The 55,939-nt window shown below is 69.7% G+C and carries 56 protein-coding genes and 1 pseudogene (1 of these 57 cut by a window edge); 30 read left to right on the top strand and 27 right to left on the bottom strand.

The genetic code is table 11. From position 1 onward, the window contains the following. The 4 genes from narJ to AB0J16_RS55810 form a co-directional block, all read right to left on the bottom strand. Nucleotides 1-549: the 5' portion of a nitrate reductase molybdenum cofactor assembly chaperone gene (gene narJ, locus AB0J16_RS55825; protein ID WP_358556341.1), read on the bottom strand. It extends 117 nt beyond the left edge of the window; only the first 549 of its 666 coding nucleotides appear in the window; it begins with the start codon at nt 547-549; its stop codon lies off the left edge, out of view. Next, the gene (gene narH / locus AB0J16_RS55820; protein WP_358556338.1) at nt 546-2,096 is read right to left on the bottom strand and encodes a nitrate reductase subunit beta; all 1,551 of its coding nucleotides are present in this window, start codon (nt 2,094-2,096) and stop codon (nt 546-548) included. The genes narJ and narH overlap by 4 nt, the downstream gene beginning before the upstream one ends. Then, nucleotides 2,096-5,710 carry a nitrate reductase subunit alpha gene (locus AB0J16_RS55815; RefSeq protein ID WP_358556380.1) on the bottom strand — a complete coding sequence of 1,205 codons (3,615 nt, stop codon included), beginning with the start codon at nt 5,708-5,710 and terminating at the stop codon, nt 2,096-2,098. The genes narH and AB0J16_RS55815 overlap by 1 nt, the downstream gene beginning before the upstream one ends. Before the next feature lie 143 nt (nt 5,711-5,853). After that, nucleotides 5,854-7,023 (bottom strand): globin domain-containing protein, encoded by a 1,170-nt coding sequence (locus tag AB0J16_RS55810; protein ID WP_358556335.1) that lies wholly within the window; start codon nt 7,021-7,023, stop codon nt 5,854-5,856. Between the two features lie 304 nt (nt 7,024-7,327). Here AB0J16_RS55810 and AB0J16_RS55805 point away from each other — a divergent pair, with 304 nt between their 5' ends. Then, complete coding sequence (locus AB0J16_RS55805) at nt 7,328-7,777, top strand: pyridoxamine 5'-phosphate oxidase family protein (RefSeq protein WP_358556332.1); 450 nt, start codon at nt 7,328-7,330, stop codon at nt 7,775-7,777. Between the two features lie 69 nt (nt 7,778-7,846). Here AB0J16_RS55805 and AB0J16_RS55800 read toward each other — a convergent pair whose 3' ends face one another. From AB0J16_RS55800 to AB0J16_RS55775, 6 genes are read right to left on the bottom strand one after another with little or no spacing between them, the layout of a single operon-like run. Beyond that, a complete protein-coding gene (locus AB0J16_RS55800) occupies nt 7,847-8,278 on the bottom strand; it encodes a hydrogenase maturation protease (RefSeq protein ID WP_358556329.1) in 432 nt (143 codons plus the stop codon). Continuing rightward, nucleotides 8,271-9,560, bottom strand: a complete 1,290-nt coding sequence (locus tag AB0J16_RS55795; RefSeq protein ID WP_358556326.1) for a nickel-dependent hydrogenase large subunit — start codon at nt 9,558-9,560, stop codon at nt 8,271-8,273. Before AB0J16_RS55795 ends, AB0J16_RS55800 begins: the two co-directional genes overlap by 8 nt. Further along, complete coding sequence (locus AB0J16_RS55790; protein ID WP_358556323.1) at nt 9,550-10,290, bottom strand: oxidoreductase; 741 nt, start codon at nt 10,288-10,290, stop codon at nt 9,550-9,552. Before AB0J16_RS55790 ends, AB0J16_RS55795 begins: the two co-directional genes overlap by 11 nt. Further along, the gene (locus tag AB0J16_RS55785; RefSeq protein ID WP_358556320.1) at nt 10,287-11,090 is read right to left on the bottom strand and encodes an FAD/NAD(P)-binding protein; all 804 of its coding nucleotides are present in this window, start codon (nt 11,088-11,090) and stop codon (nt 10,287-10,289) included. Before AB0J16_RS55785 ends, AB0J16_RS55790 begins: the two co-directional genes overlap by 4 nt. Further along, nucleotides 11,087-12,151: a 4Fe-4S dicluster domain-containing protein gene (locus AB0J16_RS55780; RefSeq protein ID WP_358556317.1), complete on the bottom strand. Its 1,065-nt coding sequence runs from the start codon at nt 12,149-12,151 to the stop codon at nt 11,087-11,089. Before AB0J16_RS55780 ends, AB0J16_RS55785 begins: the two co-directional genes overlap by 4 nt. Nucleotide 12,152: 1 nt before the next feature. Continuing rightward, nucleotides 12,153-12,836, bottom strand: coding sequence for a CBS domain-containing protein (locus AB0J16_RS55775; RefSeq protein ID WP_358556315.1), 684 nt, complete (start codon nt 12,834-12,836; stop codon nt 12,153-12,155). 516 nt (nt 12,837-13,352) lie between these two features. Between AB0J16_RS55775 and AB0J16_RS55770 the strand changes: the two genes are divergently transcribed. From AB0J16_RS55770 to AB0J16_RS55745, 6 genes are all read left to right on the top strand, one after another. Then, entirely contained in the window at nt 13,353-13,814 is a 462-nt protein-coding gene (locus AB0J16_RS55770) for a nitroreductase family protein (RefSeq protein WP_358556312.1), read from the top strand. Between the two features lie 230 nt (nt 13,815-14,044). Then, entirely contained in the window at nt 14,045-14,458 is a 414-nt protein-coding gene (locus AB0J16_RS55765; RefSeq protein WP_358556310.1) for an Hsp20/alpha crystallin family protein, read from the top strand. An 85-nt stretch (nt 14,459-14,543) separates the two neighbouring features. Continuing rightward, complete coding sequence (locus tag AB0J16_RS55760) at nt 14,544-15,296, top strand: DUF6544 family protein (RefSeq protein ID WP_358556307.1); 753 nt, start codon at nt 14,544-14,546, stop codon at nt 15,294-15,296. A 36-nt stretch (nt 15,297-15,332) separates the two neighbouring features. After that, nucleotides 15,333-15,494: a WS/DGAT domain-containing protein gene (locus AB0J16_RS55755; protein WP_358556304.1), complete on the top strand. Its 162-nt coding sequence runs from the start codon at nt 15,333-15,335 to the stop codon at nt 15,492-15,494. 120 nt (nt 15,495-15,614) lie between these two features. Next, complete coding sequence (gene gap / locus AB0J16_RS55750) at nt 15,615-16,598, top strand: type I glyceraldehyde-3-phosphate dehydrogenase (RefSeq protein ID WP_358556301.1); 984 nt, start codon at nt 15,615-15,617, stop codon at nt 16,596-16,598. A gap of 183 nt (nt 16,599-16,781) precedes the next feature. After that, nucleotides 16,782-17,798 (top strand): nitroreductase/quinone reductase family protein, encoded by a 1,017-nt coding sequence (locus AB0J16_RS55745; protein WP_358556298.1) that lies wholly within the window; start codon nt 16,782-16,784, stop codon nt 17,796-17,798. Nucleotides 17,799-18,282: 484 nt separating this feature from the next. On the opposite strand, the gene AB0J16_RS55740 is transcribed toward AB0J16_RS55745, so the two are convergent. Next, nucleotides 18,283-19,653: a DUF4389 domain-containing protein gene (locus AB0J16_RS55740; protein WP_358556295.1), complete on the bottom strand. Its 1,371-nt coding sequence runs from the start codon at nt 19,651-19,653 to the stop codon at nt 18,283-18,285. Nucleotides 19,654-19,787: 134 nt separating this feature from the next. Then, nucleotides 19,788-20,387: a hypothetical protein gene (locus tag AB0J16_RS55735; RefSeq protein WP_358556292.1), complete on the bottom strand. Its 600-nt coding sequence runs from the start codon at nt 20,385-20,387 to the stop codon at nt 19,788-19,790. Between the two features lie 270 nt (nt 20,388-20,657). Here AB0J16_RS55735 and AB0J16_RS55730 point away from each other — a divergent pair, with 270 nt between their 5' ends. From AB0J16_RS55730 to cydB, 6 genes are all read left to right on the top strand, one after another. Next, nucleotides 20,658-20,879, top strand: a complete 222-nt coding sequence (locus AB0J16_RS55730) for a hypothetical protein (protein ID WP_358556289.1) — start codon at nt 20,658-20,660, stop codon at nt 20,877-20,879. Between the two features lie 90 nt (nt 20,880-20,969). Then, nucleotides 20,970-21,650 carry a hypothetical protein gene (locus AB0J16_RS55725; protein ID WP_358556286.1) on the top strand — a complete coding sequence of 227 codons (681 nt, stop codon included), beginning with the start codon at nt 20,970-20,972 and terminating at the stop codon, nt 21,648-21,650. 110 nt (nt 21,651-21,760) lie between these two features. Further along, nucleotides 21,761-22,594 carry a universal stress protein gene (locus AB0J16_RS55720; protein WP_358556283.1) on the top strand — a complete coding sequence of 278 codons (834 nt, stop codon included), beginning with the start codon at nt 21,761-21,763 and terminating at the stop codon, nt 22,592-22,594. A gap of 68 nt (nt 22,595-22,662) precedes the next feature. Next, entirely contained in the window at nt 22,663-23,178 is a 516-nt protein-coding gene (locus tag AB0J16_RS55715) for a flavodoxin domain-containing protein (RefSeq protein WP_358556280.1), read from the top strand. A gap of 113 nt (nt 23,179-23,291) precedes the next feature. Further along, entirely contained in the window at nt 23,292-24,665 is a 1,374-nt protein-coding gene (locus AB0J16_RS55710) for a cytochrome ubiquinol oxidase subunit I (RefSeq protein WP_358556277.1), read from the top strand. Between the two features lie 8 nt (nt 24,666-24,673). Further along, entirely contained in the window at nt 24,674-25,624 is a 951-nt protein-coding gene (gene cydB, locus AB0J16_RS55705; protein WP_358556274.1) for a cytochrome d ubiquinol oxidase subunit II, read from the top strand. A gap of 118 nt (nt 25,625-25,742) precedes the next feature. On the opposite strand, the gene AB0J16_RS55700 is transcribed toward cydB, so the two are convergent. Further along, nucleotides 25,743-26,444 (bottom strand): CBS domain-containing protein, encoded by a 702-nt coding sequence (locus AB0J16_RS55700; RefSeq protein ID WP_358556271.1) that lies wholly within the window; start codon nt 26,442-26,444, stop codon nt 25,743-25,745. A 252-nt stretch (nt 26,445-26,696) separates the two neighbouring features. On the opposite strand from AB0J16_RS55700, the gene AB0J16_RS55695 reads away from it, so the two are divergent. From AB0J16_RS55695 to AB0J16_RS55650, 10 genes are all read left to right on the top strand, one after another. Further along, nucleotides 26,697-27,353 carry a CBS domain-containing protein gene (locus AB0J16_RS55695; protein WP_358556267.1) on the top strand — a complete coding sequence of 219 codons (657 nt, stop codon included), beginning with the start codon at nt 26,697-26,699 and terminating at the stop codon, nt 27,351-27,353. 9 nt (nt 27,354-27,362) lie between these two features. Beyond that, the gene (gene hypF, locus AB0J16_RS55690) at nt 27,363-29,597 is read left to right on the top strand and encodes a carbamoyltransferase HypF (RefSeq protein WP_358556264.1); all 2,235 of its coding nucleotides are present in this window, start codon (nt 27,363-27,365) and stop codon (nt 29,595-29,597) included. Nucleotides 29,598-29,916: 319 nt separating this feature from the next. Further along, nucleotides 29,917-32,214, top strand: coding sequence for a phosphoketolase family protein (locus AB0J16_RS55685; protein WP_358556262.1), 2,298 nt, complete (start codon nt 29,917-29,919; stop codon nt 32,212-32,214). 35 nt (nt 32,215-32,249) lie between these two features. Continuing rightward, nucleotides 32,250-32,408: a hypothetical protein gene (locus AB0J16_RS55680; protein WP_358556259.1), complete on the top strand. Its 159-nt coding sequence runs from the start codon at nt 32,250-32,252 to the stop codon at nt 32,406-32,408. 2 nt (nt 32,409-32,410) lie between these two features. After that, complete coding sequence (locus tag AB0J16_RS55675) at nt 32,411-32,632, top strand: HypC/HybG/HupF family hydrogenase formation chaperone (protein ID WP_358556256.1); 222 nt, start codon at nt 32,411-32,413, stop codon at nt 32,630-32,632. Then, entirely contained in the window at nt 32,616-33,704 is a 1,089-nt protein-coding gene (gene hypD / locus AB0J16_RS55670) for a hydrogenase formation protein HypD (protein ID WP_358556253.1), read from the top strand. The genes AB0J16_RS55675 and hypD overlap by 17 nt, the downstream gene beginning before the upstream one ends. After that, the gene (hypE, locus tag AB0J16_RS55665) at nt 33,701-34,750 is read left to right on the top strand and encodes a hydrogenase expression/formation protein HypE (RefSeq protein WP_358556250.1); all 1,050 of its coding nucleotides are present in this window, start codon (nt 33,701-33,703) and stop codon (nt 34,748-34,750) included. Before hypD ends, hypE begins: the two co-directional genes overlap by 4 nt. Before the next feature lie 423 nt (nt 34,751-35,173). Next, on the top strand, nt 35,174-36,034 hold the full coding sequence (locus AB0J16_RS55660; protein ID WP_358556247.1) for a universal stress protein: 861 nt from the start codon (nt 35,174-35,176) through the stop codon (nt 36,032-36,034). Nucleotides 36,035-36,160: 126 nt separating this feature from the next. Beyond that, nucleotides 36,161-36,709, top strand: a complete 549-nt coding sequence (locus AB0J16_RS55655) for a nitroreductase family deazaflavin-dependent oxidoreductase (protein ID WP_358556244.1) — start codon at nt 36,161-36,163, stop codon at nt 36,707-36,709. Further along, nucleotides 36,710-36,997, top strand: coding sequence for a glycine radical domain-containing protein (locus AB0J16_RS55650; protein WP_358556377.1), 288 nt, complete (start codon nt 36,710-36,712; stop codon nt 36,995-36,997). Between the two features lie 122 nt (nt 36,998-37,119). Here AB0J16_RS55650 and AB0J16_RS55645 read toward each other — a convergent pair whose 3' ends face one another. Both AB0J16_RS55645 and AB0J16_RS55640 read right to left on the bottom strand, forming a co-directional pair. Then, nucleotides 37,120-40,023: a pyridoxamine 5'-phosphate oxidase family protein gene (locus AB0J16_RS55645; RefSeq protein ID WP_358556241.1), complete on the bottom strand. Its 2,904-nt coding sequence runs from the start codon at nt 40,021-40,023 to the stop codon at nt 37,120-37,122. Beyond that, nucleotides 40,023-40,769: an HAD-IA family hydrolase gene (locus AB0J16_RS55640; protein ID WP_358556238.1), complete on the bottom strand. Its 747-nt coding sequence runs from the start codon at nt 40,767-40,769 to the stop codon at nt 40,023-40,025. The genes AB0J16_RS55645 and AB0J16_RS55640 overlap by 1 nt, the downstream gene beginning before the upstream one ends. Nucleotides 40,770-40,988: 219 nt before the next feature. Between AB0J16_RS55640 and AB0J16_RS55635 the strand changes: the two genes are divergently transcribed. Both AB0J16_RS55635 and AB0J16_RS55630 read left to right on the top strand, forming a co-directional pair. Then, nucleotides 40,989-41,891 (top strand): ABC transporter ATP-binding protein, encoded by a 903-nt coding sequence (locus tag AB0J16_RS55635; protein ID WP_358556235.1) that lies wholly within the window; start codon nt 40,989-40,991, stop codon nt 41,889-41,891. Next, a complete protein-coding gene (locus AB0J16_RS55630) occupies nt 41,888-43,468 on the top strand; it encodes an ABC transporter permease (protein ID WP_358556232.1) in 1,581 nt (526 codons plus the stop codon). The genes AB0J16_RS55635 and AB0J16_RS55630 overlap by 4 nt, the downstream gene beginning before the upstream one ends. Nucleotides 43,469-43,572: 104 nt before the next feature. On the opposite strand, the gene AB0J16_RS55625 is transcribed toward AB0J16_RS55630, so the two are convergent. Continuing rightward, complete coding sequence (locus AB0J16_RS55625) at nt 43,573-44,511, bottom strand: hypothetical protein (protein WP_358556230.1); 939 nt, start codon at nt 44,509-44,511, stop codon at nt 43,573-43,575. 333 nt (nt 44,512-44,844) lie between these two features. Between AB0J16_RS55625 and AB0J16_RS55620 the strand changes: the two genes are divergently transcribed. Continuing rightward, nucleotides 44,845-45,369: a hypothetical protein gene (locus AB0J16_RS55620; RefSeq protein WP_358556227.1), complete on the top strand. Its 525-nt coding sequence runs from the start codon at nt 44,845-44,847 to the stop codon at nt 45,367-45,369. A gap of 653 nt (nt 45,370-46,022) precedes the next feature. Here the strand turns inward: AB0J16_RS55620 and AB0J16_RS55615 are convergent. After that, complete coding sequence (locus tag AB0J16_RS55615; RefSeq protein ID WP_358556224.1) at nt 46,023-46,493, bottom strand: helix-turn-helix domain-containing protein; 471 nt, start codon at nt 46,491-46,493, stop codon at nt 46,023-46,025. 355 nt (nt 46,494-46,848) lie between these two features. Between AB0J16_RS55615 and AB0J16_RS55610 the strand changes: the two genes are divergently transcribed. After that, entirely contained in the window at nt 46,849-47,994 is a 1,146-nt protein-coding gene (locus AB0J16_RS55610; protein WP_358556221.1) for an FAD-dependent monooxygenase, read from the top strand. Nucleotides 47,995-48,060: 66 nt separating this feature from the next. Here the strand turns inward: AB0J16_RS55610 and AB0J16_RS55605 are convergent, their stop codons facing one another. Together AB0J16_RS55605 and AB0J16_RS55600 are read right to left on the bottom strand one after the other, a co-directional pair. Then, nucleotides 48,061-49,251 (bottom strand): FAD-dependent monooxygenase, encoded by a 1,191-nt coding sequence (locus AB0J16_RS55605; RefSeq protein ID WP_358556218.1) that lies wholly within the window; start codon nt 49,249-49,251, stop codon nt 48,061-48,063. Then, nucleotides 49,248-49,787 carry a transcriptional regulator gene (locus AB0J16_RS55600; protein ID WP_358556215.1) on the bottom strand — a complete coding sequence of 180 codons (540 nt, stop codon included), beginning with the start codon at nt 49,785-49,787 and terminating at the stop codon, nt 49,248-49,250. Before AB0J16_RS55600 ends, AB0J16_RS55605 begins: the two co-directional genes overlap by 4 nt. A gap of 146 nt (nt 49,788-49,933) precedes the next feature. On the opposite strand from AB0J16_RS55600, the gene AB0J16_RS55595 reads away from it, so the two are divergent. Then, nucleotides 49,934-50,635, top strand: coding sequence for a DUF998 domain-containing protein (locus tag AB0J16_RS55595; RefSeq protein WP_358556212.1), 702 nt, complete (start codon nt 49,934-49,936; stop codon nt 50,633-50,635). 11 nt (nt 50,636-50,646) lie between these two features. On the opposite strand, the gene AB0J16_RS55590 is transcribed toward AB0J16_RS55595, so the two are convergent. The 5 genes from AB0J16_RS55590 to AB0J16_RS55570 form a co-directional block, all read right to left on the bottom strand. Next, the gene (locus AB0J16_RS55590) at nt 50,647-50,787 is read right to left on the bottom strand and encodes a cation:proton antiporter (protein WP_358556209.1); all 141 of its coding nucleotides are present in this window, start codon (nt 50,785-50,787) and stop codon (nt 50,647-50,649) included. 312 nt (nt 50,788-51,099) lie between these two features. Beyond that, nucleotides 51,100-51,222: a hypothetical protein gene (locus AB0J16_RS55585; RefSeq protein ID WP_358556206.1), complete on the bottom strand. Its 123-nt coding sequence runs from the start codon at nt 51,220-51,222 to the stop codon at nt 51,100-51,102. Nucleotides 51,223-51,242: 20 nt separating this feature from the next. Next, entirely contained in the window at nt 51,243-51,407 is a 165-nt protein-coding gene (locus AB0J16_RS55580) for a hypothetical protein (RefSeq protein ID WP_358556203.1), read from the bottom strand. A 28-nt stretch (nt 51,408-51,435) separates the two neighbouring features. Beyond that, the gene (locus AB0J16_RS55575; RefSeq protein ID WP_358556200.1) at nt 51,436-52,728 is read right to left on the bottom strand and encodes an ArsB/NhaD family transporter; all 1,293 of its coding nucleotides are present in this window, start codon (nt 52,726-52,728) and stop codon (nt 51,436-51,438) included. Beyond that, a complete protein-coding gene (locus AB0J16_RS55570; protein ID WP_358556197.1) occupies nt 52,725-53,168 on the bottom strand; it encodes a CBS domain-containing protein in 444 nt (147 codons plus the stop codon). Before AB0J16_RS55570 ends, AB0J16_RS55575 begins: the two co-directional genes overlap by 4 nt. A gap of 473 nt (nt 53,169-53,641) precedes the next feature. Here AB0J16_RS55570 and AB0J16_RS55565 point away from each other — a divergent pair. Next, a pseudogene (locus AB0J16_RS55565) lies at nt 53,642-54,037 on the top strand (DUF998 domain-containing protein); the annotation flags it as partial. Between the two features lie 6 nt (nt 54,038-54,043). After that, the gene (locus AB0J16_RS55560) at nt 54,044-55,186 is read left to right on the top strand and encodes an FAD-dependent monooxygenase (RefSeq protein ID WP_358556194.1); all 1,143 of its coding nucleotides are present in this window, start codon (nt 54,044-54,046) and stop codon (nt 55,184-55,186) included. Nucleotides 55,187-55,230: 44 nt separating this feature from the next. Here the strand turns inward: AB0J16_RS55560 and AB0J16_RS55555 are convergent, their stop codons facing one another. The 3 genes from AB0J16_RS55555 to AB0J16_RS55545 form a co-directional block, all read right to left on the bottom strand. Further along, a complete protein-coding gene (locus AB0J16_RS55555) occupies nt 55,231-55,368 on the bottom strand; it encodes a hypothetical protein (RefSeq protein WP_358556191.1) in 138 nt (45 codons plus the stop codon). A gap of 85 nt (nt 55,369-55,453) precedes the next feature. After that, entirely contained in the window at nt 55,454-55,723 is a 270-nt protein-coding gene (locus AB0J16_RS55550; RefSeq protein ID WP_358556189.1) for a DUF4158 domain-containing protein, read from the bottom strand. A gap of 105 nt (nt 55,724-55,828) precedes the next feature. After that, nucleotides 55,829-55,930: a universal stress protein gene (locus AB0J16_RS55545; protein ID WP_358556374.1), complete on the bottom strand. Its 102-nt coding sequence runs from the start codon at nt 55,928-55,930 to the stop codon at nt 55,829-55,831. Nucleotides 55,931-55,939: the final 9 nt, after the last annotated feature.

Genomic DNA, 55,939 nt, shown 5'->3' with positions numbered 1-55,939 from the left:
GCTGGGCAGCTCCGCGCACAGCGCGTCCAGGACGAGCGAGTAGGACGACCCGGTCTCGTGCAGCGCGGTGCGGATCAGCTCCAGACCCTTGCGGTGCTGGCGCAGCGCCGCCTCGCCGGTGGCAGGACCGGCCAGGGCGGCGAACTCGCAGACCACCGGCAGGAAGTCGGGCAGTTCACCCTCGGGTGGGGTGAGTCCGGCCACGCGGTAGCGCTGCTTGAGCGTCAGCAGGGCCATGCCACGGCGGCGGGTGTCGCCGTGCAGGTAGTAGGTGAGGTACAGGCTGGACTTGCGGCGCAGGTCGAAGGTCTCCACGTAGTGGCGAGCCAGCCACATCGGCTCGCACTCGCCGTACCAAGCGGTGAAGGCGACGAGGGCGTCGCGGGTGGGCGATTCGGGCAGCGCCGCCGCGGCCCCGCTCAACTCGTCACAGGCGGCGAGGAGTTCGGCGTCCGGGTACTGGAGCAGGAGGGAGATCAGCCGGAGCAGCGTCGCACGATGCTCTGGTGCTGCGAACGCACCGGGCTCGCGCCGGGTCAGGAGTTTCACGCCGAGCCTCCTTTGCCGACGAAGAGCTTCAGTCCCATGCGTCCGTCAGTGCGGCGGCCGGTGACGCCGGTCGGGTGGAAGTCGCTCATGCCGGGACCGCCGTCGCCGTCCAGGCTGCACCCGTCCGCCTGGGCGGACAGGGCGGCGGCGTCCTCGCGGTGCGCGGCGGGCACGACGTAGCGTTCGTCGTACTTGGCGATGGCCAGGAGCCGGTACATCTCCTCCATGTCGGACGCCGTCATCCCCGCGGATTCCAGCAGGTCCTCGGCGACGGTGCCGTCGATGGTGCGGGCCCGCATGTAGGAGCGCATCGCCGACAGCTTCATCAGCACCCCGGCCACGACCTCGGTGTCCCCGGCCGAGAACAGGCTCGCCAGGTACTCCAGCGGGATGCGCAGGTCGGTGATGGCGTGGAAGACGTTGTCCGGGTCGTCGGCGTCGGCGCCCATGCCGGTGACGGCGTCGAGCACCGGTGACAGCGGCGGGATGTACCAGACCATGGGCAGCGTGCGGTATTCGGGGTGCAGCGGCAGCGCCACCCGGTAGCGCATGGCCAGCCGGTAGATCGGCGAGCGGCGCGCGGCCTGGATCCAGTCCTCGCTGATGCCGGAGGCCCGGGCGGCCGCGGCCACCTCCGGGTCGTCGGGGTCGAGGAAGACCTTGCGCTGGGCCTCCAGCAGGTCGCGCGGGTCGGCGACGCGGGCGGCGTCGAGAACGGCGTCGGCGTCGTACAGGATGAGGCCGATGTAGCGCAGCCGGCCGACGCAGGTCTCGGCGCACACGGTCGGCTGGCCCGCCTCGATGCGGGGGAAGCAGAACGTGCACTTCTCGGCCTTGCCGGTCTTGTGGTTGACATACACCTTCTTGTACGGGCACGAGGAGACGCACATGCGCCAGCCGCGGCAGCGGTTCTGATCCACCAGGACGATGCCGTCCTCCTCGCGCTTGTACATCGCGCCGGAGGGGCAGGCGGCGACGCAGGCCGGGTTGAGGCAGTGCTCGCAGATGCGCGGCAGGTGGAACATGAAGGTCTTGTCGAACTCCATCTTCACCTTCTCGGCCATGGCCGCGAGGTTGGGGTCGGCGCCGGCGTGCTCGGGGGCGCCGCCGAGGTCGTCTTCCCAGTTCGCGCCCCAGGTGATGGCCATGTCTTGGCCGGTGATGGCCGACTTGGGGCGGATGACCGGGACGTGTGGCCCGGCGGGGGCGTTGATGAGGGTGTCGTAGTCGTAGGTGGCCGGCTCGTAGTAGTCGTCCAGGTCCGGCAGGTCCGGATTGGCGAACAAGTTGAGCAGCCGCTTGATCCGGCCGCCGGCGCGGAGCTTGAGCCTGCCGCGCCGGTCGAGTTCCCAGCCGCCGTGCCAGCGCTCCTGGTCCTCGTAGCGTTTGGGGTAGCCGACACCGGGTTTGGTCTCGACGTTGTTGAACCAGACGTACTCGACACCGTCCCGGTTGGTCCAGGTCTGCTTGCACGTGACGGAGCAGGTGTGGCAGCCGATGCACTTGTCCAGGTTCATCACCATCGCGACCTGCGCCATGACGCGCATCAGTAGGTCACCTCCTGGCCGCGGCGGCGGATCACCGTGACCTCGTCACGCTGGTTGCCGGTCGGCCCGTAGTAGTTGAAGGCGTAGGTGAACTGCGCGTACCCGCCGATGAGGTGGCTGGGCTTGAGCAGCAGCCGGGTGAGGGAGTTGTGCACGCCGCCGCGCCGCCCGGATTTCTCGGTGAGCGGCACGTTCACGTTGCGGTCCTTCGCGTGGTACATGTACACGGTCCCGGCGGGCATGCGGTGCGAGACGACCGCCCGGGCCACGACCACGCCGTTGCGGTTGTACGCCTCGATCCAGTCGTTGTCGGCGACTCCGATCTTGGCGGCGTCCTCGACGCTCATCCAGATGTCGGGCCCGCCGCGCGACAGGGCCAGCATGTAGGCGTTGTCCTGGTATTCGGAATGGATCGACCACTTCGAATGCGGGGTGAGGTAGCGCACGGTCACCTCGGCCGCGTCCCCGTCGCCTTGCTCGCCGTAGTGGCGGCTCATGTTGAGCGGTGGCCGGTAGGCGGGCAGTTGCTCGCCCAGCTCGATGATCCAGTCGTGGTCGAGGAAGAACTGCTGGCGTCCCGTCAGGGTGTGCCAGGGTTTGTCCCGCTCGACGTTGATCACGAAGGCGGAGTAGCGGCGCCCGCCGGTCTCCGACCCGGACCATTCGGGTGAGGTGATCACCGGTTGCGGCCTGGACTGCGTGTCGGCGAACGTGATGCGCTTGCCCTCGTGCTCGGCGGCCAGGTCGGCCAGCCGCGTGCCGGTGCGCCGCTCCAGGCTCTCGAACCCCTGCGTGGCCAGGCGGCCGTTGGTGGTGCCCGACAGCGCGAGGATGGCCTCGCACATCCGGTCGGCCGTGGCCAGCGAGACGCGTCCTTCGCCGGTGGTGCCGTTCTTGCCGGCCAGGTAGTCGAGCTCCGGGCCGACCCGGTAGGTCACGGCCTTGGTCGTCAGTCCCAACTCGGCGAAAAGCGGCCCGATGGAGCGCATGCGCTCGCCGACGGCGGCGTAGTCGCGCTCGATCGTGATGATCTTCGGCATCGTCTTGCCGGGTACGGGCTCGCATTCGCCGTATTTCCAGTCGCGTACCCGGCCGCCCGGCTGGGCCAGCTCGTCGGGGGTGTCGTGGGTGAGCGGGATGGCCAGCACGTCGGTGCGTTTGCCCAGGTGGCGGGCGGCCAGCTCGGAGAAGCGGTCGGCGAGGGTGAGGAAGGCGTCGTAGTCGCTGCGGGTCTGCCAGGGCGGCGCGATGGCCGGGTTGAAGGCGTGCACGAACGGGTGCATGTCGGTCGAGGACAGGTCGTGCTTCTCGTACCAGGTGGCGGCCGGGAGCACGACGTCGGAGAACAGCGCCGTGGACGTCATCCGGAAGTCGATCGTGGTGAGCAGGTCGAGCTTGCCCTCGGTGGCCTCCTCGCGCCAGGTCACCTCGGCCGGGTGCAGCCCTTCCTGGTTACGGGTTTCGGCGTCGGCGCCGAGCAGATGGCGCAGGAAATACTCGTTGCCCTTGCCGGAGGAGCCGAGCAGGTTGGCCCGCCACACGGTCAGCACGCGGGGGAAGTTGGCTGGATCGCCCGGGTCCTCGGCGGCGAAGCGGAGATCTCCGGACTTCAGCTCGTTCACGACATGCTCGGCCACCGGGATGCCGGCCCGGTCGGCCTCGTCGGCGAGGATGAGCGGGTTGCGGTTGAAGGTCGGGTGCGAGGGCAGCCAGCCGAGCCGCGCGGCCTGGGCGTTGCAGTCGGCGAACGACTTGCCGTCGAAGGCGCCGGAGCCGAGCGGGCTGGCGAGTTCACCCGCTCCGAACTGCTCGTAACGCCACTGGTCGGTGGCCAGGTACCAGAACGCGGTCCCGGCCATGTGCCGGGTCGGTCGCTGCCAGTCGAAGGCGAAGGCCAGGTGCTGGAAGCCGGTGATCGGGCGGACCTTCTCCTGGCCCACGTAGTGCGCCCAGCCGCCGCCGTTGACACCCTGGCAGCCGGTCAGCAGCACCAGCGTCAAGAACGAGCGGTAGATCTGGTCGGAGTGGAACCAGTGGTTGGTACCCGCGCCCATCGCGATCATCGACTTGCCCTGGGTGCGTTCGGCGTTGCGGGCGAACTCGCGGGCGATCCTGGCGATCGTCGCGGCGGGCACCGAGGTGATCTCCTCCGCCCACGCCGGTGTGTACGGCCGGCTCGCGTCCAGGTACGACTCCGGCCACTCGCCCGGCAGGTCACGGGCCACGCCGTACTGGGCCATGAGCAGGTCGAAGACGGTGGTGACGAGTGTGCCGGCCACCTCGGTGACCGGCACGCCGCGGCGCATGACGGAGCCGCCCTCGGTGGCGCCCTCGTCGAAGCGCGGCAGGTCGACGGCGACCGCGCGCTTCCCGAGAAGCGTCAGGGCGGGCTTGGCGCCCTGCAGGTCGAGGTTCCAGCGGCCCTCGCCCTCCTGTCCCCAGCGGAAGCCGAGTGAACCGTTCGGCACCTCCGCCTGGCCCGTCTGCTCGTTCAGGAAGACGGTCTTGAACTCCGCGTTCTCGCTCTCCTCGCCCAGGTCGGCGGCGGTCAGGAAGCGGCGCGGCACGTACGCGTCGCCGCGCGGCTCCAGCGTGACCAGGAACGGCAGATCGGTATATTTCCTGACGTAGTCGGTGAAATACGGGACCTGGCGGTCGCGGAAGAACTCGGTCAGCGTCACGTGCCCCATAGCCATCGCCAGCGCGCCGTCCGTGCCCGGGTGCGGAGCCAGCCAGTCGTCGGCGAACTTGACATTGTCGGCGTAGTCGGGACTGACCGCCACCACCTTGGTGCCTTGATAGCGGGCCTCGGTCATGAAATGCGCGTCCGGCGTCCTGGTGACCGGGATGTTCGAGCCCCACATGATCAGGTAGCGGGAGTTCCACCAGTCGGCGGCCTCGGGCACGTCCGTCTGGTCTCCCCACACCTGCGGGGAGGCGATCGGCAGGTCGGCGTACCAGTCATAGAACGACAGCAGCGTGCCGCCGATCATCGACAGGAACCGCGTCCCGGCCGCGAACGACGCCATCGACATGGCCGGGATGGGCGAGAAGCCCACCACCCGATCCGGGCCGTACTCCTTGACCGTGTGCACGTGCGCGGCGGCCATCAACTCGACGACCTCGTCCCAGCTGGAGCGCACGAACCCGCCCTTGCCGCGCGCCCGCTTGTACGCCCGCGCCCGCTCCGGATCGCCCGTCAGCTCCGCCCAGGCCAGCACCGGATCGCCCAGCCTGGCCTTGGCCTCACGCCACATCTCCAGCAGCACACCCCGCACGTACGGGTAGCGCACCCGCGAAGGGGAGTAGGTGTACCAGGAGAACGACGCGCCGCGGGGGCAGCCGCGCGGCTCGTACTCCGGCGACTCCGGTCCCACCGACGGGTAGTCGGTCGCCTGATGCTCCCACGTGATCAGCCCGTCCTTGACGAACACCTGCCACGAGCACGAGCCCGTGCAGTTCACCCCATGAGTGGAGCGCACCACTTTGTCGTGCGCCCACCGGTCCCGGTAGAAGCGGTCCCAGCCGCTGGGGTCTATCTGGTGCAGGGTGCGGCCGTCCGCCGACACCTCCGACTTGGTGAAGAACGCACGGGCGGCGAGCAACGGCCCCATGCCCGGGGTGGAGTCGATATCGGTCACAGGATCTTCCTCGCCACAGCAATAACAGGGGGAACAGCGGTCATGGCTCAAGGTTCGGGTCGGCGGCCCTCGTCACGGCAGGGACCAAAGTCCTTCGCCGCGGGGCCGATGGACCATCAGTTGTCGGCGAGCCACAGATCGGGGCCGAACACCTCGTAGTGGATGTCGCGAGCCGCGACCCCGGCCTTCAGCAGCCGGCCGCGGACCTCACGCATGAACGGCACCGGACCGCACAGATAGGCGAGCGCCCCGGCCGGGATCTCCACCTGGTCCAGGTCCATCAGGCCGTCGCGGTCGGGGGCGGCCCCGCCGCTCTCGTACCAGAAGACCCGCTCGGCCGTCAGCCGCAGCATGTCCTCGCGCAGCGCGTGCTCGGCCGGCGAACGGTCGGCGTGCAGCACCAGGACGCGGCGGCGCGAGCCGATGGCGGCCAGATGGTCAAGCATCGCCACGATGGGCGTGCAGCCGATGCCGGCGGAGACGAGCACCAGCGGCGCGTCCCCGTCCTCCAGCGTCACCTCGCCGAAGGGCGCGGACAGGGTGAGCTCGTCACCCGTCCGCACGGTGGCGTGCAGCAGTGTGGACACTTCTCCGGCGGGGTCGCCGTCCACGCGCTTGACCGTGATCCTGCGCAACCCGTCCTCGCCCGCGCTCGACAGCGTGTACTGGCGCAGCTGGTGCACGCCGTCGGGCATGCGGACCCGGACGCTGACGTACTGGCCTGGGCGCGCGGGTGGGGGAGGGGCGTCGTCGGCCGGGCGCAGCAGGAAGGAGACCGCGTTCGGGGTCTCCTCCCGGCGAGCCACGACGCGCCACTGCCGCCACGTGTCGCCGTTGCGCGCGCCGGCGTCGGCGTAGATGCGGGCCTCCAGCGCGATAAGTGCGCCGGCCATCAGCCAGTACACCTCGTCCCACGCCGCGGCGACCTGCGCGGTGACGGCATCTCCCAGCACCTCCGCGATGGCGCCGAACAGGTACTTGTGCACGATCACGTACTGGTCCTCGGTGACGCCGACCGCGGTGTGCTTGTGCGCGATGCGGGCGAGCATGTCTTCGGGCCGCTCGCCGGGGTTGTCCAGGAGCATGGTGGCGAACGAGGCGATGGAGCCGGCCAGCGCCCTGCGCTGCTCGCCGTTGGCTTGGTTGCCGCGGTTGAACAGGCCGTCGAGCAGCTCGGGCCGCTCGGCGAACATCGTCTCGTAGAACCGCGTGGTGATGGCGTCGAGCGAGGCGCCGACAATCGGCAGCGTGGCACGGACGATCGTGGCTGATTCCACGGACAGCATGAAGTCTCCAAAGAGCAGGGTGAAGGGGACCCGCGACCGCGGGCCCGACCCAGGCTAGGAGGAACGGGCAATCCATTCATCAGGGCGAACGTCCTCACTTACTGGGCCAAAAGTCCCTTACGGGGCGCAAGATCTCGCCGTGCTCGGGACTTTGGTCCCTACCGATCCCGGCCACGAGCCGGGTAGCGTCGCAACGTCAAACCGTGTGCCGTTGGCGCGCTGCCGATTGCCGGCCGATCGGCGGGGGAAGAGGGGATTTTCGCCGCTGCCGCGAACGGGATGAGATCAGGGATTTTGAGGGAGTATGGAGCTCGATTCGTCCGGACTTCAGGTGCTCTCCCGCGAGGAGTGCTTCAACCTGCTGTCCTTTGCACCGATTGGGCGGATCGTGTTCACCGATCGCGCCCTGCCGGCCGTCCAGCCGGTGAACTTCTATCTCGACGGCCAGTCCATCGTGATCCGTACCGCGATCGGGTCGAAGCTGGCCGCCGCCACCCGGCGTGCCGTGGTCGCCTTCGAAGCCGACAAGTTCGACCCCGAGCTTCGCACCGGCTGGTCGGTCACCGCGGTGGGACAAGCGCGGGCGGTGACCGACCCCATCGAGATCGATCGGCTCGCGGCACTGCCGCTGACCACCTGGGCACCGGGCAGCAGGGACCACTACATCGTGGTCGAGGCCGAGCAGATCTCCGGCCGCCGCATCAGCGAGACACACTCCAACGCGGGAGCAATCCCGCAACCTACGCGGGGATGACGTTCGAATCACTGGAACGTGAGGAAGTTCGCGGCATTGAGGCGGAGCGTCCGGGATCGATGGGCGCGGTCAGGTGGTGGTCGCGGCGGCGAAGATCGCGCGGGCGACCCGGTGGGCCGCCGCCGACACCGGCTCCGACAGGCCCGCGCCCAGGTCGAAGTCCGCACCCTCCACGGTGTAGACGACGAGCTCGCCGGGGAGCCGATCCAGCACGTGGGCCAGTTCCACGGCGTCGGCAAGCGACAGGGCGTGGGTGCTGGAGCCGCCACAGGGCAGGTCCATCATGTCGTGGTGGCGGCGGACGGTGCCCGGCGGGTCGCCCGCGCGGGCGGCGTCGACCACGATGGCGATGTCGGCGCCGGTCCACGCCTCGATGAGCTCGGCTGGGTCGCCGCCGTTCTCGATGGCGCCCAGGTCGCGCAGCAGGCGGGCTACGGCGAGCCCGGCGCCGTCGTCGCCTCGGTAGTCGTTGCCGAGGCCGATGATCACGGTTCTAGTCATGGTGTACGTGCAGGTCGAGGAAGTGCGCCGAGCAGGAGATGCAGGGGTCGTGGTTACGGATGGCGCGTTCGCACAGCTCGGCGAGCTGGGGGATGGGCAGGTCGAGCCGGGGCTCGACGAGGGCGTGCAGGTCGGCTTCGATGCGGGCCTGGTTCTGGGCGGTCGGCGGCACGATGTCGGCCTCGGCGATCAGTGCGGCGTCGTCGATGCGGTAGCGGTGGTAGAGGGTGCCGCGTGGCGCTTCGGAGGCGCCGTGGCCGACACCGGGGTGGGCGGTCACGGGTAGAGCGGGGCGGTCTGGCGGGATATATCCGTCGATGAGGCGCAGGGCTTCTTCGCAGGCGTGGATGATCTCGACAGCTCGTACGAGAATGCTGCGGAACGGATTGCGGCACACCCTCCCGAGCCCGACCTCGGCTGCGGTCCTTTTCGCCAAGGGGGACAGCTGTGGCGCGTTGAGCGCGTAGCGGGCCAGCGGCCCGGTCAGGTAGCCGGGGCGGCCGTCGAGACGGGCGTGCAGGGCCGTCGAGTGCGGCACCTGCTCCTCCACGACGTGCCCTGGCCAGTCGGCGACCGGGAAGGTGCCGCCGTCGCTGACGGCGACGTCGCCGGAGAGGATCGCGTACTCGCTCGGATGGCGCAGAGCCAGGAAGCGGTAGTCGTGCTCGACGTCGGGGAAGTGGAAGCCGGACGCCCAGTCGGCGGTGGTCAGCGCGATGTCGAGCGCGTGGCGCAGGCGCTCGGCGACGGGGGCGAGCTCGGCCCGGCTGGGTGTCTTGTAGAAGCCGCCGAGCCGTACGTTGACCGGATGAATGGCCCGCCCGCCGATGGCGGCGACCAGCTCGTTGCCCGCCTTCTTCAGCGCCAGCCCGCGCTCGACGGCCGGGCGGTGGTCGGCGGCCATGGCCACGCCGCTGGGGTAGCCGAGGAAGTCAGGGGCGTGCAGCAGGTAGATGTGCAGGGCGTGGGACTCGATCCATTCGCCGTAGTACAGCAGCAGCCGCAGGTCGCGCAGCGTGCCGTCCACGGTGACGCCGCAGGCCGACTCCAGGGCCTGGCAGGCGCTCATCTGGTAGGCCACCGGGCAGATGCCGCAGATGCGGGCGGTGATGTCGGGCGGCTCGGTATAGGCGCGGCCGCGCAGCAGCGCCTCGAAGAAGCGCGGCGGTTCGTAGATGCGCAGCCGCAGGTCGGTGATGCGGCCGTCGTGGGCGCGGACCAGCAGCGCGCCCTCGCCCTCGACCCTGGTCAGGCCGCCCACACGGATCGTCTTATGCGTCACGGAAGCTCCCCACGTTGAAGGTGCGGTAGACGCGCTCCAGGTCGCCGTCGTCCATCCCGGCCTGGCGCAGGCGGGCGTTGAGCGCGGCGGTGTTCGGCGTCTCCATGGGGCCGAAGCAGCCGAAACAGCCGCGGTTGTAGGCCGGGCACAGGGCGCCGCACCCGGCCTGGGTGACCGGTCCGAGGCAGGGGGTGCCGTGCGCGACCAGAACGCAGGGGTTGCCTCGGGCCTTGCACTCCACGCACACGCTGTGCGCCGGCACGACAGGGCGTCGTCCGGCCAGGAACGCGCCGATCACCTCAAGCAGCTGCCGCTTGTCGATCGGGCAGCCGCGCAGCTCGAAGTCGACGGGCACGTGCGCGGAGACCGGCGTCGAACGCTCCAGCGTCTTGATGTAGTCCGGCCGGGCGTAGACGACGGAGGCGAACTCTCGTACATCGGCCAGGTCGCGTAGCGCCTGTACGCCGCCGGCCGTGGCGCACGCGCCGATCGTGACCAGGTGCTTGGAGACGCGCCGGATGTGCTTGATCCGCTCCAGGTCGTCGGGCGTGGTGATCGACCCTTCGACCAGCGACAGGTCGTACGGGCCCGTGCCGCGGACACTGGAGGCCTCCAGGAAGTAGGCGATGTCCACGCGGGCGGCGACCGACAGCAGTTCGTCCTCGCAGTCGAGCAGGGTGAGCTGGCAGCCGTCGCACGAGGCGAGTTTCCAGACCGCGACCTTCTTCACAGTTGCTTCACCTCCAGTAGCCCGCGCACCGCGTCATAGGTGAGCACCGGCCCGTCCACGCAGGTGAACAGCGGCCCGAGCTGGCAGTGGCCGCACCGGCCGATGCCGCACTTCATGTTGCGCTCCAGCGACAGCGCGATCCTGCCCGCCGGGACGCCGCGCCTGACCAGCTCCTCGGCGGTGGCGCGCATCATCACCTCGGGGCCGCACACGAACGCGTACGTACGGCGTGGCTCGAACACGATCCTGCCGACCAGCTTGGTGATCAGCCCGGTGTGTCCCTTCCACGCCCGGTCCGGATGGTCCACCGTGACCTGCACGTCGAAGTCGCGGCCCCAGCGGGTCAGTTCCCGCGGGTACATCAGGGTGGCAGGGGTGCGGGTGCCGACGATGAGGCTGATGCGGCCATAGCGGGCGCCGTGCGCCTCCAGTTCGCGCAGCACTGGCCGCAGTGGGGCCAGTCCCAGCCCGCCCGCGGCCACCACCACATCCAGTCCATGGGCCTGGGCCAGATCCCAGTGAGTGCCGAAGGGCCCGCGTACGCCCACGACATCCCCGCGTCTGACCTGGCACAAGGCCCGGCTGACCGCGCCGACCGCGCGGATGGTCTGTACGTAGCCGCCCGAGCGGGCGTGGCCGCTGATCGAGATGGGGATCTCGCCCACGCCTGGCGCGTACAGCATGGTGAACTGCCCGGGCAGGAACGGCGGGCACTCGCCCGCGAGCGGCTCCAGGGTGAGCGTGACGGTGTCGGCGCGGTCGGGGCGGCGCGAGCGGACGCGGTACGGGGACGGGATCATCGCAGCCGCTCCAGCTCTTCGGTGATGTCGATGCCGGTCGGGCACCAGGTGACGCACCGGCCGCAGCCCACGCAGCCGTACTCTCCGAACTGGTCCACCCAGGTGGAGAACTTGTGCGTCAGCCACTGCCGATAGCGCGCCGCCCCCGATGAGCGCACCGGCGCCCCGCCCAGCTCGGTGAACTCCAGCGTGAAGCACGAGTCCCAGCGCTCGGACCGCTCGGCCGACCCGTCGGCCAGGTCGGTGCTGTCCTCGAGCGTGACGCAGAAGCAGGTCGGGCAGACCATCGTGCAGTTCGCGCAGGTCAGGCAGCGGGAGGCGATCTCGTTCCAGACGGGTGACTCGCGCTTGTCCGCCAGCCGCTCCTTGACGCCGTCGAGGTCCAGCGTCCGGCCCATCCGTCGTGCGGCGTGCTCGCTGACGTCCAGGGCGGCCTTCCTGTCGGCCTCGGTGGACGGGCGCCACGGCAGGGCGGCCAGCAGCTCCTCCCCGCGCTCGCTGCCCGCCTCGGCCAGGAACCGGTGCGGGCCGGTCAGTTCCGTCAGAGCGAGATCGAAGCCTGACGAGGCGCGCGGTCCCGTTCCCATGGAGGCGCAGAAACACGTCCCGCCCGGGACCGCGCAGTTGACCGCGATGAGGAACAGGGCCTCGCGCCGCCGCCGATATGCCTCGTCCGGGTGCCGTCCACCCAGGAACACCCGATCCTGCACGGCCAGCCCGGCCAGATCGCACGCCCGCACTCCCAGCAACGCCACCTTCGGCGCCTCGACCGGCACCTCCTCGGCCACCCCGTCCCGCATCCGGAACAGCGTAGACCGTGGCGGATGGGTGAACCGCTTGACCGAATCAGGGCTCGCGGCGAACCCGAACACCAGCGCGCCGTCCTCGCGCAGCCGATAACTTCCCGGCTCCTGCTCGTCGGTCCGGCCCGCGGGCAGCTCCGCGGCCGAGCCCAGCTCGGCGAAGCGGATCACACCGTCGCGGACTGTCGGGCCCACCACGGTGTAACCCCGCTCGCGCAGCGCGCCGATCAGCGGATCCAGCGAGTCGAGGAGCGACATGTCAGGCTCCGCCCCAGACAGGCAGGTCGGCGATGTCGTCGTGCTTCCAGCCCAGCTCATCGCGCACGGCGACGACGCCGTCGACGCTCTCGGCCAGGCGGACGGCGGTGACGGTCTGGCTGCGCTGGTCGCAGGTCCCGGACAGGGTGACCACGCCGTCGGCCGTCTTGACGTCGAGGCCGCTGGGCACGGTCTCGCGCACCTGGCCCTCGATGTCGGCGTCCAGCCGGATGAACGCCTTGATCAGGTCGCGGCGGCTGACGATGCCGACCAGGCGTCCATCGGCGTCCACGACGGGCAGGCGCTTGACGCCGTACTTGTCGATCTGGCGGGCGGCGAAGACGACGGGGACGTCGGCGTTGGTGACGTGCGCGGGTGAGGTCATCAACTGGCCGGCGGTCTCACCGACCGATTTGCGGTAGCCGCTGCCCTCGCTGCCCGCGGCGTGGCGCAGCCGGGCGCGCAGCGGCGGGCGGTAGTCGTCGCCGTAGTAGCGCTCCTTGAACTCCTCCTTCGCCAGGAGGTCGGCCTCGGAGACGACGCCCAGGACGCGGTTGTCGTCGTCCAGGACGGGCACGCCGCTGACGCCCCTGCTGATGAGCACCTCGGCGACGGTGTGGAAGGACGCGTTTTCGTTGACGGCTGCCACGTCGGTGGTCATCACGTTCTCGACGGTCATTCTCATGGTGTGCTCCCATCCGGAAGTGGTCGTTGTCATCACATCTCCCAGATGGCTGGAGAAGTAGGGCCGGAAGTCCCGGACCCGCCGGTCCTTGGTCGGCCCGGGGGTGCTTGATGACTTAGGTCACACCCAAGAGGGGCCGTTCGCCTGCGGCGTGCGGTGGCGACAGGAGAGAAGCTTCGGATCACCAGGCGATGACGAGCGAACGCGGGATGCGCGGCACTCGTGCCAGTTCGCGCGTCCGCATGGCCGTGCGCCCCCGCGCGAGCGGCGGCGTTCATGCTCGAGCTTCACACCTCATGACGTACTTCACCGAAGCGGCCCGGCGTGATGCGCTGGGCTCATCGGTTTCTGGAGGTGGACCATGACCATCCGTTCGGTCGAGAACGCGCTGCACGCGACGGTGGAGGCGGCGCGCTGGGCCCCGTCCGTCCACAACAGTCAGCCTTGGACGTTCGCCGTCTCAGGCGAGGAGATCGGCCTGCGCGCCGACACGGACAGGAAGCTGCGGCGCAGGGCGTGCAGGCGCGGGACGAGCGGTTCACCCTGGAGATCCTCCGCTGGTCCCGGCCGCCAGGCAGCACCCGCCGCGACGGCGTGCCCGCCGAGGGCTATCCTCGCGCGGCCGCATCCACGGACCCGCACTTCGCGCAGCGCGACTACTCCTGGCGGCACGACTGGGGCGGGCCGGGCGACCCGAGCGCGGCGGCGACGGGCGTGGTGGCCGTGCTGACCACGCGGGGCGACAGCCGCGAGGAATGGGTCGCCGCAGGACAGGCGCTGCAGCACGTCCTGCTGCACGCCGCGGCGCACGGTGTCAGTGCCGCCTTCCACACCCAGGCGCTGGAGATGGACCTGCTGCGCGAGTTTCTGCGCCAGGAGCTGTGCTCGGGCGAGTACCCGCAGATGATCATGCGGCTGGGCGTCACGTTCGACTTCAAGGACTCGCCGCGCCGGCCGCTGCCGGAGGTGCTGGAGTGATGGACCTGTCCTGTGGTCGAAGGTCCCCTCCGGTGGGGGACCTTCGACGCTGGGCCCGCCGCCCTCTCCTGCGTGTCCTTGAGCTCATGTTCACTGTGCGGCACGCGTCCACGTCGCGGAAAGTGGAGGCCGATCGGCCCTGAAACTCGGGACTTCGGCCTCTGAGGGTGCACCGCGGATGGGTGTGTTCTGGAGATGTGGGAATTCGGGACCCACGAAAGGAGGTAGCCATGAACCTGCCAGAGCGCAGGGAGATGAGGCTCCCGCTCCCGGAGCTGTTCGAGTGGATCGAGCACCCGATGTTCGGGTTCCGGCCGTTCGGACAGATCATCCGGGTCGAGGACTACATCGATGAGGGCCGGTACGTGCTGCGCGCCGAGTTGCCCGGGCTCGACCCCGACAAGGACGTCGAGGTCACAGTGGGCGGCGGGGTGCTGCACATCCGGGCGGAGAAGACCCGCAAGATGGACGAGCCGCACCGCTCGGAGTTCGCCTACGGGGCGCTGTCCCGGTCGGTGACGCTGCCCGCGACGGCTGACACGGACGACGTCAACGCCACGTACAAGGGCGGTGTCCTGGAGGTCAGTGTGGGGCTCGCCGAGGCGAAGAAGGCGGAAGGCCGGCGGATCGCCGTCGCGCACTGACGCCTCAACAGGAGCGCGGGCGGGGCTTCCGCCCGCGCTCCTGCAATGCATCGCTTTCGGATCGTTCAATCGAGGAGGTCACGCGATGACCATCGTGCTGCCGCCGCCGCACCTGAGTCAGGAGGCGAAGGACGACTGGAACGTGCTGCAGACGTCCACGCCCAGCCCATCCGCTTTTGACCCCGCGCAGACCGAGCTGCTGCCCGAGCCCGTACGCCGCTGGGTGCTGCACACCATCGCGCCCGGTACGCCCTTGCGGCGAGCCGTGGTGCTGTCCACGCACGGAATGATCAAACTGGACATGTGGCGAGAGTTCCGCGCCGAGCAGACGCTCTGGCCGATGGAGGGGTATGTCTGGTCGGCTGCCATACGGGCGGGGCTGCTGACGGTGCGCGGCTTCGACCGTTACCACGCCGGAGCCGGCCAGATGCGCTGGCGGCTGCTGGACGCCTTCCCGGTCATGTCGGAGACCGGCGCGGACGTCACCAGGAGCGCGGCCGGACGGCTGGCGGGCGAGTTCGTGCTCGCTCCCGCCGCCGCGCTCGACCCGCGGGTGCGGTGGAAGTCACTCGACGACCGGCACGCCCTCGCCTCTATCCCGGTGGGCGAGGAGGATCACGAGGTGACGCTGGCCATCGCCCCCGACGGCCGGTTGGAGCACGTGACCATGTCCCGGTGGGGCGCCCCGGATCATGGGCCGTACCGGCAGCACCTGTTCGAGGTGACATGTGAGGACGAGACGAGTTTCGACGGGTTCACCCTCCCGGCCGGGCTACGGGGCAGCTGGGACGGAGATGAGTTCATCCGCTTCATCGTCGACGACGCGCTATTCCGCTGAACTGCCTCTCGTCCCAGGACGAGCGCGCAGCCCGCTGTGGCAGAAGGGACGCCTCAGGTGGATCGGGTGAGCGTCGCTGTCAGCGCGCTCTCCTACACCGGAACTCCGACGATCACCATCGCCGCCGACGCCGGTCGAACACCTGATCTGCCGGTCCTGGTCACCGCGCTGCGAAGCGAGCTCGAAGCGATGCGGTAGCGCGGACGCAGGCGGTGCTCACCCTGGCCTCCGGCCGATGTGCGACCCGGGCCGAAGGTCCCACCGCAAGCGGGACCGACGCCTCTAACCGGGCCCGCGGGGCGATCGGACGATGCAGGTATGAGAATCGGCATCAATGGTTTCGGCAGGATCGGCCGGGCCGTCCTGCGCCGCGCGCTCCGCACCGACCTGGACATCGTCGCCATCAACGACATCACCGACGCGGCCACGCTGGCCCACCTGCTCAAGCACGACTCCACCTACGGCCCGCTCGACCTGCCCGTGACCGCGTCCGAGCGGGCGCTGGAGGTCAACGGCCACAGCATCGCCATCAGCGGCTACGCCGACCCGGCACAGATCGACTGGGCCGGTCACGACGTGGAGCTGGTCATCGACGCCACCGGCCGCTTCCGGACCAGGGACGCCCTGGCGTCGCATCTGAAGGCCGGCGCGCGCAAGGTGCTGCTGTCGGCGCCGGGCAAGGGCCTGGACGCCACCATTGTGCCCGGCGTCAACGACGCCGCCTACGATGCGGCCCGGCACGAGATCGTCTCGCTCGCCTCCTGCACCACCAACTGCGTCGCGCCCATGGTCAAGGTGCTGCACGAGAGGTTCGGCCTGGTACGCGGCTTCATGACCACCATCCACGCCTACACCGGCGACCAGATGCTGCTGGACGCACCGCACAAGGACCCGCGCCGGGCCCGCTCAGCCGCGGTGAACATCGTGCCCACCACCACCGGCGCCGCCCGCATGGTCGGCCAGGTGCTGCCCGAACTGCAGGGCAGGCTGGACGGCATCGCGATCAGGGTCCCGGTGGAAGACGGCTCGATCACCGACCTGAGCGCACAGCTCAGCCGCCCGGCCACCGCCGAGGAGGTCAACGCCGCCTTCGCCGCCGCCGCGGAGGACCAGTTGCACGGCATCGTGCGCTACAGCACCGCCCCGCTGGTCTCGCGCGACGTCATCGGCGACGCCGCCTCCTGCGTGTTCGACTCCGCACTCACCCAGGCGAGCGGCGACCTGGTGAAGGTCTTCGGCTGGTACGACAACGAGTGGGGTTACGCCAACCGCCTCGTCGAGATGGCCCAGCGGATGGCATGACATGGAGATCACCGCTGTGCTCGCCAGGCCCTTCGACGAGAGGTGCCTGGCGAGCACGCGCGACGATCTCCTCCATGCGGCGTCGGAACAGGGGCTCGAACGACGGTGTCGCAGGACGGATGAAGGGAACTCGGCAATGCGCTGGGACGAGATGTCGAAGAGGCGGCGGCGGCGATGAGGGTCTTGGATCTGCTTCTGACCCGCCTGGTGAACCCGGTCGTCGCGTGGCTGCTTCGTACGCCGCTGCATGATCTGCTGTCGCGGCGGATCACGCTCCTGACCGTCACCGGTCGCCGAAGCGGCGCCGCCATCCGCCTGCCTGCCCAGTACGAGCGGGACGGAGACACGCTCACGGTGGTCAGCAGCCCGCGGCGGCTGTGGTGGCGAAACCTCCAGGGCGGCGCGCCGATGCGGCTCGTCCTTGAGGGACAGATCCGGAACGGGTACGCGACGGTCGCCCCCGGCCCCCTCGTGCGGATCCGCGTCCAAGCGCCCGCTCCGCCCGCTCCGCCCGGGGTGCCCGGCCGCCTGTGGTGGCGCTGGACGAGGGCCGTCGCGCTGGGGGAGATCATCGGGTTCACGGTGCCGGCCGTGATGGGCGCTTGGGTGGCCGCGCCCGGGTGGGGGATGCCGGGCATCGGGCCGCTGCTGCAGGCCGTGCTGATCGTCATGGCGGGCGCCGTGGAGGGCACGTTCCTCGGCTTGGCGCAGGCGTACGCGCTGCGCACGGCACTCCCGCAGATCGCCACCCGTGACTGGGTGAGGGCGACGGCGCAAGGGGCCGCCATCGCCTGGACCATCGGTTCCCTGCCGATGGTGGTCGGCGAGCCCGTCCTGAGCTGGCCTCCCGTGGTGCTCGGCCTACTCGGGCTGATCCTGCTGGCGTCCATGGGGGTGTTGCAGGGGCGGCTGCTGCGTCGGCACGTACGCGGGGCGTTGTGGTGGGTGGTCGCGACGGCGGGCTCGTGGCTGGTCGCGCTGGGCACGTTCACGCTGGTGACCACGCCGCTGTGGCAGGAGGGGCAGCCCGCCTGGCTGATCGTCGCGATCGGCGTGCTCGGTGGGGCGGCCATGGCGGTCACGGCGGCGGCGCTCACCGGGGCCGCCCTGGTGTCCCTGCTGGCCCGCCGGCTCACCGGTGGCCCGACTCCGTCCCCGCCCGTGAGCGGCGCAGGCCCGCGTAGGCGTGCCGTGCGGTGATCTCACCCATGTGTCGTCGTCGGTGACCAGCACGGCGCTGATACCACCGTTGATGAGCGCTTGGGCGATGTGTGCCCCACCTCACCCGCCCGCTGCTCGACGAACGTACCGCGATGCGCGGACAGCCGGGCCGACGGACAAGGACGAAGGTCCCGGCGCATCGATTTACATTCTGGGCACCGTCGCGGTGTTCGCCGCCGTGCCGCGGACGCTCCTGCTCGAGTCAACGGCACCGTTCGCGGACGCTGCGGCGGCGCAACTCCTGCTGGCCCTCACCGACAGGGAGCGCTTCTCCGGCAGGCGGCTGGCGCTCTGCTCTTCGACGACGTGCTGTGGGTCACCGGAAGGCCGGTTGAGACGGTCGGCTGGGGCCACGACCAAGGCTGGAGGCTGCGGCGTTCCGCGCCAGGGTTTCGTCAGTTCCGGGGGCGGCAGCCGGTACGGCGCTGATCGCCGTACCGGCTGAGACGGCTGTGGGCCCCGATCAAGGGGTGGGTGCGGGTTGCCTCGGCTGGGCGGCGGGCTTGGCGGCCAGGCGTACTCCCAGCAGGATCAAGACGATCCCGGCGATCAGCAGGATCACCGTGGCGATGAACAACGTGACGGTCAGGCCGATCAGCCCGGGCACGGTCGCGGCCAGAGTGAGGTCGGCGGTGACCCGGGCGGTGGCGTCGGCGTTCATCACGACGAGTGTCCAGTCGCCGGACTGGATGTCCCAGGTGAGGCTGCCCTGCCCGGTGGCCGTCCAGAAGGTCTGAGCGCCCGGTGGTGTGGCGGGTGCCGTGCCAGGGTGGTGCTGATAGCCGACATCACCTGGGGTCAGGCGGGTCACCTGGTCGTAGGCCACGCCGTCGAGATAGGCGGCGGCTCGGGCGCGGTCGGCGATGCCGATGAACAGCCGGGCGTCGCCGGTCTGGATGCGGACCCGGCCGGCGAGGGTGCGTAGTACGGTCGCGCCCGGCTCAGTGATGGTGATCTGTTCGGTGGTGAGCGCGTACGCGGGAGTGCTGACCCGGGTGGCGGTGGTGGTGACGAAGCCGCTGTCACGGGATTGGCCGACCAGCGCCGAAGCGGTGCCCGCGGCGGCGGTGCCGATCGCGGCGAAAGCGAGCAGCGCGCCCAGAGTGATGGCCACGATCGAGCCGGAGCCGTGCCGGACCGGGGTGCGCGCGGGTTCCTCCAGCGACGGGGTTTCGTGTCCGCCCTGTTCCAGACGGAAGGGTGGGTAGGCGTCGGTCATCAAGGTGGCGTAGGCGGCTACGCGCAGCGCCCATCGGTTCATGCCGAGCACGACGTCGAAGACGCCGTGTGGGTAGCGGCCGGTGAACAGCACGGACAGGGCGGCGATCAGCACGAGCAAACCGATCAGCCCGCCCCAGTCGAGGGTGTAGAGGACGCCGCCGGCATCGGGCAGATCGCCGCGCCAGGAGATGATGCTGCCGCTGGTGAACAAGCCCACGATCAGATAATGCGGGATGGCCAGCAGCCACCATTTGACCAGCACCAACCCCCGCGAGAGTTGCTCGGGATAGGCGATGTCCAGGGTGGCCGGGTAGTCGGGCGCTGGGCCGAGGGTGAAGGGCGGGTAGCGGTCGGTGCCCAAGGCGCCGTAGCTGTAGTAGGCCACCCGCCAGGTCCAGCGCAGCACGCCGAGGTTGAAGTCGAACAGTGCCCTCGGGTAGCGGCCGGTGAACAGGATCGCGAAGAAGGCGATGACGGTGAGGACCGCGAAGGCGGTCCACAGCAGGCTCAGCACGATGTAGTGGGGGACGGCCAGGAGCCATTTGACCAGCCACAGGCCTCGATTGAGCGGCTCTTCGAGCCGGGCCTCGACGCGTACGGGATAGGTGTCCATCCCTCCAGAGCACCACCGCGGGGAAAGGATTCCTGCGGACGAAGGTCCCGACCTGACAGGCCGTTGGACACCGATGCCGGGCAGGGAGGCGGTGATGCACGGTGGGGAGCGGGTCGTTCTGGACCGCGGGGTGACTAGGCCGGGCTGCGGCCGCCGGGGCGGTCAGCCGATGCCCAGTCGGTCTCCCACTGCCGGTACCTGGCCCGGTCCAACTGCCAGCGGACGCCCATGAACGCGGCGGCTGCCAGGAGCGCGGTCACGAGCACGATCAGCAGCCCCGTCGCCACGCCCATGCTTGCGAGTTCCGTCTGGTCGGGAGGCGGCGGGGCGGGCCTTCCGGTGGCGTCGACCCACACCGGTACCACCGCGCCGCTCTTGGCCAGCGCGGGCACCGGGACCAGGCCGCTGCGCGGGGTGCCGTTGAAGGCCCATCGCGCCATCGCCTCCGGTCTGGCGGCGGACACCTCCGTGAACGACACCTGCGCCCTCGGAGCGTCCTGTGACAGCGTGGCCATGACCTGCTGTCGTAGGCGCGAAGTGGTGTGCTGGTCGTGCAGGGCATTCTGGTAGGCGGCCTGCCCGGCGAGCAGGGCCGGCCACAGGCTGGCCAGCACCAGCAGCAGCACGGTCAGGACCAGAGCGGACTCCAGCCGGTCGGAGCGGCGGCGCAACGGATTGCCGTCCGGCCGATACAGGCGCGCGCACAACACCAGGGGATGGGTCGAGCTCTTCATGGGACACCTCCTCCCACCCACTGTGCGAGGCGCCGTCAGGAGACGGCAGAGCCGTACGGCTCAACAGGACAGGGACATTGGTCCTTGACGGAGGCGGTGAGCCGAAGGACCTCTGGCCCTGCCGGGCCGGTGCGTCCTCTCTCAAGGTGAAGAAGAGAAATGGAGGGATGGCGATGAAGGCGGCAGTTGGCGCGAGCGCGGCGAACCTGGCCATGGCGGGCGCCCTTCCGGGCCGATTCGCGCCCCAGCCATCCTGGAAGGAGGTCCACCATGACTCCTGAACTGTGGGCATTACTTCTGATCGCGGTGCCCGTCGCCTACATGCTCGGCACTTACCGACAGGCCGCCAAAGCCGCTCATCAGCGATTCGCCAGTTACCGGCACCGGATGACCGGCGGCTTCACGGTCTGGATCAAGAATCTCGCGATGTACGCGCTCATGCTGGCTGGGGTGGGCGTGGCACTGGCGGCACTGTACGTCCTCATCCGGTGACCAACGCCACAGTGTCCGCGACCTTCGCCTCCATGCCGCACGGCTCCTGGTGGCGGCCTGGCAGCGTGATCTTCGACAGGGGGCGATGACATGGACGAGACGACATGGCAGCGATGGGGAGCGACCAGTGGTTTAGTCGCCGTCGGGGCCGGCGCCGGGGCGATGGTGTTCGAACGGGGTGGTGTGAGTCCCGATGAGCCAGCCGATCAGATCGCCGCGTTCTTCGCGGTCAACGGCTCGCTGCTGCTGGCGCAGAGTGTGCTGTTCATGATCGGGGCGGCGGCGCTGTTGTGGTTCACGGGCAGCTTGCGTGCGTTTCTCGCGGCGGCTGAGGGGGGCTCGCAGCGGTTGTCGACGCTGGCCTTCGGCGCAGGGATCGCCCAGGTCGCGGTCAACCTGATGGCGCAGGCCTTCCAGATCGGGCTGGCCACGACGCCGCCCGCGCAGGTGTCGGGTGGGCTGGTGGCGCTCATGGATGCGACGTTCGCCCTGGCCAACGTGCCGCTGGCAGTGATGCTCGGAGCTGTGGCGCTGGTGTCGCTGCGCTACCGGGCCTTTCCCGCCTGGCTTGGCCGGCTGGCGGCGGTGGCCGCTGGTGCGTACGCGATCCTGTCGGCGAACGTCGCCGTGAGCGGCGGCCCTCTGGGGCCGGGCGGCGAGTTGAGCTACGTCCTGTATCCCGCGCTGGTGATTTGGCTCGTTCCGGCCGCGATCATCATGATCAGGCGGTGCGGCCCGGTCGTCAACACGGAGCGGGCCGCGTCCGCCTGACCGTTGGTTCGGGACCAACGGCACCTGGATCGAGGACTTCGTCCCCAGGCGCTACGGCACCTGTGTCGCGAGGCTGGAAGCGGAAGGACACCTCGCGAAGGAGATGTGTGATGGCCAGGCGGATCGTGGTGGGCGTGGACGGGTCGGTGCCGTCGATGGCGGCAGTGGAGTGGGCGGCGAGCGATGCCCGGATCAGGGGGCTGCCGCTGCGCATCGTGCACGTATGCGGGCCGTGGCCGCACAGCCCCGGCGGGCTCGCGTACTGCACCAAGGCACTGGAGGCCGCGGCGACCTGGGCGCGCGACCTGGGCGCGGAGGTGACGACGGAGACGCTGACCGGGAACGTGATCGGCGACCTGATCGGCGAGTCGGCGCGGGCCGACAGCGTGGTGCTGGGCAGCAGGGGATTGGGCGGGTTCAGCGGGATGGTGCTGGGCTCGGTCGGGCTGGCGGTGGCGGGACACGCCGCCGGTCCTGTGGTGATCGTCCGCGGACCCGCCGAGGCCGCACACGCTCGCGTGGTGGTCGGTTACGACGGGTCGGAGCACTCGCGGGCCGCCATGGAGTACGCGCTGGAGCAGGCCCGTGCCCGGGGCGCCGAGCTGCACGTGGTGTACGGGTGGCGGATGCCCATGTTCTCGCCGTACGCCGCCGTGGCCGGCAGCCTCCTTGAGGACGCCTTCCAGCAGGAGGTGAAGGCGGCCCGGGAGCGGGTGGCCCCCTGGCGGGAGGACAACCCCGACATCAAGATCACCGACGCTGAGGTGTGCGAGCACCCGGTGGCGGCGCTCATCGAGGCGTCGAGGACGGCGGACCTGGTCGTGGTCGGCTCGCGCGGGCTGGGCCCCTTCGCCTCCGCGATGCTCGGCTCGGTCAGCCACGGCGTTCTGCATCAAGTGACCTGCCCGGTAGCGGTCGTACGCCCGCAGGAGGACCAGAGATGAACGTGGAGTCGCTGACCGCGCATGTTCCGGTTCGAAACCCATTCTGCCCCAAGTAAGGGAGGCGTGAGATGTACGCGCTGGTCGTGTACGAATCCATGTACGGCAATACCCGACACATCGCCGAAGCCGTGGCCGCGGGCCTGGCTGGTACGGTCAGGACCGAGATCGTCGAGGTGGCCTCGGCGCCCGCTCTCATCCCGCAGGATGTGGGGTTGCTGGTGGTCGGCGGGCCCACGCATGCCTTCGGCATGAGCAGGGCCTCGACCCGGCAGTCCGCCGCGGAGCAGGCCCAGGAGCCGCTGGTCTCCCAGGGCAGGGGCGTACGGGAGTGGCTGACCTCGCTGCACACCCCGTCAGGGCTGGGCGCGGCGGCCTTCGACACCCGCATCAGCAAGCCGCGCATGCCCGGCTCGGCGGCCCGCGGCGTGGCCAAGCGGCTGCGCAGGCTCGGAGTCGCGCTGGTGGCGCCCGCGCAGAGCTTCTACGTCACCGGGACCAAGGGGCCGCTGGTGGACGGGGAGGTCGAACGCGCCAGGCAGTGGGGCGAGTCGCTCGCCTCGTCGATCGCCATCCCGACGTCCTGAAACAACCTGGCACCGCACCGCTTGGCCGGCTCTGACGCTTGGGACCAAGGTCCCATGGCGTCAGGGCCGGTTGACTCTACGGCTGGTCGCGGCCGTCGGCGACGCTGGCGGGCATGGACGTCTTGGACCTGTCGCGCTGGCAGTTCGGCATCACCACCGTTTACCACTTCCTGTTCGTCCCGCTCACGATCGGCCTGTCGATCATCGTGGCGGGACTGCAGACGGCCTGGCACCGTACGGGCAAGCCGGAGTACCTGAAGCTGACCCGGTTCTGGGGCCGGCTGTTTCTGATCAACTTCGCCATGGGCGTGGTGACGGGCATTGTGCAGGAGTTCCAGTTCGGGATGAACTGGAGTGACTACTCGCGCTTCGTCGGCGATGTGTTCGGTGCGCCGCTGGCGATGGAGGGGCTGATCGCGTTCTTCCTGGAGTCCACGTTCCTCGGGCTGTGGATCTTCGGCTGGGACAAGCTGTCGCGCCGGTTGCACCTGGCCGCGATCTGGCTGGCGGCGATCGGCACCGCGATTTCGGCCTATTTCATCCTCGCGGCGAACTCCTGGATGCAGCACCCGGTCGGCTACCACATCGTGAACGGCCGTGCCGAACTGACCGACATCTGGGCCGTGCTGACCAACTCCACCACGCTGGTCACCTTCCCGCACGTGATCTTCGGCGCGTTCCTGACAGCGGGGGCGTTCGTGCTGGGCATCAGCGCCTGGTTCCTGCTGCGCAAGCGCGACGTCGGCCTGTTCCGCACATCGGCCCGGCTCGCGCTGGCGGTCAGCCTGGTGGCGGGGGTGGGCGTGGCGCTCTCCGGCCACTGGCAAGCGCAGATCATGACCGAGCAGCAGCCGATGAAGATGGCCGCCGCCGAGGCGCTGTGGGAGGACGAGAGCGCGGCCGGATTCTCGCTGTTCGCCGTCGGCGACGTCGAGCACGGCCGCAACCACGTCAACGTGCAGATCCCGCGCGGGCTGAGCGTCCTGGCCACCAACAGCCTGGACGGCCGGGTGGCGGGCATCAACGACATCCAAGCCCGGTACGAGGCGGTTTACGGGCCGGGCGACTACCGGCCGGTGATCGGGCTGGCGTACTGGACGTTCCGGCTGATGATCGGCTTCGGCGCGCTGTCGGCGCTGCTGGCGCTGGTCGGGCTCTGGCTGACCAGGCGCGGCAGGCTGCCTGCGAGCCGCTGGTGCTATCGGCTGGCCATCGCCGGAATCGCCCTGCCGTTCCTGGCCAACAGTCTCGGCTGGATCTTCACCGAGATGGGCCGCCAGCCGTGGACGGTGTTCGGGCTGATGCGCACGGCCGCCGCCGTCTCCCCGACAGCGGACGTCACCTCGGTGGCGATCACGCTGGTCGGCTTCACGCTGGTCTACGGGGTGCTGGCGGCCGTCGAGGTACGGCTGCTGATCAAGTACATCGGCCTCGGCCCGCACGAGCAGACCGACAACGAGACCACTGTCCCCGCGTTGAGCTACTGAGGAACGTCATGGAAACGATCTGGTTCGTGCTGATCGCCGTGTTGTGGACCGGCTATTTCCTGCTGGAGGGCTTCGACTTCGGGGTCGGCGTGCTGCTGCCGTTCCTGGCCCGGGACGAGGGCGAGCGGCGCACCGTCGTGTCGACGATCGGGCCCGTATGGGACGGCAACGAGGTGTGGCTGCTGGTGGCCGGCGGCGCGACCTTCGCCGCCTTCCCCGAGTGGTACGCCACCCTGTTCAGCGGCTTCTACCTGCCGCTGTTCCTCATCCTGCTGGCCCTGATCGCGCGCGGCGTGGCACTGGAGTACCGGCACAAGAGCGACAGCACGCGTGGCTGGGACCGGGCCTTCTTCTGGGGCTCGCTCGGGCCCGCCTTCCTGTGGGGCGTGGCGTTCGCCAACATCGTGCGAGGCGTGCCGCTGGACGCCGCGCACGAGTACACCGGCACGCTCCTCACCCTGCTCAACCCGTACGCACTGCTCGGCGGGCTGGCCACACTGGCGCTGTTCACCCTGCACGGCGCCATCTTCCTGGCCCTGCGCACCACCGGCGAGCTGCGGTCGCGGGCCTCCCGCGTCGCCAGGCTCCTGGCTGTGGTGGCCGCCGTGGTGGTCTCCGCCTTCCTGCTCGGCCTCGGTGCGTTCGCCTGGGTGGCCGTTCTGGCCGGGCTGGCGGGGGCCTTCGTCGCCACGCTTCGGGGGCGTGACGGGTGGGCGTTCGCCGCCAGCGCGCTGGCCGTCGTGGCCTTCACCGCCACCCTGTTCCTCAGCCTGTGGCCGAACGTCCTGCCCGCCCTGAACCCCGCCAACAGCCTGACTGTGGTCAACGCCGCCTCCAGCCCCTACACACTGAAGGTGATGACGTGGGTGGCGGCCATTTTCACTCCGGTGGTGCTGGCCTACCAGGCATGGACGTACTGGATCTTCCGCCGCCGCCTCACAGGAGCGAACCCGACATGAGACGGCTGCTCGCCTTCACAGAGGCGGCTATCAGGGCACGTCAGGTGCCCCCTCGCCGCCGTGCCTGACGCATGCGATGCCCCCAGCCCCTTTCAGGGCTGGGGGCAGGGCCTGGCGATCATCGTCCGTATCTCTTGGAGTCGTCCTCTTTCCAGTTGAGCTTGTTCACGACGTCCACGACCCCGTCGACGCGGCCGGCCATGCGGACGGCGACGGCGGTGTCGCTCTTGCGGTCCATCCACCCGGTGAGCGTCACCACACTCTGCTCGACCTCGACCTTGACGCCCAGAGTCTCGACCCATAACGAGCGTTCGAGCACGTCCTCGCGGATCTCGTGGGCGATGTCGGCGTCCGAGCGGACGAACACCTTGATCAGGTCGCGCCTGCTGACGATGCCGTCCAGCCTGCCCTCCTCATCCACGACGATGAGGCGCTTGACGGCTTGCTCGTCCATCAGGCGGGCAGCCGTGACCACCGTCGTCGCGGCGGTGACCGTCACCGCGGGTGCGGTCATGATCTCGGCTGCGGTGTCGCCCTTGGCCTTGCGCTGGTAGCCGCCGCCCTTCTCGGACAGCCGGTGGCGCAGCCGCACCCGTAACGGCGGCCGATAGCCCTCCTGGTAGTACTGCTCGCGGAACTCCTCCTTGCACAGCAGATCGGCCTCGGACACGACGCCGATGACGCGCCTGTCGTCGTCGATGACCGGTACGGCGCTGACGCCGTGCTTGATGAGCGTCTCGGCGACGTCCTTGAACGGGGTGCTCGCGTGAACCGACACGACCTGCCTGGTCATGATCTGCTCTACCTTGGTGCGCAACATGGGTTTCTCCTTTCCAGTCCTCTCTCCATGGCACTGCGGCTCGTGTCGGGTTCCTAGAGGCGAAAGTCTTGGTGGGGCGGGTCCTACGACACTGCCCAGTCCCATGACGGTGGTGGCCCTGCGCCACGTCCGCTGCCGGTGACGGTGGTCCGTCCCTGATGCCAGGACCTTCGGCCCTGGCATCAGGGACGTTCGTCGCTGCAGGGTCAGGCCGCTGCGCGGGACCGTGATGGAGAAAGCGAGGTGGACGTCATGCCGATCGAAGTCAAGGACGTCATGGGCCGGGTGGCCATCGCCGTGCTGGAGGATGCGTCGTTCGCCGACATCGTGGCCGCGATGAATCGGTACGCGGTGAGGGCGGTCACCGTGGTCGACGCCGATCGGCGACCAGTGGGCGTGGTCTCCGAGGATGACCTGCTGCTCAAGGAGATCGACCCGGTACGGCACAGCGTGACCATGTTCAAGTCGCGCAGGCAGCGGCGTGAGCGCGACAAAGCGGCGGGGGTACGGGCGGATCAGCTCATGACCTCTCCGGCGATCACCGTAACGCCGGGCACCAGCGTGCGGGACGCCGCCCGGCTGATGCATACCGAGCGAATCAAGCAACTGCCCGTCATCGACGTGGTCACCGGGCGCATCATAGGCACCCTGCACCAGCACGACGTGCTGCGCGTCTTCACCCGCCCGGTCGCCGAGTTGGAGACGGACATCCGAGCCGTGCTCCCAGAGCACGGAGCGTTCTCCATCGAGATCGACAATGGTGTGGTGAAGCTCGGCGGGCACGTCCAGTGGAGATCACAGGCCATCGACGCGATGGAAGCGGTGCGTGCGGTAGAGGGCGTCGTGGACGTGGTGTGCGAGATGGCCTCCGGCAAGGACGATCTCGTCGTCGTCCCACCGCTGCTGTAAGGGGCCGACGTGGACTTGGCCTGGCGCATTGAGGTGCACGGGATCGTACAGGGTGTCGGGTTCCGGCCGTTCGTCCATCGACTGGCGACCGCTATCGGGATCCGCGGGCAGGTCAGGAACACCGGCGGGCACGTGGTCATCTCCGCGTCCGGCTCGCCGGCCCGGCTGGAGGCGTTCGTGTCCAGCCTGCGGACCCAGCGGCCCGAGGCCGCGCACATCCGCGACCTGATCGTCACACCCGGGACCCTGGAACGGGAGACTGTCGGCTTCGAGATCGCGGAAAGCGAGGTCACGCCGGGCAATGCCCGCGAGATCCCGCCGGACCTGGCCACGTGCGCGCAGTGTGTGCGGGAGCTGTTCGATCCGGCCAACCGGCGCTACCGCTACCCGTTCATCAACTGCACCGCGTGCGGGCCCCGGGCGACCATCATCGAGAGCCTGCCCTACGACCGAGCCCGCACGTCGATGCGAGGCTTCGAGATGTGCACGGTCTGCGCGGGCGAGTACGACGATCCGGCGGACCGGCGCTTCCACGCTGAGCCGATCGCGTGCGCGTCCTGCGGCCCCCGGCTGCGCCTGGGAAGGCTGGCGGGAGACGCGGCGCTGCGGGCGGCGGCGGACGTCATCGCGGGTGGCGGGGTGATCGCGGTCAAAGGGCTGGGCGGATTCCAGCTGGTCTGCGATGCGATCAACGACGAGCCCGTCGCCCGGGTGCGGCGGATCAAGGCGCGCGAGGCCAAGCCGCTGGCGGTGATGGTGCGGGACGCTGTCGCCGCTGGAGCGCTGGCTGGTCTTTCCGAGGCCGACCACCTGCTGCTCGCCGCCCGGTCCGCGCCCATCGTGCTGGCCCCGCGGCGGCATGGCGTGCTCTCGCCCGGCGTATGCCACGGGATGCCCGACGTCGGGGTGTTCCTCCCGCACACGCCGCTGCACCACCTGCTGCTGGACGCGCTACGCCGCCCCCTCGTGGTGACCAGCGCCAACCACGCCGACAGCCCGATGCTGATCGATGACATCGCAGGGCTGGACGTGGACGGCGTGCTCACCCACGACCGGCCCATCGTGGCCCGCTACGACGACTCGGTGGTGCGATCGTTCGGGTCGCGCGCCACAACGATCCGGCGGGCCCGCGGGCTGGCTCCCGCCGTGCTTCGCCTACCGGTCGCCGCCGCACCGATTCTGGCCGTGGGCGCCCAGCTCAAGAGCACGTTCACGCTGACCGATGATGACCGGGCAGTGCTCGGGCCGCACATCGGCGATCTGTCCGACGCCCAGACCCTGGAGGCGTACGAGGAGGCGCTCGATCACCTGCGAGGCATCCACGGGATCGAGCCCGCGCACGTAGCGCACGACCCGCATCCCGGATATCTGTCGACCCGGCTGGCCCGGCGCTGGCCGAGCCGCATCGCCGTCCAGCACCACCATGCGCACATCGTCTCGGTGGCCGCCGAACACCGGCTGGAGCCGCCGTTCCTGGGTGTCGCCTACGACGGGCTGGGCCTGGGCGACGACGGCACGTTCTGGGGCGGAGAGCTGCTCCTGGCCTCCTACACCGGCTATCGGCGGCTGGGCCGTTTCTCTCACGCTCCGATGCCTGGCGGGGAGGCGGCCGTGCGCAGGCCCGCCCGCATGGCGCTCGGATACCTGCTCGGCGGCGAGACCACCGCGGGCCGCATACCCGGAGATCTCGCTGCCGGGCTGGCCGACGCGGAGGTCATCGGCCGAATGATCGCCAAGGGGGTGAACTGCCCGGTCGCTTCCAGCGCAGGTCGCCTGTTCGACGCCGCCGCGGCACTGCTGGGTTTGTGCGACGTCAACCGTTTCGAGGGCGAGGCCGCGACCCGCCTGGAACTGGCGGCCGCCGCGTTCCCCGGAACAGAACCGCTCGCGTGGCGGCTCGACCGCCAGGACGGGCTGTGGGTGTACGACGGCGTGGTCACGCTACGGGACCTGCTGGAGGCGAAGTCGGACGGTGAGCCGGCCGGCCGGATCGCCGCCGCCTTCCACGCCACGATCGCGGCCGTCACGGTGCTGATGTGCGAGCGGGCAGCGGTCGAGCACGACGTCACCCAGGTATGCCTGTCGGGCGGTGTGTTCCAGAACCGGCTGCTGGCCACCGACGTGCTCGCCCGGCTGTCGGTGGCCGGGTTCGAGCCGTACATCGGCGAGCAGGTCCCGGTCAACGATGGCGGCATCAGCTACGGCCAGGCGGCTGTAGCTGCGGCGAGGCTGTCACGTGCCTGAACGCACGCGCTGCCGCAGCCGATCGCGCTGGCCACTCGTGGAGGTGGCGGAGGGCCATGGCGCGCAGGAACTGCTCGGGGTCGTCTTCCGCAGTATGCGATCGACGAGTTGGACGGGACGATCCAGCAGATCCGCTCATCCATCTTCGCCCGCGCGACATCGAGGAACGCGCCGGCCGACTGAACGGCACCGCGGAGATCGAGACGCCCCAAGGGGGAGGAACGAGCCTGCGCTGGCGTATTCCCCTGTGAGGTTAGACCCCTGGGAATGGGACCAAGGTCCCTAGGACGCGGATATGTTCGCGGAAATCATCGAAACCATGACGACCACCCAGAACATCGACGCCTACTGGCGTGCCGCGAACTACCTGTCCGTGGGGCAGATCTACCTGCTGGACAACCCGCTGCTCACCGAGCCGCTGCTCCCGGAGCACATCAAGCCGCGCCTGCTCGGCCACTGGGGCACCACGCCTGGCCTGAACTTCTGCTTCGCCCACCTCAACCGGATCATCGCCGAGCGCCAACAGGACATGATCTACATTGCCGGCCCCGGTCACGGCGGTCCCGCCGCGGTCGCACACGCCTGGCTGGAGGGTTCCTACTCGGAGAAGTACCCCGAGGTCTCGCAGGACGCGGCCGGTATGCGCCGGCTGTTCCGGCAGTTCTCCTTCCCGGGCGGCATCCCCAGCCACGTCGCTCCCGAGACGCCCGGCTCCATTCACGAGGGCGGTGAGCTGGGCTATTCCCTGGCTCATGCGTTCGGGGCGGCCTTCGACAACCCCCGCCTGGTCGTGGCCTGCGTCGTCGGCGACGGCGAGGCGGAAACCGGGCCGCTGGCGGCCAGCTGGCATTCCAACAAGCTGCTCGACCCGTACCGGGACGGCGTGGTGCTGCCGATCCTGGCCCTGAACGGGTACAAGATCGCCAACCCCACCGTGCTCGCGCGTATCCCCGAGCAGGAGCTGCTCAAGCTGATGGAGGGGTATGGCTACCGCCCGCACATCGTCGGTCCCTCTCACGAGGAGATGGCGAGCACGCTCGACACCGTCTTCGACGAGATCGCCGCATACAAGGACGGCCGCGCCTCCAGACTCCCGATGATCATCTTGCGCACGCCGAAGGGCTGGACCGGGCCGCGCGAGGTCGACGGGGTGCCGGTCGAGGGCACGTGGCGGGCCCATCAGGTGCCGCTGTCGGGCGTACGGGACAATCCCGAGCACCTGGCCATGCTGGAAGCGTGGATGCGCTCGTATCGTCCAGAAGAGCTGTTCGACGCCAGCGGCCGGCCGGTGCCCGCGGTGCTGAGAACGGTGCCCGAAGGACCACGGCGGATGAGCGCCAGCCCGCACGCCAACGGCGGAGAGCTGCAGCGCCCGCTTACCCTGCCGGACTTCCGCGACTACGCGGTGGAGGTCAAGTCGCCCGCCGCGCAGTCGAGCGAGCCCACGCGGGCACTGGGCGCATTCCTCCGCGACGTGATCGCCGCCAATCCGCACAGCTTCCGGCTGATGGGTCCCGACGAGACCGCGTCCAATCGGCTGCAGGACGTCTTCGAGACGACCGACCGGGCCTGGAACGCCGCTGTTGAGCCGACCGACGAGCACTTGGCCGCCGGCGGGCGTGTCATGGAGGTGTTGAGTGAGCACCTGTGCCAGGGCTGGTTGGAGGGCTACCTGCTGACCGGGCGGCACGGGCTGTTCAACTGCTACGAGGCGTTCATCCACATCATCGACGCCATGTTCAACCAGCACGCCAAGTGGCTGGAGACGGCGAAGAAGATCCCCTGGCGGCGGCCGGTCGCCTCGCTCAACTACCTGCTGTCCTCGCACGTGTGGCGGCAGGACCACAACGGCTTCTCCCATCAGGATCCCGGCTTCCTGGACGTCGTGGTCAACAAGAAGGCCGAGGTCGTCCGCGTCTACCTGCCGCCGGACGCCAACACGCTGCTCTCGGTCAGCGACCACTGCCTGCGCTCCCGCGACTACGTCAACGTCATCGTCGCGGGCAAGCAGCCGGTGCTCGACCTGTTCACCATGGACGAGGCCATCGCCCACTGCACGCGCGGGCTCGGCATCCTGCCCTGGGCTTCCACGGATGACGGCGGCGAGCCGGACGTGGTGCTGGCCTGCGCCGGCGACGTCCCCACCCTGGAGACGCTGGCCGCGACGGCGCTGCTGCGCGAGCACCTGCCCGAGCTGAAGGTGCGGGTCGTCAACGTCGTGGATCTGATGCGGCTGCAGCCGCCGTCGGAGCACCCGCACGGCATGTCCGACGCCGAGTTCGACACGCTCTTCACCACCGACAAGCCGGTCATCTTCAACTTCCACGGCTACCCGTGGCTGATCCACCGCCTCACCTACCGGCGCAACGGTCACGCCAACGTGCACGTGCGCGGCTACAAGGAGGAGGGCACGACCACGACGCCGTTCGACATGGCCATGCTGAACGACATCGACCGCTATCACCTGGTCATGGACGTCATCGACCGCGTTCCCGGACTCGGCGCCACGCAGGCGCACCTGCGCCAGCACATGAGCGACGAACGACTGCGGGCCCGCGCCTACACGCGCGCGCACGGCGAGGACGACCCCGAGCTCCGCGACTGGGCCTGGACCTGAGGAAGAAGCGAACCGATGAGGGAAAGGAGGGTCTCATGAAGGATCTGCCGCGCATCGCCGACCTGTCCGCCGCCGATATGCCGATGGTCCCTTCGGAGTTCGCCTACGCGGCGCTCACCCGGTCGGTGAGGCTGCCCGCAGCGGCCGAGACCGATGGCGGTTCCGGCCGAGCGGCGGTGTCCCCATGTGCCTAGGCGTGCCCGGGCGGATCATGGTTCGCGCCGGTGAGATGGGCACCGTGGACTTCGACGGCCTGCGCCGGGAGGTGTGCCTGTCATATACCCCTGAGGCGCGGCCGGGAGACTACGTGATCGTGCACGTAGGGTTCGCGATCTCGCTGCTGGACGAGGCCGAGGCGGTGCGCACGCTCGCGGTGCTGCGCGCGATCCCTGGAGGGCTGGATGAGATATCTCGATGAGTACCGCGATCCGGTGCTGGCCCGGCGTCTCGTGGCCGATATCTGTGCCGCCGCCACCTCACGCTGGGCGATCATGGAGGTGTGCGGCGGGCAGACGCACACGATCGTCCGGCAGGGCATCGACGAGCTGATCCCGATACGCATGGTGCACGGTCCCGGTTGCCCCGTGTGCGTGACGCCGCTGGCCACCATCGATCGAGCGCTGGCCATCGCCGGCCGCGCCGAGGTGATCTTCACGTCGTTCGGCGACATGCTGCGCGTGCCGGGATCCGGTGCCGACCTGCTGTCGGCCAAGGCCCGTGGCGCCGATGTGCGCGTGGTCTACTCACCCTTGGACGCGGTAAGGCTGGCGAGCGCGAACCCCGACCGGGAGGTGGTGTTCTTCGCGGTCGGCTTCGAGACCACGGCCCCCGCCAACGCGATGGCCGTGCTGCGCGCGGCCCAGGAGCGTTTGCCCAACTTCAGCGTGCTGGTGAGCCACGTCCTGGTGCCTCCTGCGATGACCGCGATCATGGAGTCGGCGTCGGTCGACGCCTTCCTGGCGGCCGGGCACGTGTGCGCGGTGATGGGGTGGACCGAGTACGAACCGCTGGCCGCCCGCTACCGCGTGCCGATCGTGGTCACCGGGTTCGAGCCACTGGACTTGCTGGAGGGCATCCTCATGGCGGTCCGCCAGCTCGAAGAGGGACGGTGCGAGGTGGAGAACCAGTACGCCCGCGCGGTCCGCCGGACCGGCAACGGCTTCGCCCAGGACGCCGTCCGGCGGGTCTTCCGAGTCAGCGACCAGACGTGGCGCGGCATCGGAGAGATTCCTGCGAGCGGTCTTGTCCTGGCGCCGGAGTTCGAACGGTACGACGCCACGCTCCGCTTCGGCGTCGGTGGTGTGAGCGCGGGCGAACATCCCGATTGCATCGCGGGGGACATCCTGCGTGGCACGCGAACCCCGCTCGACTGCGCCGCCTACAGAACCTCGTGCACCCCGCGCCGTCCTTTGGGCGCGCCGATGGTGTCAGCCGAAGGCACATGCGCCGCTTTTCACAATGCCGGACGGACGAGACGGGAGACGTCATGACCACGGCCTTCGACCCGATCGCGGCCACATGTCCCACACCCCTCGCCGAGAACGAGCGGGTGCTACTCGGCCACGGATCGGGCGGCCAGCTCATGGCCGAGCTGCTCGCCGACCTCGCCCCGCGCCTCGGGGCCCCGGCGATCGAGGACGCGGCAGTGGTGACCACCGGCGCGCCACAGGTAGTGATGTCCACCGATGGGTTCGTGGTCACGCCGCGCTTCTTCCCCGGTGGCGACATAGGGTCGCTGGCCGTGTACGGCACGGTCAACGACCTGGCCATGATGGGCGCCGTACCGGTCGCGCTCAGCCTGGCCTACATCGTGGAGGAGGGGTTGCCGCTCGACGAGCTGCGCCGCGTCACCTCCTCCGTTGCCCAGGCGGCCCGCGCCTGCGGCGTGCGGGTCGTGACCGGCGACACCAAGGTCGTCGGCAAGGGCGCGGCCGACGGCATCTACGTCACCACCACGGGTATCGGCGTTCGGCTGCCCGATGCGGCGCCGGCCGCCGCGAACGGCCGGCCCGGTGACGTGATCCTGCTGTCCGGCCCCATCGGGCTGCACGGCATCACGATCCTTGGCACCCGCGAAGGGCTCGGCTTCGAGAGCGAGCTGGCCTCCGACTGCCGGCCGCTGCACGACCTCATGGCCGCGATGATCACGGCGGGACGCCGCGGTGTGCACGTGATGCGCGACCCGACCAGAGGCGGCCTGGCCAGCGCGCTCAACGAGCTGGCCGCCGCCTCCCACATCGGTGTCGAGCTGGAGGAGCAAGCCATACCCGTGCCCCCGCAGGTGGCCGCCGCATGCGACCTGCTGGGGCTCGATCCGCTGCACGTGGCCAACGAGGGCTGCCTGGTGACGTTCGTAGACCCGGCCGTGGCGGAAGCGGTCCTCGCCGCGATGCGTGATCGGCCGGAAGGGGCAGCGGCCACGCGCATCGGCACCGTGGTCGCCGACCATCCGGGTCGCGTCACCACGCGCACCCTGGTCGGATCCTCCAGGGTCGTCGACATGCTGGTGGGAGAGCAGCTACCCCGTATCTGCTGATCGCGTGGTCAGCGCTCCGTCGGGCGCGAGTTCGACCCGGTGGGCGATCGTGCCGCGCCAGCCCTCGACGAGTCCGGCCCCTGCGGAGGATCGTTCGACCGGGGCCGGATCTGCCGGTGCCGTGCCAGGCCTGTCGAGTAGATGAGTGATCAGGGCGATGGACGTGGCGATCTCCTCTGTGCCGCGAGTCGATCTTCGTCCGATCCTGTTTCCGCGGGTCAAGGGGTCGGCCGATCGTGTCTTTTTCTTCGTTTTGGGAAGTGGAGGCCGTGGGGGAGCCAACAGGTGAGGCAGGGGGAGGACGCCTGGACGGGTCATGGTCGGGGCAGACGGCTCCGCCCCCGTCGCGTCCACGACGGGGCGTTACGACGACGGTGGGCGCTGGAGAGTCGTTGCCGTAAAAGCCGGACGAGGGGGGAGATCATGACCGGCCTGATCATTGCGGGTGTGGACGGTTCGACTCCCAGCACCGCGGCGGTCGAGTGGGCCGCCGACGACGCGCTTCGAATGGGTGTTGAGCTGCGGATCGTGCACGCTGTGGATCGGCGGCTGTACGACGCCATCAGATTTCCGGCCGCGGATCAGGAGGAACTCCTGAGGAAGGCGGCGGGAAAGGTGCTGGAAGCGGCTGAGGCGACCGCGCGTGCCCGGCAGCCGACCGTAGAGGTGAGCACCCGGTCGCTCGACGGTGCGCCTGCGGCTGTTCTGCAAGAGCAGGAGGCGGGCGAGCTGGTCATCGGCAACCGCGGGCTGGGCGGGTTCGCCGGAGCTCTGCTCGGATCGGTGACCATGCAGGTGGCCGGGCAGGCCCACTGCCCGGTGGTGGTGGTGCGTGCCGAGCCATGCGAGCGGGTCGGCGAGATCGGTGTCGGCGTCGATGACGCCGATACCTGTGAGCCGGCGCTCGGCTACGCCTTCGAGCAGGCCAGGCTGCGTGGGGCCACGCTGCGCCTGATCTACGCTTGGCAGCTGCCCGTGCACAACTTCGCTCCCGAGATCTCCTACGACCTGGGCGAGGTCCGTGCCGCCCAGCGCGAGGTCGTCAGCAAGCGCCTCGCAGGATGGCGGGCGAAGTATCCCCAGGTGAAGGTCATTGAGGACGTCCAGAACGTACACCCCGTCGACGCGCTCACCAGCACAGCGTGCGATCTGATCGTCGTCGGCTCCCACGGCCGCGGCGCGCTCGGCTCGCTGGTTCTCGGCTCCGTCAGCAGAGGGGTGCTCCACCACGCGCGTTGTCCCGTCGCGGTGGTCCGCTCCGCGGATCTTTCGCCGCGGCCGTAGAAGGACAACTCGCGGGCACCCCGCAGCCATAGGGGCGGAAGTCCCGGCGGGGAGGGCCCATCGGCACTGCCCGATCCGCCGCCACTTTGGTGTGCTGGAAACGACACCCCCACAAAGGAGGCAGCGATGGACACCACACATGCCAAGAGCTTTCCGCGCTGGCTGTATCGAGGCGGTCGCCCGAACCGTCTGGCACGGGCGATGAACCGGTTCTCGGCCATCCTCCATGCGACCGGCGTGCTGATGCCCGCCCGGATGGTGACTTTGGAGGTGCGCGGCCGCCGCAGCGGGCGCATGATCTCTTTCCCGCTGGTCGTCGCGGACTATCAGGGCGAGCGCTACCTGGTGTCGATGCTCGGGGAGAAGGCCAACTGGGTGGGCAACGTACGCGCCGCCAAGGGGCATGCGCTCCTGCGACACGGCCGCCGCGAAAGGATCCTGCTGGAGGAGGTCGCCTGCGAACTTCGCGCCCCGATCCTGCGCCGCTACCTGGCTGTCGCGCCGGGCGCCCGGCCGCACATTCCCGTGGACCGGCACGCTCCGGTGGCCGACTTCCAGCAGATCGCCAACCGGTTCACCGTCTTCCGCATCGTGCCGGCCCCGATCGCAAGCAGTCGGCCATCGGAGGACGAAGTCCTGAATGCGGATGCCATTGGCCCGCAGGAGATGGCGTGACTGAAAGGCCCCTGGACCCGCACCTCCACCTTCATCGACATCTACCTCCAGCGTGACCTCGCCGAAGGGCTGATCACCGAAGAACGCGCGCAGGAGCTCATCGACGCCGCCGGGTATCACATGAACGTCAACGTCCTGACGCGGGTGGTGCTGCTGGACGCCATGGAGCACCCCGACCGCTACCCGCAACTCACCATCCGCGTCTCCGGCGACGCCGTCAACTTCGTCCGCCTCACCCCCGAACAGCAACGCGACGTCATCAACCGCACCTTCCACGGATCACTGTGAACACCCGCCAGGCCCACCTCCAACAGGCCGCCACCGAGCTGTGCCACCCGCCGGCCCCACCGGGCACCGGCGTGATCAGCACCTGAGATGCTGGTCCGCCGGCGCCCAGCCAGGCACACCACTCAAAGGCCGTGGATACGTCGGCCGGTGATCTGGTGCGGGACGATGCGGATGTACAGGTGGCGTTCGCCGCCGGCCCATGGCGTGACATCGGCATGGGCCACTTTGATCGCTTCGTCCTCCGGCACATGGTGGGCGGGGCCCTGGATGAGGACGCTCCAGCCCGCCCGCTGGGCCTCGTCGATCCGGTCCACCTGGAAAGCGATCTTGATGTCCACGCCCTCCAGCCCGGTGCGCAGGTCCTGGTCCATAGGGCCACCGCGGGCGGTGCGGAAGACGATGGCGCCGTCGTGGAGCTTGTAGTTGACGGGTAGCACTGTCAGCCCGTGGGAGCCGTTGAACGCCACCCGGCCGATGCCACCTGGCGCGACCAGCCGCAAGCACTCCTCCGGCTCCAGCATCTCCAGGACGGGTTTCTCCGCTGCCGCGCCGGGACCGGGCGGGCGATCACGGCCACCGCCCAGCAGGTCCTGAACGGTCGTTTCCAGAGCAGCGGCCAGGCGGGCCACGGTGTTCCGGTCCGGAGTGCCCAGATGGCCTTCCAGATGCCCGATGTATTCGGCCGACATGTCCGCGCGGTCGGCGACCTGCGCAAGGGTGAGGCCGAGCCGGTCGCGGTGGTAGCTCACGCGGCGTCCGAAGTCACCACTATCTGTCATGATCATTTCCTGTTCGGTGATGGTGAGAGCGGCGCCTTGAGGCAGAGTGACGCCGTCGACACGGGTACTTTCGTTATCGGCCTCGATGGCGAGCCGGATTCCACGGAAGCGGATCGGCAACGACAACGAGCCGAGTCGCTCGGGCAGCCGGGGATTGAGGCGCAGACCGTCCGGCCTCGGCTCCAGGCCCAGGTAGCAGCGTTGCAGCATGTCGAGGGTGCCGGCCATGGCGCCCAGGTGGATGCCCTCGGCGGTGGTCCCCCCTTGCACATCGTGGGCGTCGCTGATCAGCGCTTCGGCGAAGAACTGCCAGGAGCGCACCCGATCGGAGCGGGCAAGTACCCAGGCGTGGACGACGGCACTGAGAGTGGAGCCGTGGCTGGTGCGGTCCAGGTAGTAGGCGATGGTGCGGGAGATCAGATCGAGGTCGTACGGGTAGCCGAGCCGTTTGAGAATCGCCAGCAGTTCTTCGGCGTTGAGCAGGTAGAACAGCATCAGCGTGTCGGCCTGCTTGGAGGCTTTGTAGCGGTTGACGTCGTCATCGTCGGCCTCGAGTGCCCGGTCCAGGCGGCGCACACCCTTGTAACGGGCCCAGTCAAGCTCGTCGAGTTCGGCATAGCCGGTGAACTGGCTGATGACGCCGTCATGGAAGTCGACCCGCATGCGCCGGGTGATGTCCTCCCACCGCGCGGCCTCCTCCGAGCCGACTCCGCCAAGTTCGAGCGCATGTGACAGCAGCCACACGGTCATGATGTTGGTGTAGGCGTTGTTGGCCAGGCCGGGGGAGGCGGCCCCCGGGTAGGCGGTGTGGTACTCGTCCGGTCCCATGACGCCGTGGATCTCATACCGTCCCGACACGGGGTCGAGTACGGCCAACGAGGCGAAGAACCTGGCGATGTCGGTCAGCAACTCGGCGCACCATGGCGGCATGGACCCTGTGGCCAGGTAGTACTGCCAGACGTTGTAGCCGATGGCCAGCCCGACGTGGCGCTGCAGGTGGGAGACGTCCGGCAGCCAGCGTCCCGAGGCGGGGTTGAGATGGTAGATCTGGGTCTCCTCGCGGCCGTCGCTGCCGCTCTGCCAGGGGAACATCGCGCCGTCGAAGTCGGCGGCGCGGGCCGCCGCCCTGGCCTCGGGCAAGCGCCGCCAGCGGTAGCGCAGCAGGCCGAGTGAGATCTCGGGGAAGCGCAGGTTCAGCCAAGGCAGGACGAACAGCTCGTCCCAGAACACGTGTCCGCGATACGCCTCGCCGTGCAGGCCACGAGCGGGTACGCCGGCGTCCAGGTCGGCGGTGTACGGGGAGAGCGTCTGCAGCAGGTGAAAGACGTTCAGGTGGACGAGCTGCGACAGCTCGGGCCCGTCCACGTCCACAGCGGCCCGCTCCCACAGCCGCTCCCACTCCGCCTCGTGCGCGTCCAGCAGTTCGGCGAAGCCCGCGGCCAGCCGCGCCCGCCGTAGGGCGGCTGAGAGCGGGTCGTGAATGGCGGGATCGCGCGAGGTCAGCAGGGCGACGACCTTCGTGAGCGTCACCGGCGTGCCCTCCACGGCGTCCAGCACATGCTCCGTGGTGATGTGGTCGCAATCGTCGGAACTGGAACCGGGGATGGGGGCGTCGACGCGCGCAGCGAGCGCGACGGTGATGCGAGAGGAGCGCGTGGTCGCGGTCAGCCAGGTCAGCTCGTCCTGCCCGCCTGTGGTGTGCCCCGTCAGGTGGTCACCGCGCAGGTCACGGTAGCGTGCGACGCCGCTGTTGGTCACCCGCCCGTCCAGGGTGGCGCGGACGCGGAGCGGGCCGGACCAGTTCTCCGCGGTGAAGGTCGTCTCCAGGGCGGCGAGGGCGGGATCGGCCATGGACACCAGGCGGCGTTGCCGTACCCGCGTGACGCGGCCCTGCGCGTCGCGCCAGCGCAGTTCCCGGAGCAGCACTCCGTGCCGCAGGTCGAGCTTCTGGGAGTAGTCCAACAGGTCGGCCTGCTCAGGGCAGAACCAGTTCGAGCCCGGCGTGGCGAAGGTCAGCGGTAGCCAGTCCGGCAGGTTGACCAGGTCCTCGTTGACGACCGTCCGGCCCGCCACTTCGGAGGTGAGACGGTCGTAGCAACTCGCTTGATAGGTGCCCGGCGTGCGGATCCGGCCGTCGGGCGTGGCACCGCGGGTGGCGAAGCGGCCGTTGCCGAGCGTGCACAGCGCCTCGCGCAACCCCTCCGAGGCCGGATCGAAGCCCTCGTAGGCGAGCACCCACGGGTTCATCACAGCCTCACAGGGACACGCCCAGTAACGGACAACTCTGCCAGGTCCGGCACGACGACGTCCGCCCCCGCACGGCGCATCGCCGCCTCCTGCGACCTGCCGCGGTCCACCCCTATGACCAGGCCGAAGGCGCCCCTGCGCCCGGCCTCGACGCCGGGGAGCGCGTCCTCCACGATCGCCGTGTCTCCTGCGGCCACTTCCAGGCGTCGGGCGGCTTCGAGGTAGAGCGCCGGATCAGGTTTGCCGGGCATGCCGAGTCTGGCCGAGTCGTTGCCGTCGACCACCGTGTCGAACAGACGCATCAGGCCCACGGAGGTGACGACCATACGGCAGTGCCTGCTGGCCGACACCACCGCGGTGCGGCAACCGCGCCGCCGCAACTCATGCAGCAAGTCGACGGTCGAAGGAAAGGCGGTCACCCCGTGCTGGGCGATCTCCGCCACGAACAGCGCGTCCTTGGCCATTGCGAGGCCGTGTACGGTCGGCGCGCCCGGTTCGTCGCCGGGACCGCCTTCGGGCAGCGTGATGCCGCGGGAGGCCAGGAACATGCGCACACCGTCGAGTCGCGATCTGCCGTCCACGTGACGCAGGTAGTCATCACGGATGTCGAACGGTGCGGACCGGCCCCGCAGGACGCCGTCGAACACGTGCTTCCACGCGGCGGCGTGCACCCGGGCCGTGTCGGTGACGACGCCGTCGGTGTCGAAGATCACGGCCCGCAGCTTGGTCAGGTCAAGGGCGGCCATACCGATGACGGTACCCAGTCGCTTCCGCCGCAGACAGGGCCCTTAGACCCTTGCGCCGGCGTGCTGCCGGGCTCGGTCAGCACCCAGGCGGCCGGAGAAGCTCACTCATGTCCCTGCGTTGCGCATCCTGGCCCCGTAACGGGCCGATTGGCATGTCCTTCGGCCCTGCCACATCCGATGAACGCGGAGGACGCTGGAAGCCGGACGGAAGGAGCCGACATGTCCGCTGTGATCGTAGAAGGACTGCGCAAACGCTACGGGACAGTGAAGGCCGTCGACGGGCTGAGCTTCACTGTCGAGCGGGGCGAGGTGTTCGCGCTGCTCGGGCCGAATGGCGCGGGCAAGACAACGACCGTGGAGATCCTGGAGGGACACCGCGGACGTGACGGCGGCCAGGTATCAGTGCTCGGATTCGATCCGGCCACCGGCGGCCGACCCTACCGGGAACGCATCGGGATCGTGTTGCAGGAGGCCGGGTTCGAGGAGGAGTTCTCCGTCTTCGAGCTGGTCCGGTTGTACGCCAGGTTCTACTCGCGTCCGCGTGATCCGGATGAGGTGGTGGAGCAGGTGGGGCTGAAGGACAAGCGCGGTGCCCGCGTGCGGACGCTGTCCGGTGGGCAGCGGCGTCGCCTGGATCTGGCGCTCGGTCTCATCGGCCGGCCGGAGCTGCTGTTTCTGGACGAGCCGACCACCGGGTTCGACCCTTCGGCCCGCCACCACGCTTGGGAACTGATCGACGGTCTGCGCTCGTCCGGGACGACGATCCTGCTCACCACCCACTACATGGACGAGGCCCAGCATCTCGCCGACCGGGTGGCGGTGCTGCGCGAGGGTGGACTGGTCGCGGTTGGCGCGCCGGACACCCTCATCGCGGCCGAGCGCACCAGCGTGCTGTCCTTCTGGCTGCCAGAGGGAACCAGGCCGGCCGACCTGCCGCTCCTGGCAGGGCACATCGAAACGCGCGGCCAGTCGGTGTCTGTCCGGACCGAGCAGCCCGCTCGCGACACGCATGTCCTGACGGGCTGGGCGCTGGGGCGCGGCATCGAGCTGACCTCGCTGTCGCTGGCGCGGCCGTCGCTGGAGGACGTTTATCTCGACCTGGTGGGCGGACAGACATCATGATCCTGCGGCTGGTCTGGCATGAGACCCGGTCCTTCTTCCGCACCCCGATGGCGGCCGTCTTCACCGTCGCGATGCCGCTGCTGATGGCGGTGATCGTCGGTGCCGCGATGGGCAACCAGGTCGTCGAGCCCCGGTCGGGCGTGCGGGTGATGCAGTTCGTCATCCCGGTCATGGCCGTGTTCGGTGTCGCGCAGGGCTGTTTCGGCGCGCTGGCCATCCACCTGACCGATCTGCGCGACCGCGGCTGGCTGAAGCGGCTGCGCGGCACGCCGGTGCCCGCGTGGGCGGTGCTGGCGGGGCTGGTGGGAGCGTCGCTGGTGATCGCGGTGATGACGGTCGCCCTGCTGCTTACGGCGGGCCTGGTCTTTTACGACGTGCAGATGGTCTGGCGCACGCTGCCTGCGCTGCTCCTCACCCTGCTGGTCGGGGCGTTCTGCTTCACCGCGCTCGGTTTCGCCGTGGTCGCGCTGGTGCGCAGCGCTGCGGCGGTGCAGTTGCTCGGCACGGGGGTGGTGCTGGCGCTGGCGTTCATCTCCGACATCATCCTTGTCGGCGCCCGGCTCCCCGCCTGGCTGGATGTTGTGGGCTGGATCTTCCCGCTGCGGCACTTGGCCAACGCCGTCCGCGACGCCATGAACCCGTTCCTGACCGGCACCGGCCTCTCCGCCGACCACTTGGCGGTGCTGGCGGCCTGGGGGATCGGCGGCTCGGCGCTGGCCGTGTGGCGTTTCCGCTGGGAACAGCCTCCGGCCCGGCGGGGGACGGCTCGTGCGGTGCGTCACCTGCCGCCGCCACGGCGGGGTCGGCCCTCGTCGTGGCGCCTGCTGGCCGGTCAGGCCGGGCACGCGGTCATCAGGACGCGCCGCGACCTGTCATCCGCGTTCTTCACGCTGGTCCTGCCGGTGCTGCTGCTCGCGCTGATTTCGCTGGTCTTCGGCGATGCGCAGGTCGCCGGCGTCCGGCTACCGGTGTTCATGTTCGCCGCGATGATCACGTACACGGTGGGGGTAGCCTCCTACGTCAACATCGCCGAGACGATCGCCGGCGATCGGGAGCGAGGGGTGCTCAAACGGCTGGCCGGCACGCCGCTGCCGCCCTGGGCCTACCACGCGGGCAACCTCACTACCGCCCTCGTGGTCACGCTGATCACCACTGTCGTGCTGGCGGTGGTGGCCGCGCTCGGCTACGGGGTCGGGATTGAGCCTGGCGTGATTCCTGGGATGCTCGCCACGATCGTCCTCGGCAGCGTGTGCTTCGCGGTCCTCGGCGCCGTCATGGTGGCGTTCGTGACCAAGCAGCAGACCGTCAACGCGATCACCCTCGGCACCTTCCTGCCCCTGGCTTTTGTCTCCGACGTGTTCGTCGTCGGTGGCGAGTTACCTGAGATCCTTCGCACGGTCGGCGGCGTCTTCCCTCTCAGGCACATCTCCCACGCGCTACTCGCCATGCTGGACCCGGCTGGACGGCCGTGGCCCTGGGCAGACCTCGCCGTGGTGGCCGCCTGGACGCTCGCCGGAGCCGCGGTTCTCGCCGTCAAGGAAGGCAGGAGAGGCGCCGTCCACCGAGTCGAGGCGTGACTCCTGGCACGGAAAGGACCTGTCGTCCTCAACGGGCAGATCCTCATCCCCTCCAGCCTGGTGATCCGCATCCGTCCGGAGTCTCGGCGTTCGCGGCCCCTTGGTCAGGCCAGGAGGTCGGTGACGGGGCGCCGAGGAGCGCGAGCCACGATCGGGCCGTAGCCGAGCCGCATGATCATTTGGGGATGCCCGCTCCGGTGGTGCGGGTCGCTGCGGCGTCGCATGTCACGCAGGTCAAGAGGCTGGTTGAGGTACGACATCGAGATCGCGTGCTTGGTCGCCACCAGCAGCACGCGCTGCAATGCCTGTCCGGCGCGCAGCCAGTCCATCGGCCCGTCGGAGCCGGTGGCAAGCACCGCTAGCTGTGGGCGCAACTCGAAGCGCGTGCTGCCTGCCCGGCGCCCGAAGTCACGGACCGGATCCACCTCGCCGACGGCCAGGGGTCCCTGTACGTGAGGGGGTACCCCCCGGCCGGTGGTCCATGTGGCCAGCTCGGCGAGATAGTCCTTGTCACCGGCCAGTTCGTCCTGCGCGATGGCGGCGTAGTCGAGCATGTCGGTGACGCCGCACGGGTCCAGGAAGATCAGGCTGGCGCGCTCCGTCGAGGCGGCCGCGCGCATCTCGCTCAGCACCGCAGCCGGAATGAGACGATCGTTGTAGGGCATTCTGTTGGTACGCCGGTACGGGATGAGTTCGTACAGCTCCCGCATCTCAGCCGAGGGCGGCCCCCACGTGCCGAACCGCACGGTGGCCAGCAGTTCCGGCACCTCCTGCGCAGCCGGAAGCAGCTCAACCATGGGTCTGCGTCCGGCCGCGTGAGCCGCGACGCGCAGGTTGAACAGCGCGGCGCCGCAGCTGACGTGGAGTGAACGCCCGCGCGGATCGCTCACGCGCAGCCAGCGGTCCCAGTCGGCCAGCATCTCGATCACATCGCCGTGGCGCACCTTGAACCGCCAGGGCTGGGTGTTGTGCACCGAAGGCGCTTCCCCGGCCGCCACGAGCAGCCGCCTGGCCGCGAGGTCGATGGTGTGTGCAATGGTCATGACGCACCTCCCTGGTGCTGAGGCTGTTCTGTGAGAGGGAGTGCCGTTAGGGGCGGAGGTCCTGCCGAAGGTCCCACCGGCAGCGGGGGACCAACGCCGCCGTGGCCGGGACCTCTCCACGGCCCTGGACCTTCTTGGCCGCCGTTCGGCAAGCGGAGCCCGGCCGACAACCACTCGCCGGACACGGTCAGGTGACCGCTCGCCTCCGCCTGCTGGAATCGAGGGGACCAAGGTCCTGGTGCTGCGGGTCGTACGGCACTGCTGGGAGAACACGAGAAGCGGTGTGCTTAGGGCGTGAGAAGAACGACGGATCAGCACTGAAAGGGGGCCATCATGGCCACCACCATCAACAGGCCCGTCCTGGAGAGCGGCGCCATCGCCGCGCACCGTCCTGTCGATTACGTCTGGGCGGTCGCCCGGATCTCGATCGGGTGGATCTTCCTGTGGGCATTCCTGGACAAGACCTTCGGCTGGGGCTTCGCCACTCCGGCCAACCGGGCCTGGATCGAGGGTGGCAGCCCGACGACCGGGTTCCTCAAGGGAACCGGCGAGAACGCGCTCGGCGGCCTCTTCTCCAGCCTGGCCGGACAGGCCTGGGTGGACTGGCTGTTCATGACCGGCCTGCTCGGCATCGGCCTGGCGCTGGTCCTGGGCGTCGGCACCCGGATCGCCGCCGGCGCCGGCACCGCGATGCTCGTCCTGATGTGGGCCGCCGAACTACCCCTGGCCAACAACCCGTTCATGGACGAACACCTCATCTACGCCATCGTCCTCATCGGCCTGGCCCTCGCCGGCGCGGGCACCACCCTCGGACTCGGCAACCTGCCAATCGTCCAGCGCAACGCCTGGCTGAAGTAGTGCGAACGGCCAAACGCCCACCTCCGACGCCGGGAGGTGGGCGTTGGCTCCGTGTGGACCCCGCCGGTCAGGCCCGCCACCTCGGCGCGGCGCAGGCCGCTGCCGAACAGCAGATAGACGATGGCCCGGTCGCGGACCGGACGGGCGTGGGCGTGCAGGCGCGCCGCGGTGGCGTCGACCCTTGAGCTCGTGGAAGGCCTCGATCCGGTCGACGACGTTCTTGACGGTGCGGACCTGGGCGGCGGCCAGCGCGCGCGACTGCGGGGCGGGCAGCTGCAGCGGCGCGACCCGCTTGGTCGGGTCGCCATGGCGCAGCAGCCCTTCGGGGGCGTGCGCGGTGATCCAGGTGAACAGCGCCGAGGCGTGTGTCAGGTGATTGTTGACGGTCGCGGCGGCCATCGGAGCCGCCCGCCCGTCGCGGCCGCGGTTGTCGGCGGCGGCCAGGTGGTCGCGCCAGGCGGTGACCTCGCGCGGGGTGAGGGCCGACAGGCGGTCGTGCCCGAGGCCGCTGGTGATCCAGGTGCCGAAGCGTTGCAGATGCCGGGCGATCTTGGCGGGGACCTCCGGCGAGCGGACCCCGCGCACGGCCAGATCGAGGTAGCGCTCAGATCGAGGTAGCGCTCGATCCACGGCTCCGGCCTTCGCGGGAAAGATCATCTGGAACGCGTGGCCTGATGCTCCTGCCAGCGGTGCAGCAAAGTGGGGATCTCCTTGAGCATGAACTGGTAGAAGTCGCGCATCTGCGTCAGCCGTCGATGCGCGGGATCGGTGGCCATGGTCGTGGCGATGCCGGTTTCGGCGGCGGCGAGCATGAGTTGGACGACGGTGTTCTGGCTGGTGAACAAGGTGGCCCAGGCGTCATCGCGGAGCCGGTAGTGCTCGCGGCGGCTGCCGGGCGCCGGCAGGCGTTCGATCAGGCCAACCGATAGCAGGGACTTGACCGAGCCGGAGACCGAGCCGGCGCTGACGCCGAGCCGGTCGGCGATCTCGCCCATGGTGACCGTCTCGGCGTCGGTGAACAGGAACACCGCCAGTGTCCGGGCGGCCATGCGCTGCAAGCCGCCTTCGGTCAGGGTCAGGGCCAGCCGTTCGGCCGCCTGCCACTGCTCGTCTCTGTCGTTCACCCGCCACCTCCGATAGGCGACAGGATAGCGAACCTCGGAAGTGTTCAGAAACTTCTGAAGATTCGCTATATTGCTGACATCAGCTCCGTTCCGGAGATTCGATGGTGTGCCGGGAAGCCTGGTCGGCGACGTGAGTTCTCACGTGCCGACGAGGAGATGACCCCCGATGACCTTGCTCAGCCGGCTGTTCGGTGTACGTCCCGTCATCCGGCGCCCGGTGCGGGCGCAGCGTGACATCGTGATCCCGCCCCGCGCCCGGACGCCCCCTCACCCGGCACCTGGCTCGACCCCGCCGTCGAACACCGCGTCCTCGACCAGCTCTAACCCTTCAACCGGCTTCAGCAAGGAACCTTCTATGCGCGCCATCATCATCGGAGCCGGCATCGCCGGCCTGGCCGCCGCCCTGCGGTTGTCCCAGATCGGCTGGGACAGCCTCATCATCGAACGCGCCCCCACGCGCCGCAGCGGCGGCTACGGCGTCACCTTCGGCGGCATCGGCTACGACGCCGCCGAACGCATGGGCATCCTGCCCGCCCTGCTCCAGCGTGCCTTCATCACCGAAGAGCTCGTCTACCACAAGCCCGGCGGCGAACGGCGTTTCACCCTCACCCGCGAGACCATCGCCGCCACCATGGGCCCCCGGACGATGAACATCCTGCGCGGCGACCTCGAAACCGTCCTGTACGACAACGTGCGCAACAGCGCCGAGATCCGCTTCGGCACCACCATCACCGCCGTCGACCAGGACACCCGCGCCGTGCACGCCACCCTCAGCGACGGCACCGTGGAGCACGCCGACCTGCTGATCGGCGCCGACGGCCTGCACTCGGCCACCCGCGCCCTGGTCTTCGGCCCCGAAGAGGACTACCTGCTCGACCTGGAGCACCGGGTCGCCGTCTACATGCTCGATCAGCGCCCCGCCGCGATCGCGCCCGGCACCACCGGCACCCTGTCCTCGCGCGGCCGCACCGTCGCGGTCATCAGCGCCGGAGACGGCCGCAACGTCGCCTTCTTCGGCTACCGCACCGCACGCGGCGCCCGGGGCGACGACCCCGCCACGGTGCTGCCCCAGGTGTACGGTGACCTCGGCTGGGTCATTCCTGAGGTCCTGGCGGGCATGGCGAGGACCGACTCGGTCTACTTCGACACCATCAGCCAGGTCGTCGCCCCCCAGTGGAGCCGCGGCCGCGTGGTGCTGCTCGGCGACGCCGCCTGGTGCGTCACCCTGTTCGCCGGCTACGGCTCCGCCTTGGCTGTCGGCGGCGCCGACCGGCTCGGCGCCGAACTGGAACGCCACGGCGGCGACATCGGCGCCGCCCTGGCCGCCTGGGAGACAGCGCTACGGCCGGAGGTGGACAAGAAGCAGAAACTCGGCCGCCGGGTCAAAGGCGTCTACGCCCCCGCCAACCCGCTCCTGCTGTGGCTGACCCAGCTGCCGCTGCGTATGGCCGCACTGCCGCCGGTGCGCCGGTACATGACCCGCCGCTTCATCAAAGGCTGAACCCGCCGGTGACGACCCGGCCCAACTCCCGGGGTGGCAAAGGGTCGCTCCTCTCCATCATCACTGTCAGTGGCGGGTGGTCGGCGACGGCAGGTGCGGCGGCTGCCATCGCCAGGTGGCGTTGCCGTCGGCGGTGATGCCCTTGCGCCACAGCGGTGCCGGCATCAGCCGGATCATGGTCACCAGCGCCCGGTGCGCGGCCGCCGACGTGGTGCGCCGCCCGTCGGCGCGGGCACCACGCGCAGTGGCCTGGGTGCGCGGGCGGCGCTCGGTGTCGTAGCGGCGCAGCGCGGCCTCGACCATGAACGCACCGGTGGACTCCTCGGCGACGGCTACGGCGAGCACGACGGCGTCTTCGAGGGACTGCCCGGCGCCCTGACCGCGATCGGGACTCATCGCGTGCGCGGCGTCGCCGAGCAACGCCACCGGGCCGCGAACGTAGGTGGGCAGCGCGTCCAGGTCGTAGATGTCGATATGGATCACCGCCTGCTCCGGAGTGGCCGCGATCAGCGCCGGAATCGGTTCATGCCAAGAGGCGAGGCGGCGGGCCGCCTCGCTCTTCTCCCCTGGGTAGCGGACGCCGGCCTGGTCGGCTGTGGTGACGTAGGCCCAGTAGGCGCGGCCGCGGCTGATCGGGTGGATCAGGAAGTAGCCGCCGGGGCCCATGGTGACGCTGCCGGACAGTCCGTCGGCGTCCGCGAAGGCGCCGGTGCCGGCCTCGGCGATGCCCAGCCAGGCGGTGCGGCCCAGAAAACGCGGCGGCGGCGCGTCCGGCCACAGCAGTCGGCGCACCGTGCTGCGGATGCCGTCGGCGCCGATCAGCAGGTCGGCGCTGGCCTCGCCGCCGCTCCACGTCACCGTCACCGCGTCCTGATCGTGCCGGATACCGGTAACCTCCGCCCCGGTGTGCACCCATCCGGCGGGCACCGCCTCCAGCAGCACCCGGTGCAGGTCCGCGCGGTGGAAGGCGGTCAACGGGGTCGGGTCGCCGGGTCGGGCGCGTTGCAGGTAGCGGCCGTCCGGCACACGCAGGTTGCCGGCGGAGTAGGTGGGTACCCCGGCCGCGCGCGCCTGCTCACCCACGCCGAGCTCGGCCAGCGCGCGCATGGCGTTCGGGGCCTGGGACATGCCGGCGCCGATCTCGCCGAGTTCGGCCGCCCGCTCCAGCACGACGGCCTGCCAGCCGATCCGGTGCAGGGCCACGGCGGTGGCCAGTCCGCCGATGCCGCCGCCGACCACGATCGCCCGACCGGTCACGGTGTCTCCTCATCGTCAAGATTGCCTGCGGGCTCGTCGCCGGCATGGCCGTTGCCAGGGCCTGCGTTGGTGGGGTTCGGGTTGGCGGGGTCGGGGTGCAGGGGCGGCGCGCCCTTGAACACGCCTGCCATCCATTCAAAGGTGGCGTGCGCCTGGCGGATGCGGGCGGCCCTTCCGTCGTCCGGGCCGACCAGGTCCAGGCCGTCGCGGGTGATGTCGAGGAAGGAGGTGATGCCGGCGATCTGCTGGCGGGCCACCACCGCCCAGGCGTCCTCGGCCATCCGGTAGTAGACGGTCCGCTCGCCCGGCCGCGTGCGCCAGGTCAGGAAACCCATGCCGGTCAGCAGCCGCAGGTTGGAGGTCAGCGAGGCGCGGCTGGCGCCGATCGCCTGGCTGATCTGCCCGGCGGACTGCTCCGGCGGGTCGCAGACCATCAGCCAGCCCAGCACCCGCCCGGCGATCGGCGGCACGCCATCGCGGGCCAGATACATGGCGACCCGCTCCACCCACTCCAGCAGTGGTTCCTGTTCGGTCACGCCGGATCTCCTCCTCTTGCAGTTGTTTCAGTATGCGCTAAAATAGCTGTATCAGGATACGCCCCGGCCGGGGCGTGCTGTGGGAGAGCCGGGAAGTCTGGTCGGCCCGCGACGATCCGTCGCGGAGAAACAGGAGGACCGTCCCGATGTCATCTCGCACCCTGTCGGTGCTGCTTGGCAGCGGCATCGCCGCCGGTGTCCTGGTGCCGGCGCTGCTGTGGGCCGACGGCGCCACCCGGCCCGGCTACAGCCTGTGGCACCACGGCGCCAGCCAGCTCGGCACCGGCGAGCGCGCCTGGTTGCAGACGATCAACTTCGTGCTCGGCGGGCTGCTGCTGGCCGCCTTCGCCGCCGGGGTGCGCCGCGCCCTGCGCGGCGGGCGCGGCGCGACCTGGGGGCCGATTCTGCTCGCGGCCACGGCGGCGGGCCTGGTCGTGGCCGGGCTGGTGCCTACCGATCCCGCGCTGGGCTACCCGCCCGGCCAGCCGCACGTCGTCACCACCGCCGGCGTCGTCCACCAGGTGGCCGGCTTCCTGCTGTTCGCCGGGCTCAGCGCCGCCGCGTACGTGCTGGCCGGACGCCTGGGTCAGACGAGCCGCCGCTGGGCCGTTTACTCCCGGCTGTCCGGGACCCTCATCATTGTCTTCGCCTTCGCCGCCGGCATCGCCTACCGCCTGGACACCCAGGGCATCTGGCGACCGGCCCCCGCGGGCCTGCTCGAACACCTCTCGCTGCTGGCCGGGTTCGGCTGGGTAGCGGCCCTGGCCGTGCACCTGCTCCGCCGTCACGCCAGCGGCCGCCGCGCGAGCGCCCCTTCTCCGGCGGCGCGCGCCCACACACGGTGGTAGGAGAAGGGCCGCTACACGCACTGGCGCAGCCGGGGCGGCACCTTCTCATTGCCGACCAGCGCCGCGGCGAACACCGGGTCGGTCGGCGCCAGGATCGCGCCGATCAGCAGCGACTCGGTCCAGCCCAGCCCGACCAGGTAGTGCGCACCCACCGCGGTGATGGCCAGGGTGAGCGGCAGCCCCCAGCCGAGCGCCCGGCCCGGCAGCCGCCACGCGCTTGCGCAGTTCCGCCCAGCCCACCCGCATCCCGTCGGTGAACAGCACCGCGAACAGCGCCAGCTCCGCCAGCGTGCCCACCAGCTCGTCGCCGGGCGCCAGCGACACCACGCCGAGCGCGCCATCGCCGAGCACGAACCCGGCAATGAGGAACAGCGCCGCCGTCGACTAGATCGTGCGGTGGGCCAGGCTGGACAGCAGCACGGCCAGTAACAGCATGCCCGCGAACGCGAGCAGCAGCGAGCTCATCAGACGGCCTCTCCTTCATAGTGGATCGCCGCAGGAAAGCCGTCGGCCGGCCGGAGGCCGGGGAACGCCACCACCACCTGCGCCTCGGCCAGGCGCCGGTAGAGCGCCAGTAGGGCCGCCACTGCGGAGGAGCCCAGGAACCTCACCCCGACAGATCGATCACCGTCACAGCCGGCCCGGGCGGCAAGCACTCCTGCACCCGCGTGCTCAGCCCGCCCGCCGCAGGCCAGACCAGCTCACCCTCCAGGCGCACCACCAGCACCGTCTCCTCACACTCCGTATGCACGGCCAGCTCATCCGCACGCATCGGCTGCCTTTCGCTCCGGTGGGTCGGGTCAGGTCAGGTAGCGCAGCCACAGGTACGGCGTCACCAGCGCCACGGTGACGACCGTGACGATCAGGCCGTACTTGGTGAACTGCCAGAAGCTGATCGGGTGCCCGTTGCGGGCGGCGATGCCGATCACGACGACGTTGGCGGCGGCGCCGACGGCGGTGGCGTTGCCGCCCAGGTCGGCGCCGAAGGCCAGCGCCCACCACAGCACCTGCCCGGCGCCGTTGCCGCCGTTGGCCTGGACCAGGTCGGCGACGATGGGGCTCATCGTGGCCACGTAGGGGATGTTGTCCACGATCGCCGACAGCCCGGCCGAGGCCCACAGCAGCACCATCGTGGTCAGGCCGAGCTGCCCCGAGGTGGCCTCCACGGCCAGCCGGGAGACCTGGCCGATCACGCCGGTCTGCACCAGCGCGCCGACCATGACGAACAAGCCCATGAAGAACACCAGGGTGGGCCACTCGACCTCGGCGATGGCCTGCTCGGTGGTCACCTCGGTGGCCGCCACCAACAGGCCCGCTCCGAGGATGGCCACCACCGACGGCTCGTAGTGCAACACCGGATGCAGTACGAAGGCCGCCATCACCAGCGCCAGCACCGCCAGGCTCTGCCACAGCAGCCGGTGGTCGGCGATCGCCTCGCGCTCGTCCAGCGCCATGATCTCCTCGGCGCGTTCCGGATCGTAGACGAACGCCTTACGGAACAGCAGCCAGCACAACCCGACGAACACGACCATCAGCCCGACGACCATCGGCGCCATATGGATGAGGAAGTCGTTGAAGCTCAACCCTCCCCGGCTGGCGATGATGATGTTGGGTGGGTCGCCCACCAGCGTGGCCGCGCCGCCGATGTTGGACGCCATCGCCTCGGCGATCAGGAACGGCACCACCGGCAGCGCCAGCCGCTCACACACCAGGAACGTGACCGGCGCGATCAGCAGCACTGTGGTGACGTTGTCCAGCAGCGCCGATGCCGAAGCGGTGATCACCACCAGCAGCACCATCAGCCGGTACGGCCGGCCGCGGGCGCGTTTGGCCGCCCAGATGGCCAGATATTCGAACACGCCGGTCCGCTTCAGCACCCCGACGATCACCATCATGCCCAGCAGCAGGAAGACGACGTTCCAGTCGACGCCGCTGGTCTCGGAGAAGAACGCCGCTCCGGCATCGGTGGCGTGGATGGCCAGCATGATCCCGGCCCCGCCGAGCGCGGCCGCCACCCGGTGGATCTTCTCCGAGGCGATCAGCGTATACGCGCCCAGGAACACCGCGACCGACAGCCAGGCCAGCACCGTCATGCGGCCAGCACCCGGTCCAGCAGCGCCTGCAGGGTGACCGCGCCCAGCAGCCGGCCCTGCTCCACGACCGCGACCAGCGGGCTGTGCGTGCGCGCCATCAACGCGGCGAGCTCCAGCACGGTGGCGTCCGGATCGGTGACCGGCAGCTCGCGCCGTTCAGGGGGCAGCGCCTGGCGCACCGTCCGGCTGGCCAGAGAGGAGGCGAACGCATCGGCGTGTTTCTCATCCACCACCCGGGCCAGCGCCGGGTCGTCCAGGCAGTAGCCGGGCACGGCCAGGCGCAGCACCTGGGTGCCAGGCAGGATGCTGACCGGTAGCCCGCGCTCGTCGACGACGATCAGGCCGGGCAGGTCCTGGCCGGCCAGCAGCCGGGCGGCCTCGATCACTGGGGTGTCGGCGGTGACGGTCGGGAAGGTGGCGAGCAGGTCACGAGCGCGCACGGCGGGCCCCATTTTCACGGTCGGCGATAAGACTGCCGACCAGACTTCCCGGCGCACCTGTAGAGAACCTATCAACAAGCGTCAAGATCAGACACAGTGGCGGGTGCCGGTCATCAACGTGGCGAACCTGCGAAGAGACAGCCGCGCACTGGACATCCCCACCGCACTCAGGAAAACGCTGACGTGGGATCGCGGCAGAGAAATGGCCCCGCACCAGGCTTTCACCGCGGCGACGCGACACCTGGCCGGACGGGCGGCCAGGTGTTACATTCCTAGCAATTGGAAGATCGTGCCCCCAGGTGGGGTGCGGGTGTCGGTGAGCCGGGAAGCCTGGTCGGCCCGCGATCTGTGGGATCGCGGAGCGAGGAGGCTGCCTGCGATGCGCCCGACCACGACCCTACTCGGCTGCGGCATCGCCGCCGGCGTGTTCGTCCCGGCTCTGATCCTGATCGACGGCACCAACCCGGCCCGGCTACAGCCTCTGGCATCACGGCGCCAGCCAACGCGGCACCGGCGACCGCGGCCGGCTGCAAACGGCCAACTTCGTGATCGGCGGCCTCCTGTTGCTCGCCTTCGCCGCCGGGCCGCGCGGCACCCTTCCCCCCGGACGCGCAGCAGCCTGGGGGCCCATCCTTCTCACGGCCCGCACCCGCCGGATTGCTGGAGCACGCCGCCCTCTTGGTCGGTTTCGCCTGGATCATCGCCGTCGGCGTTCGTCTGCGCCGCCACCACCATGCAGCCGCGCAGGCCTGAGCGATGAAAGATCTGGGGGCCGGCCGTGCTCATCACCAGGGCAGCGAAGGAGCACGGTATGGGAGGCAGTTAAGTATCCGTGGAGATGTCCGGAAAATCTTCCTCAGGTTAGTTGAGGTGCCATGACCGAGCGGACAGTCCTGATCTCCGGAGCCGGCGTCGCCGGGCCTACAGCGGCCTACTGGCTAGCCAGGCACGGCTTCCACGTCACCGTCGTTGAACGTGCCGGAACGCCGCGCTCCAGCGGAAACCCGGTAGACGTCAGAGGCCCCGCCGTAGGCGTCGCTGAACGGATGGGCATCCTGCCCCGGCTGCGCGAGGCCGCCACCGGTACGCCAGGCCTCACCTTCGTCAACGCGGCCGGCAAGCGGGTCGGCCGGATGGACATGCGCGCCTTTCAACGGCCGGGCGAGATCGAGTTACCGCGCGGCGATCTCGCCTCGATCCTGTACGAGGCCAGTCGTGACCATGCCGAATACCTCTTCGACGACTCCATCGCGACCCTTGAGCAGGACGGGCACGGAATCGAGATCACCTTCGAGCGCGCCAGGCCCCGTCGATTCGACCTGGTGATCGGTGCCGACGGTTTGCATTCGACGACCCGTCGACTGACGTTCACCACCGAGAACGGGTTCCTGCGTCACATGGGCCTCTACGTCGCGACGATGCCGCTCGCCGGCCCGTTCGAGACCGGTCGGGACATCCTCATGCACAACGTCCCTGGCAAAGCGCTCGCCGTCAGCTCCACACCCAGCGGCGCGTTCTTCCTGTACCGCAGTGCGGCCGAACCCGGCTTCGACCACCGCGACAACGAGCAGCACAAGCGGCTGCTGACGCGCGCGTACCAGGACGTCTCCTGGCGCGCTCCCGAACTTCTTGAGCAAGTGCGCACCGCTGACGACCTCTACTTCGACTCGGTGAGTCATGTACGCCTGCCGCGCTGGTGGAACGGCCGGATCGTCCTACTCGGTGACGCCGCGTCCTGCGTGTCACTCTTCGGAGACGGCTCCACCCTGGCCATGGCGGGAGCGTGCACCCTCGCCGAGGAACTGTCCGCGGGTCCGGAGAATCCCGAGGCGGCCTTCCGCCGATACGAAGCCGCTCACCGGCGCCTGGTCGACCCCAAGCAGCGCACCATCACACAGGCGTCGGCGCTCCTGGTCCCCGCGACGCGAGTCGGCATCATGGTGCGGAACCTCGCCACCCGCCTGTGGCCCGCCGTGGCCGCCGCCGCCCGGCTGCAGCGCGCTTCCCGTTCGGCATAGGCCGCGGACACAGCCGAAAGCGATAGGGGGCGCTGCACAGCGACTCAGTCCTCCTCGTCCTCGGCGTCGGGCGTCTCGGGGTTACGGAGGGGGCGCCGGGCTCCGCCGAGCTCGTGATGGTAGAAGGAGTAGCGGCCGTGCACGTTGATGTGCTTGCAGATGAACGGTGACAGGCGGGCCACGTCCGCCTCCTGCACTGGGTAGCCCTGCTCGCGCAGCGGATGAGGGCGTCGTCGATGTAGGTGGTGTTCCACAGCGCCAGGCAGTTCACGACGGATCCTCGATCCCCAGCCGGGCGGCGACGACGTCCAGGACCTCGTTCGGCACCTCCAGCGGATCAACCAGGAAGCACCCCAGATAGCGAACGGTCACAAGCTGGAGGGCGAAGCCACACCTGATGTGCCAGCCGGGATGCGCCTTGATGAGTGCCATATCCTCGTTGTCGAGGAAGAAGATCTTCTCCATCTCGGCCCAGGAGGGCGGACCGTCGTAACGGCCGTAGTTCGCCGCTTCTGAGTCGCTCAGGAAGTCGACCAAAATCCTCCATGCACGCGAACATGCTTTCCGTCTTGCCGCGGCCATGGTGTTGCGCTGCTGTTGGGCTTGTTGCCGCCCTCCCTGGCGTGGTGAGAGAGCCGGATGTCATGCCGGAGTAGGCGCGTCCTTGGCGCGCACCACCGTCACCGTGCAGTGGGCGTGGTGCAAGACGCCTCGGCTGACCGAGCCGAGGACGATCGACTCGATCGCGTTCCT

This window comes from Nonomuraea sp. NPDC049750 (assembly GCF_040659625.1).
GTDB lineage: Bacteria > Actinomycetota > Actinomycetes > Streptosporangiales > Streptosporangiaceae > Nonomuraea.
The sequence above is the reverse complement of the archived record's forward strand: the minus strand, read 5'-3'. Positions and strand labels throughout refer to the sequence as shown.

Excerpts from the sequence above, each read along its gene's own strand:
- narH (WP_358556338.1), bottom strand. The coding sequence starts at position 2,096 with ATGCGCGTCATGGCGCAGGTCGCGATGGTGATGAACCTGGACAAGTGC.
- AB0J16_RS55815 (WP_358556380.1), bottom strand. The coding sequence starts at position 5,710 with ATGGGGCCGTTGCTCGCCGCCCGTGCGTTCTTCACCAAGTCGGAGGTG.
- AB0J16_RS55810 (WP_358556335.1), bottom strand. The coding sequence starts at position 7,023 with ATGCTGTCCGTGGAATCAGCCACGATCGTCCGTGCCACGCTGCCGATT.
- AB0J16_RS55805 (WP_358556332.1), top strand. The coding sequence starts at position 7,328 with ATGGAGCTCGATTCGTCCGGACTTCAGGTGCTCTCCCGCGAGGAGTGC.
- AB0J16_RS55800 (WP_358556329.1), bottom strand. The coding sequence starts at position 8,278 with ATGACTAGAACCGTGATCATCGGCCTCGGCAACGACTACCGAGGCGAC.
- AB0J16_RS55785 (WP_358556320.1), bottom strand. The coding sequence starts at position 11,090 with ATGATCCCGTCCCCGTACCGCGTCCGCTCGCGCCGCCCCGACCGCGCC.
- AB0J16_RS55780 (WP_358556317.1), bottom strand. The coding sequence starts at position 12,151 with ATGTCGCTCCTCGACTCGCTGGATCCGCTGATCGGCGCGCTGCGCGAG.
- AB0J16_RS55775 (WP_358556315.1), bottom strand. The coding sequence starts at position 12,836 with ATGAGAATGACCGTCGAGAACGTGATGACCACCGACGTGGCAGCCGTC.
- AB0J16_RS55765 (WP_358556310.1), top strand. The coding sequence starts at position 14,045 with ATGAACCTGCCAGAGCGCAGGGAGATGAGGCTCCCGCTCCCGGAGCTG.
- AB0J16_RS55760 (WP_358556307.1), top strand. The coding sequence starts at position 14,544 with ATGACCATCGTGCTGCCGCCGCCGCACCTGAGTCAGGAGGCGAAGGAC.
- gap (WP_358556301.1), top strand. The coding sequence starts at position 15,615 with ATGAGAATCGGCATCAATGGTTTCGGCAGGATCGGCCGGGCCGTCCTG.
- AB0J16_RS55740 (WP_358556295.1), bottom strand. The coding sequence starts at position 19,653 with ATGGACACCTATCCCGTACGCGTCGAGGCCCGGCTCGAAGAGCCGCTC.
- AB0J16_RS55735 (WP_358556292.1), bottom strand. The coding sequence starts at position 20,387 with ATGAAGAGCTCGACCCATCCCCTGGTGTTGTGCGCGCGCCTGTATCGG.
- AB0J16_RS55730 (WP_358556289.1), top strand. The coding sequence starts at position 20,658 with ATGACTCCTGAACTGTGGGCATTACTTCTGATCGCGGTGCCCGTCGCC.
- AB0J16_RS55725 (WP_358556286.1), top strand. The coding sequence starts at position 20,970 with ATGGACGAGACGACATGGCAGCGATGGGGAGCGACCAGTGGTTTAGTC.
- AB0J16_RS55720 (WP_358556283.1), top strand. The coding sequence starts at position 21,761 with ATGGCCAGGCGGATCGTGGTGGGCGTGGACGGGTCGGTGCCGTCGATG.
- AB0J16_RS55715 (WP_358556280.1), top strand. The coding sequence starts at position 22,663 with ATGTACGCGCTGGTCGTGTACGAATCCATGTACGGCAATACCCGACAC.
- AB0J16_RS55710 (WP_358556277.1), top strand. The coding sequence starts at position 23,292 with ATGGACGTCTTGGACCTGTCGCGCTGGCAGTTCGGCATCACCACCGTT.
- cydB (WP_358556274.1), top strand. The coding sequence starts at position 24,674 with ATGGAAACGATCTGGTTCGTGCTGATCGCCGTGTTGTGGACCGGCTAT.
- AB0J16_RS55700 (WP_358556271.1), bottom strand. The coding sequence starts at position 26,444 with ATGTTGCGCACCAAGGTAGAGCAGATCATGACCAGGCAGGTCGTGTCG.
- AB0J16_RS55695 (WP_358556267.1), top strand. The coding sequence starts at position 26,697 with ATGCCGATCGAAGTCAAGGACGTCATGGGCCGGGTGGCCATCGCCGTG.
- AB0J16_RS55685 (WP_358556262.1), top strand. The coding sequence starts at position 29,917 with ATGACGACCACCCAGAACATCGACGCCTACTGGCGTGCCGCGAACTAC.
- AB0J16_RS55680 (WP_358556259.1), top strand. The coding sequence starts at position 32,250 with ATGAAGGATCTGCCGCGCATCGCCGACCTGTCCGCCGCCGATATGCCG.
- hypD (WP_358556253.1), top strand. The coding sequence starts at position 32,616 with ATGAGATATCTCGATGAGTACCGCGATCCGGTGCTGGCCCGGCGTCTC.
- hypE (WP_358556250.1), top strand. The coding sequence starts at position 33,701 with ATGACCACGGCCTTCGACCCGATCGCGGCCACATGTCCCACACCCCTC.
- AB0J16_RS55660 (WP_358556247.1), top strand. The coding sequence starts at position 35,174 with ATGACCGGCCTGATCATTGCGGGTGTGGACGGTTCGACTCCCAGCACC.
- AB0J16_RS55655 (WP_358556244.1), top strand. The coding sequence starts at position 36,161 with ATGGACACCACACATGCCAAGAGCTTTCCGCGCTGGCTGTATCGAGGC.
- AB0J16_RS55645 (WP_358556241.1), bottom strand. The coding sequence starts at position 40,023 with ATGAACCCGTGGGTGCTCGCCTACGAGGGCTTCGATCCGGCCTCGGAG.
- AB0J16_RS55640 (WP_358556238.1), bottom strand. The coding sequence starts at position 40,769 with ATGGCCGCCCTTGACCTGACCAAGCTGCGGGCCGTGATCTTCGACACC.
- AB0J16_RS55635 (WP_358556235.1), top strand. The coding sequence starts at position 40,989 with ATGTCCGCTGTGATCGTAGAAGGACTGCGCAAACGCTACGGGACAGTG.
- AB0J16_RS55630 (WP_358556232.1), top strand. The coding sequence starts at position 41,888 with ATGATCCTGCGGCTGGTCTGGCATGAGACCCGGTCCTTCTTCCGCACC.
- AB0J16_RS55625 (WP_358556230.1), bottom strand. The coding sequence starts at position 44,511 with ATGACCATTGCACACACCATCGACCTCGCGGCCAGGCGGCTGCTCGTG.
- AB0J16_RS55620 (WP_358556227.1), top strand. The coding sequence starts at position 44,845 with ATGGCCACCACCATCAACAGGCCCGTCCTGGAGAGCGGCGCCATCGCC.
- AB0J16_RS55610 (WP_358556221.1), top strand. The coding sequence starts at position 46,849 with ATGCGCGCCATCATCATCGGAGCCGGCATCGCCGGCCTGGCCGCCGCC.
- AB0J16_RS55595 (WP_358556212.1), top strand. The coding sequence starts at position 49,934 with ATGTCATCTCGCACCCTGTCGGTGCTGCTTGGCAGCGGCATCGCCGCC.
- AB0J16_RS55580 (WP_358556203.1), bottom strand. The coding sequence starts at position 51,407 with ATGCGTGCGGATGAGCTGGCCGTGCATACGGAGTGTGAGGAGACGGTG.
- AB0J16_RS55575 (WP_358556200.1), bottom strand. The coding sequence starts at position 52,728 with ATGACGGTGCTGGCCTGGCTGTCGGTCGCGGTGTTCCTGGGCGCGTAT.
- AB0J16_RS55560 (WP_358556194.1), top strand. The coding sequence starts at position 54,044 with ATGACCGAGCGGACAGTCCTGATCTCCGGAGCCGGCGTCGCCGGGCCT.